General features: G+C 51.7%; 56 protein-coding genes, 1 tRNA gene and 3 pseudogenes (2 of these 60 cut by a window edge). 24 read left to right on the top strand and 36 right to left on the bottom strand.

Annotated elements, in window-relative coordinates:
* The 3 genes and pseudogenes from DZE2538_RS06935 to DZE2538_RS21460 all read left to right on the top strand — a co-directional run.
* Positions 1-295, top strand: the end of a protein-coding gene (locus DZE2538_RS06935; protein WP_038915944.1) for a hypothetical protein. 479 nt of this gene lie to the left of the window's left edge; 295 of the gene's 774 nt are visible here — the last part of the coding sequence; the start codon falls outside the window, past its left edge; it ends in the stop codon at positions 293-295.
* Between the two features lie 104 nt (positions 296-399).
* On the top strand, positions 400-1,230 hold the full coding sequence (locus tag DZE2538_RS06930) for a hypothetical protein (RefSeq protein ID WP_038915943.1): 831 nt from the start codon (positions 400-402) through the stop codon (positions 1,228-1,230).
* 182 nt (positions 1,231-1,412) lie between these two features.
* Positions 1,413-1,537: pseudogene (locus tag DZE2538_RS21460) on the top strand (mobilization protein mobC); the annotation flags it as partial.
* Positions 1,538-1,570: 33 nt separating this feature from the next.
* On the opposite strand, the gene DZE2538_RS06925 reads toward DZE2538_RS21460, so the two are convergent.
* The 3 genes from DZE2538_RS06925 to DZE2538_RS06915 form a co-directional block, all read right to left on the bottom strand.
* The gene (locus DZE2538_RS06925) at positions 1,571-1,885 is read right to left on the bottom strand and encodes a CcdB family protein (protein WP_038915942.1); all 315 of its coding nucleotides are present in this window, start codon (positions 1,883-1,885) and stop codon (positions 1,571-1,573) included.
* Positions 1,886-1,887: 2 nt separating this feature from the next.
* Complete coding sequence (locus DZE2538_RS06920; protein WP_012769207.1) at positions 1,888-2,124, bottom strand: type II toxin-antitoxin system CcdA family antitoxin; 237 nt, start codon at positions 2,122-2,124, stop codon at positions 1,888-1,890.
* A gap of 320 nt (positions 2,125-2,444) precedes the next feature.
* Positions 2,445-3,389: an ArdC family protein gene (locus tag DZE2538_RS06915; RefSeq protein ID WP_038915941.1), complete on the bottom strand. Its 945-nt coding sequence runs from the start codon at positions 3,387-3,389 to the stop codon at positions 2,445-2,447.
* Positions 3,390-4,048: 659 nt separating this feature from the next.
* On the opposite strand from DZE2538_RS06915, the gene DZE2538_RS06910 reads away from it, so the two are divergent.
* The gene (locus DZE2538_RS06910; protein WP_050568726.1) at positions 4,049-4,927 is read left to right on the top strand and encodes a retron St85 family effector protein; all 879 of its coding nucleotides are present in this window, start codon (positions 4,049-4,051) and stop codon (positions 4,925-4,927) included.
* A 312-nt stretch (positions 4,928-5,239) separates the two neighbouring features.
* Complete coding sequence (locus DZE2538_RS06905; RefSeq protein WP_038915940.1) at positions 5,240-6,169, top strand: retron St85 family RNA-directed DNA polymerase; 930 nt, start codon at positions 5,240-5,242, stop codon at positions 6,167-6,169.
* Between the two features lie 259 nt (positions 6,170-6,428).
* Here DZE2538_RS06905 and DZE2538_RS20805 read toward each other — a convergent pair.
* From DZE2538_RS20805 to DZE2538_RS06895, 3 genes and pseudogenes are all read right to left on the bottom strand, one after another.
* Positions 6,429-6,530, bottom strand: a tRNA-OTHER gene (locus tag DZE2538_RS20805).
* Positions 6,516-7,262, bottom strand: coding sequence for a hypothetical protein (locus DZE2538_RS06900; RefSeq protein WP_201765541.1), 747 nt, complete (start codon positions 7,260-7,262; stop codon positions 6,516-6,518). The genes DZE2538_RS20805 and DZE2538_RS06900 overlap by 15 nt, the downstream gene beginning before the upstream one ends.
* 280 nt (positions 7,263-7,542) lie before the next feature.
* Positions 7,543-8,312, bottom strand: a pseudogene (locus DZE2538_RS06895) (DUF3800 domain-containing protein).
* A 514-nt stretch (positions 8,313-8,826) separates the two neighbouring features.
* On the opposite strand from DZE2538_RS06895, the gene DZE2538_RS21455 reads away from it, so the two are divergent.
* The gene (locus tag DZE2538_RS21455; RefSeq protein ID WP_050568659.1) at positions 8,827-9,096 is read left to right on the top strand and encodes a hypothetical protein; all 270 of its coding nucleotides are present in this window, start codon (positions 8,827-8,829) and stop codon (positions 9,094-9,096) included.
* On the opposite strand, the gene DZE2538_RS06885 is transcribed toward DZE2538_RS21455, so the two are convergent.
* The 3 genes from DZE2538_RS06885 to DZE2538_RS06875 all read right to left on the bottom strand — a co-directional run bounded on the left by DZE2538_RS06885 (position 9,093) and on the right by DZE2538_RS06875 (position 10,699).
* On the bottom strand, positions 9,093-9,428 hold the full coding sequence (locus tag DZE2538_RS06885; RefSeq protein ID WP_038915938.1) for a CcdB family protein: 336 nt from the start codon (positions 9,426-9,428) through the stop codon (positions 9,093-9,095). The two genes, DZE2538_RS21455 and DZE2538_RS06885, sit on opposite strands and share 4 nt — an antisense overlap.
* On the bottom strand, positions 9,409-9,645 hold the full coding sequence (locus tag DZE2538_RS06880; RefSeq protein WP_038915937.1) for a type II toxin-antitoxin system CcdA family antitoxin: 237 nt from the start codon (positions 9,643-9,645) through the stop codon (positions 9,409-9,411). Before DZE2538_RS06880 ends, DZE2538_RS06885 begins: the two co-directional genes overlap by 20 nt.
* Positions 9,646-9,787: 142 nt before the next feature.
* The gene (locus DZE2538_RS06875) at positions 9,788-10,699 is read right to left on the bottom strand and encodes a LysR substrate-binding domain-containing protein (RefSeq protein WP_038915936.1); all 912 of its coding nucleotides are present in this window, start codon (positions 10,697-10,699) and stop codon (positions 9,788-9,790) included.
* A 122-nt stretch (positions 10,700-10,821) separates the two neighbouring features.
* On the opposite strand from DZE2538_RS06875, the gene DZE2538_RS06870 reads away from it, so the two are divergent.
* From DZE2538_RS06870 to thrH, 3 genes are read left to right on the top strand one after another with little or no spacing between them, the layout of a single operon-like run.
* Positions 10,822-11,598, top strand: a complete 777-nt coding sequence (locus DZE2538_RS06870; protein WP_038915935.1) for a 2OG-Fe dioxygenase family protein — start codon at positions 10,822-10,824, stop codon at positions 11,596-11,598.
* 56 nt (positions 11,599-11,654) lie between these two features.
* Entirely contained in the window at positions 11,655-12,272 is a 618-nt protein-coding gene (locus tag DZE2538_RS06865) for a LysE family translocator (protein ID WP_038915934.1), read from the top strand.
* 14 nt (positions 12,273-12,286) lie between these two features.
* On the top strand, positions 12,287-12,931 hold the full coding sequence (gene thrH / locus DZE2538_RS06860) for a bifunctional phosphoserine phosphatase/homoserine phosphotransferase ThrH (protein ID WP_019844783.1): 645 nt from the start codon (positions 12,287-12,289) through the stop codon (positions 12,929-12,931).
* 170 nt (positions 12,932-13,101) lie between these two features.
* Here thrH and DZE2538_RS06855 read toward each other — a convergent pair.
* The 5 genes and pseudogenes from DZE2538_RS06855 to DZE2538_RS06835 form a co-directional block, all read right to left on the bottom strand.
* Positions 13,102-13,278 (bottom strand): annotated as a pseudogene (locus DZE2538_RS06855) (zincin-like metallopeptidase domain-containing protein); the annotation flags it as partial.
* 86 nt (positions 13,279-13,364) lie between these two features.
* A complete protein-coding gene (locus DZE2538_RS06850; protein ID WP_038913604.1) occupies positions 13,365-14,366 on the bottom strand; it encodes an NADP-dependent oxidoreductase in 1,002 nt (333 codons plus the stop codon).
* A 188-nt stretch (positions 14,367-14,554) separates the two neighbouring features.
* Positions 14,555-15,547 carry an acrylyl-CoA reductase (NADPH) gene (gene acuI, locus DZE2538_RS06845; protein ID WP_201765540.1) on the bottom strand — a complete coding sequence of 331 codons (993 nt, stop codon included), beginning with the start codon at positions 15,545-15,547 and terminating at the stop codon, positions 14,555-14,557.
* Between the two features lie 176 nt (positions 15,548-15,723).
* Complete coding sequence (locus DZE2538_RS06840; protein ID WP_038915932.1) at positions 15,724-16,536, bottom strand: oxidoreductase; 813 nt, start codon at positions 16,534-16,536, stop codon at positions 15,724-15,726.
* A gap of 108 nt (positions 16,537-16,644) precedes the next feature.
* Positions 16,645-17,430, bottom strand: a complete 786-nt coding sequence (locus DZE2538_RS06835; RefSeq protein ID WP_019844778.1) for an SDR family NAD(P)-dependent oxidoreductase — start codon at positions 17,428-17,430, stop codon at positions 16,645-16,647.
* A 213-nt stretch (positions 17,431-17,643) separates the two neighbouring features.
* Between DZE2538_RS06835 and DZE2538_RS06830 the strand changes: the two genes are divergently transcribed.
* The 3 genes from DZE2538_RS06830 to DZE2538_RS06820 all read left to right on the top strand — a co-directional run bounded on the left by DZE2538_RS06830 (position 17,644) and on the right by DZE2538_RS06820 (position 20,751).
* On the top strand, positions 17,644-18,252 hold the full coding sequence (locus DZE2538_RS06830; RefSeq protein WP_023639391.1) for a TetR/AcrR family transcriptional regulator: 609 nt from the start codon (positions 17,644-17,646) through the stop codon (positions 18,250-18,252).
* A gap of 57 nt (positions 18,253-18,309) precedes the next feature.
* Positions 18,310-19,314 (top strand): aldo/keto reductase, encoded by a 1,005-nt coding sequence (locus tag DZE2538_RS06825; protein WP_023639390.1) that lies wholly within the window; start codon positions 18,310-18,312, stop codon positions 19,312-19,314.
* A gap of 165 nt (positions 19,315-19,479) precedes the next feature.
* Positions 19,480-20,751 (top strand): MFS transporter, encoded by a 1,272-nt coding sequence (locus tag DZE2538_RS06820; protein WP_236617006.1) that lies wholly within the window; start codon positions 19,480-19,482, stop codon positions 20,749-20,751.
* A gap of 210 nt (positions 20,752-20,961) precedes the next feature.
* Here DZE2538_RS06820 and DZE2538_RS06815 read toward each other — a convergent pair whose 3' ends face one another.
* The 6 genes from DZE2538_RS06815 to DZE2538_RS06790 form a co-directional block, all read right to left on the bottom strand.
* Positions 20,962-21,768, bottom strand: coding sequence for an SDR family NAD(P)-dependent oxidoreductase (locus DZE2538_RS06815; RefSeq protein ID WP_038915931.1), 807 nt, complete (start codon positions 21,766-21,768; stop codon positions 20,962-20,964).
* A gap of 101 nt (positions 21,769-21,869) precedes the next feature.
* Positions 21,870-23,156, bottom strand: coding sequence for a beta-ketoacyl-ACP synthase II (gene fabF, locus DZE2538_RS06810; protein WP_038915930.1), 1,287 nt, complete (start codon positions 23,154-23,156; stop codon positions 21,870-21,872).
* 44 nt (positions 23,157-23,200) lie between these two features.
* Positions 23,201-24,007 carry an oxidoreductase gene (locus tag DZE2538_RS06805; protein ID WP_038915929.1) on the bottom strand — a complete coding sequence of 269 codons (807 nt, stop codon included), beginning with the start codon at positions 24,005-24,007 and terminating at the stop codon, positions 23,201-23,203.
* Positions 24,008-24,050: 43 nt separating this feature from the next.
* Positions 24,051-27,116: an efflux RND transporter permease subunit gene (locus tag DZE2538_RS06800; protein WP_038915928.1), complete on the bottom strand. Its 3,066-nt coding sequence runs from the start codon at positions 27,114-27,116 to the stop codon at positions 24,051-24,053.
* Positions 27,113-28,228, bottom strand: a complete 1,116-nt coding sequence (locus tag DZE2538_RS06795) for an efflux RND transporter periplasmic adaptor subunit (protein WP_019844771.1) — start codon at positions 28,226-28,228, stop codon at positions 27,113-27,115. Before DZE2538_RS06795 ends, DZE2538_RS06800 begins: the two co-directional genes overlap by 4 nt.
* A 93-nt stretch (positions 28,229-28,321) precedes the next feature.
* Positions 28,322-28,939: a TetR/AcrR family transcriptional regulator gene (locus DZE2538_RS06790; protein WP_019844770.1), complete on the bottom strand. Its 618-nt coding sequence runs from the start codon at positions 28,937-28,939 to the stop codon at positions 28,322-28,324.
* A gap of 123 nt (positions 28,940-29,062) precedes the next feature.
* Here DZE2538_RS06790 and DZE2538_RS06785 point away from each other — a divergent pair, with 123 nt between their 5' ends.
* From DZE2538_RS06785 to dsbA, 3 genes are all read left to right on the top strand, one after another.
* Positions 29,063-30,544 (top strand): efflux transporter outer membrane subunit, encoded by a 1,482-nt coding sequence (locus DZE2538_RS06785; protein ID WP_038915927.1) that lies wholly within the window; start codon positions 29,063-29,065, stop codon positions 30,542-30,544.
* Positions 30,545-30,576: 32 nt separating this feature from the next.
* Positions 30,577-31,986: an MATE family efflux transporter gene (locus tag DZE2538_RS06780; RefSeq protein ID WP_023639381.1), complete on the top strand. Its 1,410-nt coding sequence runs from the start codon at positions 30,577-30,579 to the stop codon at positions 31,984-31,986.
* 314 nt (positions 31,987-32,300) lie between these two features.
* On the top strand, positions 32,301-32,924 hold the full coding sequence (gene dsbA / locus DZE2538_RS06775) for a thiol:disulfide interchange protein DsbA (RefSeq protein WP_038915926.1): 624 nt from the start codon (positions 32,301-32,303) through the stop codon (positions 32,922-32,924).
* 331 nt (positions 32,925-33,255) lie between these two features.
* Here the strand turns inward: dsbA and DZE2538_RS06770 are convergent, their stop codons facing one another.
* The gene (locus DZE2538_RS06770) at positions 33,256-34,125 is read right to left on the bottom strand and encodes a LysR family transcriptional regulator (RefSeq protein WP_038913590.1); all 870 of its coding nucleotides are present in this window, start codon (positions 34,123-34,125) and stop codon (positions 33,256-33,258) included.
* A gap of 102 nt (positions 34,126-34,227) precedes the next feature.
* Between DZE2538_RS06770 and DZE2538_RS06765 the strand changes: the two genes are divergently transcribed.
* Complete coding sequence (locus tag DZE2538_RS06765; RefSeq protein WP_038913589.1) at positions 34,228-35,184, top strand: NAD(P)H-dependent flavin oxidoreductase; 957 nt, start codon at positions 34,228-34,230, stop codon at positions 35,182-35,184.
* A gap of 142 nt (positions 35,185-35,326) precedes the next feature.
* Complete coding sequence (locus DZE2538_RS21450; protein ID WP_413783130.1) at positions 35,327-35,533, top strand: NAD(P)-binding domain-containing protein; 207 nt, start codon at positions 35,327-35,329, stop codon at positions 35,531-35,533.
* 142 nt (positions 35,534-35,675) lie between these two features.
* Here DZE2538_RS21450 and DZE2538_RS06760 read toward each other — a convergent pair whose 3' ends face one another.
* The gene (locus DZE2538_RS06760) at positions 35,676-36,140 is read right to left on the bottom strand and encodes an Lrp/AsnC family transcriptional regulator (RefSeq protein WP_019844763.1); all 465 of its coding nucleotides are present in this window, start codon (positions 36,138-36,140) and stop codon (positions 35,676-35,678) included.
* 112 nt (positions 36,141-36,252) lie between these two features.
* Between DZE2538_RS06760 and DZE2538_RS06755 the strand changes: the two genes are divergently transcribed.
* A complete protein-coding gene (locus DZE2538_RS06755; protein WP_038915923.1) occupies positions 36,253-37,197 on the top strand; it encodes a DMT family transporter in 945 nt (314 codons plus the stop codon).
* 117 nt (positions 37,198-37,314) lie between these two features.
* Entirely contained in the window at positions 37,315-37,662 is a 348-nt protein-coding gene (gene yajD, locus DZE2538_RS06750; RefSeq protein WP_019844761.1) for an HNH nuclease YajD, read from the top strand.
* A 274-nt stretch (positions 37,663-37,936) separates the two neighbouring features.
* Here the strand turns inward: yajD and DZE2538_RS06745 are convergent, their stop codons facing one another.
* On the bottom strand, positions 37,937-38,704 hold the full coding sequence (locus DZE2538_RS06745; protein WP_038915922.1) for an AraC family transcriptional regulator: 768 nt from the start codon (positions 38,702-38,704) through the stop codon (positions 37,937-37,939).
* Between the two features lie 115 nt (positions 38,705-38,819).
* On the opposite strand from DZE2538_RS06745, the gene DZE2538_RS06740 reads away from it, so the two are divergent.
* On the top strand, positions 38,820-39,554 hold the full coding sequence (locus DZE2538_RS06740; protein ID WP_038917120.1) for a type 1 glutamine amidotransferase: 735 nt from the start codon (positions 38,820-38,822) through the stop codon (positions 39,552-39,554).
* 99 nt (positions 39,555-39,653) lie between these two features.
* Here DZE2538_RS06740 and DZE2538_RS06735 read toward each other — a convergent pair whose 3' ends face one another.
* The 5 genes from DZE2538_RS06735 to DZE2538_RS06715 form a co-directional block, all read right to left on the bottom strand.
* The gene (locus DZE2538_RS06735) at positions 39,654-40,628 is read right to left on the bottom strand and encodes an alpha/beta hydrolase (protein ID WP_413783129.1); all 975 of its coding nucleotides are present in this window, start codon (positions 40,626-40,628) and stop codon (positions 39,654-39,656) included.
* A gap of 242 nt (positions 40,629-40,870) precedes the next feature.
* Positions 40,871-41,347 (bottom strand): nuclear transport factor 2 family protein, encoded by a 477-nt coding sequence (locus DZE2538_RS06730; RefSeq protein WP_016943792.1) that lies wholly within the window; start codon positions 41,345-41,347, stop codon positions 40,871-40,873.
* Positions 41,348-41,411: 64 nt separating this feature from the next.
* A complete protein-coding gene (locus tag DZE2538_RS06725; RefSeq protein ID WP_038915920.1) occupies positions 41,412-41,978 on the bottom strand; it encodes a TetR/AcrR family transcriptional regulator in 567 nt (188 codons plus the stop codon).
* 556 nt (positions 41,979-42,534) lie between these two features.
* Positions 42,535-42,840, bottom strand: coding sequence for a putative quinol monooxygenase (locus tag DZE2538_RS06720; protein WP_019844756.1), 306 nt, complete (start codon positions 42,838-42,840; stop codon positions 42,535-42,537).
* A 61-nt stretch (positions 42,841-42,901) separates the two neighbouring features.
* The gene (locus DZE2538_RS06715; RefSeq protein ID WP_038915919.1) at positions 42,902-43,918 is read right to left on the bottom strand and encodes an NADP-dependent oxidoreductase; all 1,017 of its coding nucleotides are present in this window, start codon (positions 43,916-43,918) and stop codon (positions 42,902-42,904) included.
* Positions 43,919-44,009: 91 nt separating this feature from the next.
* Between DZE2538_RS06715 and DZE2538_RS06710 the strand changes: the two genes are divergently transcribed.
* The 4 genes from DZE2538_RS06710 (at position 44,010) to DZE2538_RS06700 (ending at position 48,807) form a co-directional block, all read left to right on the top strand.
* Positions 44,010-44,912, top strand: a complete 903-nt coding sequence (locus DZE2538_RS06710; RefSeq protein WP_038915918.1) for a LysR family transcriptional regulator — start codon at positions 44,010-44,012, stop codon at positions 44,910-44,912.
* Between the two features lie 616 nt (positions 44,913-45,528).
* Positions 45,529-45,834: a hypothetical protein gene (locus tag DZE2538_RS20790; RefSeq protein WP_152486129.1), complete on the top strand. Its 306-nt coding sequence runs from the start codon at positions 45,529-45,531 to the stop codon at positions 45,832-45,834.
* Between the two features lie 393 nt (positions 45,835-46,227).
* Positions 46,228-47,424: a dienelactone hydrolase family protein gene (locus DZE2538_RS06705; protein ID WP_038915917.1), complete on the top strand. Its 1,197-nt coding sequence runs from the start codon at positions 46,228-46,230 to the stop codon at positions 47,422-47,424.
* Positions 47,425-47,886: 462 nt separating this feature from the next.
* Positions 47,887-48,807 (top strand): LysR family transcriptional regulator, encoded by a 921-nt coding sequence (locus DZE2538_RS06700; RefSeq protein ID WP_038915916.1) that lies wholly within the window; start codon positions 47,887-47,889, stop codon positions 48,805-48,807.
* Positions 48,808-48,889: 82 nt separating this feature from the next.
* On the opposite strand, the gene DZE2538_RS06695 is transcribed toward DZE2538_RS06700, so the two are convergent.
* The 8 genes from DZE2538_RS06695 to DZE2538_RS06660 form a co-directional block, all read right to left on the bottom strand.
* Positions 48,890-49,654 carry an SDR family NAD(P)-dependent oxidoreductase gene (locus DZE2538_RS06695; protein WP_080638961.1) on the bottom strand — a complete coding sequence of 255 codons (765 nt, stop codon included), beginning with the start codon at positions 49,652-49,654 and terminating at the stop codon, positions 48,890-48,892.
* A 142-nt stretch (positions 49,655-49,796) separates the two neighbouring features.
* Positions 49,797-50,399: an FMN-dependent NADH-azoreductase gene (locus DZE2538_RS06690; protein WP_038913579.1), complete on the bottom strand. Its 603-nt coding sequence runs from the start codon at positions 50,397-50,399 to the stop codon at positions 49,797-49,799.
* 248 nt (positions 50,400-50,647) lie between these two features.
* Complete coding sequence (solL, locus tag DZE2538_RS06685) at positions 50,648-52,063, bottom strand: solanimycin export family MATE transporter SolL (RefSeq protein WP_026357912.1); 1,416 nt, start codon at positions 52,061-52,063, stop codon at positions 50,648-50,650.
* A 101-nt stretch (positions 52,064-52,164) separates the two neighbouring features.
* Positions 52,165-52,707 (bottom strand): MaoC family dehydratase, encoded by a 543-nt coding sequence (locus DZE2538_RS06680; protein WP_019844746.1) that lies wholly within the window; start codon positions 52,705-52,707, stop codon positions 52,165-52,167.
* A 178-nt stretch (positions 52,708-52,885) separates the two neighbouring features.
* A complete protein-coding gene (gene solJ, locus DZE2538_RS06675) occupies positions 52,886-53,605 on the bottom strand; it encodes a solanimycin biosynthesis MBL-fold hydrolase SolJ (RefSeq protein ID WP_019844745.1) in 720 nt (239 codons plus the stop codon).
* 73 nt (positions 53,606-53,678) lie between these two features.
* Complete coding sequence (locus DZE2538_RS06670) at positions 53,679-54,944, bottom strand: glycosyltransferase (RefSeq protein WP_019844744.1); 1,266 nt, start codon at positions 54,942-54,944, stop codon at positions 53,679-53,681.
* 60 nt (positions 54,945-55,004) lie between these two features.
* Positions 55,005-56,378 (bottom strand): solanimycin biosynthesis cytochrome P450 SolI, encoded by a 1,374-nt coding sequence (solI, locus tag DZE2538_RS06665; RefSeq protein WP_236617005.1) that lies wholly within the window; start codon positions 56,376-56,378, stop codon positions 55,005-55,007.
* Between the two features lie 42 nt (positions 56,379-56,420).
* Positions 56,421-56,627: the 3' portion of a non-ribosomal peptide synthetase gene (locus tag DZE2538_RS06660; RefSeq protein ID WP_038915915.1), read on the bottom strand. It continues 5,586 nt past the right edge of the window; 207 of the gene's 5,793 nt are visible here — the last part of the coding sequence; the start codon falls outside the window, past its right edge — the gene reads right to left on this strand; it ends in the stop codon at positions 56,421-56,423.

Genomic DNA, 56,627 nt, shown 5'->3' with positions numbered 1-56,627 from the left:
TTTGATGCGTCCAGTTGCTCCCGGCTCAAGTGCAACTACACAGCAGCAACTTGATGTGATGTCTTCTGATATCATGGAGCAATGTAACATGATCACGCTAATGCTGAATCCAGCTAAATCTGATCAAGCCGAGCTTCGCGACGCGCTTCAGCAGGCGCTCACATTCATGCAAACAGCATTCCTGCAAGCGGCAGCATCCAATCACACCGAGTACGCTAGGCTTAAGCAAGCTGCATTTGACGCGATGACACGTCTAGGCGTAGAGACTTGGCGACAGGTGAAATCCTTGTCATGAGCAAGCGACGGCTATTAGGTTTATACAATAAGTAAGGATACGCAAAGCCTTTATTTCTCTCTGAAGAAAAGTGATAGCGTCAGATCAAAATACAGGAGAGACAGATGAGTTTACCAATGCCGTGGAGTTTAGCTGGACGCCTCTTCAAATGGGGTTGGGAAAAGATCACACGATTATGGTTACTGAAAACCTATCAGAAATCGCATGAATATAAATTCAGACGCCATCAATTAGGTGCACACTGGGAGCCACTGGGTGAGCATTTAGAGTACTCGAAGCGGCTTGCTCATTCAGCCGATCATGAGTCGGTTAAATCCCGCGTGGCGTTCCGGGCAAAAGGGACGCTTGTGGAGAACCTCTCTCTTTATTTCGAGGCGTCAGGGCATGGTATCCGTTACCAGCAGAAAATTGATCTGGTCAATCTAGACCAGTCTGTGCTGATTGTTAACCTAAACCAGATACCACGTCAGGAACTCATGGAGGTTTCTGAACGCGGAATTTATTTTTCAATTACTGAAACACAGTTTACTCAGTGCGTCATTACGCTACCCGGTGGCAAAAAACAACCGCCTTTTGACTCACAACGGTTTTCTCTGATGCATGGTTGGATGTTAAGAGACACATGGGAAAGACGCTGGGGCGTGGTCTGGAACAGTAGTGCAATTGAGGACGCAAAAAAAGAAATGAAGTCGTACTGGCGCTGGCGACTGGGGGAATACAGCTATTTCTCGCTTAACCATCCGAGATTTGGCCCCATTACTCTGAATGGTGTGTTTCGCAAACACCTGTGCAGACTGCTTATTAACCCCTATTTAATAACGCTGCAGTTCTGGCTGGCAATACACTCCGGACGATATGATCTGGGAGATGGCAGGCTTATATTTAGCCGTAAGCGAATTAGAAAAATGAAGGCACGCAAAACGGCGAAGCTCTGATTTCTGCTGCTGTGTTATACAGTCCGGATGACCCTGACCCGATCCTCGTTGATTCAGACAAACGCTAAGCAACTTCCGCTCTTGGCACAGAGCGGACAGAGAGTAAAGCCACCAAGCACCTTGAACAGCGTCGTCTGATGCTGCAATAGTGGGCTAATTTTCTGAATGCTAACAGCAACGGTCTGGTTAGGCTGTTTGACAGAATCAGAACGGTGGCAAGGAACGGTATTCCGGTTCCATTTAAGGCCAGATGTTTCTGTTCCGCACTATCGACGAACTTGAACAGGCTCCCGTCAGCCACGATTAAAGGCATGCCTGTTTAACAGCATAGAAAGAAACGTCAGAACCCGTCGATGAGGAAGTCTATTGCAGCCTTTACCTGAGAACGGTACTGAGAAGCATCACAAAACGCCGCACCCAGGGCCTGGACAGGGATACTTGCCAGCTCGTGGGTCATTACGGCGTACTCTTTACCGTCCGTCAGCCTGACGACGGGGACAAGGCGATCCGGTCGGCGGCCTGCCGGATACTTTTCAATAGGGAGCAATGGGATCACTATCCGACGATTCAATTGCCCAATAATATCGCTCGTGACATCGAGCAACAGCGGGTAAACGACGCTTTTCCCGGTATTACCGTATACGGTGAATTGCATGGTTAAAACGTCCTGTATTCATCACTGAAACAGCCGTTTTCATCATGAAAACGATTTAATGCGTCGATAGCCTCCCTGTTCTCTTCCTGCCATTTTTTCGCTTCATGACGGCGAAGCTCCGCATCCAGGGCGGTTGACAGAGTAGCACTCAGGTTAATCCCCGCTTCACGCGCCCGGACCAGTAAGGCACGCTCCACCGTCATGGTCACGCTCTGCGTGTTGCGCTGTTTCGCGGTCATGGTTTCTCTCCCGCATGAAATACGTGCACATTACACGGCATAATACACTTACCACAACACCAAAAACAGGTTCTGCTACCGTTGCAGTCCTGCAAACTTCACAGTCAGTCGTCATACCTGAGCCGTCGTTTACAGCAATCACCGATGTACAAACGTCGTTTACGGGATGCGCGGGCTCTTTGCCGCCCGCACCCGCAGCCTGAGAATATTCCGGGCATTGAATGCCCGGAATATTCTCAGGGAAATTGAAACATCCGCCACGCTGCCTGCCCCGATATCAGGTTAACGCCGCCTTCCTTTGCAGCGTAGTCCCCTGCCCCTCAAACCTTATCCATCAGATAACGATGCGCTTTCGATGCCGCACTGGCGGCTTTGAAAATATAGCGCTTGTCGTTCTTCAACGCTTTCAGCCAGGAAGCGATATAGCTTTCATGCTGAACCTCTCCGACAATCCCCAGATCCGCCATCAGAAACGCGCTTCCCAGCTCGGCGATCAACTCTTCAAAGGCGTAACCTTCACTACCAAACTTCCCTTTCATTTCACGGTTAAGACGTATTTTTGCTCCGCTCCAGTGAACCAGCTCATGCAGACCGGTAGCGTAGAAATTAGCGGCATCGGAAAAAAGATGGCGTTCCGGTAGCCAGATTTCATCCGTTGACGGTTTGAAGAAGGCACTTTGACCTTTCTCTACGATGCGGGCACCACTGCGGCGCAACAGGTTTTCAGCCTGTGGTAACGGCTCGAACGTCTCAGCGGGGCTAACCGCCTCAGTTGTCAGCGGAAGGCCGTCGATTTGTTCAACATTGAACACGGTGAACGTTTTCAGCATCGGGATCTGGTCGATTTCTCCGTCTTCGTTTTCCTTTTCCAAGGTTGTATAGAAAATGGCTGTCGTGCCGTGCTCGCCTTTGCGAACCTGCCCGCCTACTGCCTGTGCTTGTTTGTAGGTCATCCAGCGTGAATCACCGAAGCCCTGTTCTGACGCACTGCACCACAACAACATGATATTCATTCCGCTATACGCGATACCGGTTGCGAAGTTGGAAGGCAACTCAGACATGCCCGGCACTCGTTGCCACGGACACGTCCAGGGCTTCACTCCGGCTTCCAGCGCGGTAATGATGCTGTCGGTGACAGTCTGATAAATATCGGTTTTGGTTTTGGAAAATGTCGTTTTTGAGGAGCCTGACTGCTCCAGCGGGGATACGCTGGTCGCCGCTGCGGTGTTAGGGGCGCTAGTCTGGGTATGCAGGGAAATGGTCATGGTTTTTTCTCCGTCAGTGGTGTGATTTTCGTCTTCGTATCGCCTGACGGTTCGCTTTCCCGGCATCGTTCCGGCACGCAAGGGCGCAGAATGCGTGCCATTTACCCTTGCGAGACGGGTTGTGGTGGGAAACGATTAACCGGAAGCTGATACGGGGAACGGAAAGCACACGGGAGAAAAAACTGACACTGGATAGTCGGGCGTAGCGCCCCTTGGGCCGCAGCGGTGAAATGGAGGTTGGGGTTGAATTTAGGGGTATTAGTTCAAATCTAAATTTCCTGTATCTTGAGGTAGGGCATAATAAAATTATGCAGTGTGGGAACAGTCCAAACGATATCTCAAATCGTACATATAAAAACTGGCTGTTTTTATATTCGTGAATTATCCTTTAAATTATCTCTTGAAAAAACAAAACATTTAATTTACTCTCATTTTGAACAATCAGCAACCTTAACAAAATTATAAGTTACAACTCACACTTGATGCGACGGAATATAAATTAAAAATATACCGCAATAAATTTCATCTTATCTTTTTGAACCAAATCGGTCATGAAATTACAGCAATACTGCATAAATTAAAAATTTATGATGCAAGCCTTCTTTTTTTATCATAAAATACCATGATATTTATGAGAAATGCCATTGTTAGGAATAATCATGAAACCTCTCAAACAGAGCATCATTAATAAATTTTACGACCAACATATCTATCAAACCATCGATGAAATTAGAGATCTATTAATAAATGGATTTGATGAATCACAAAAAACAATATTCTTATGTGGAAAAGATAAAACTGATAAAAAAAGCCTCAGATATAAATTCTCAACCTTTCTTTCTCAAGAGAAAGGAATAACTCTTACCTACCCAGAAGATTTATTTGAAGACCTCCTTGAAGGACAAGGGAAAAATAGCCTGCTATCCCTTGAAACTCAACTTGCGAACTCTGTTGACCTGATAATTCTCATACCTGAAAGTCCTGGCTCTTTCGCTGAATTAGGTGCATTTTCCATGGATAAAGCCTTAGCAAAAAAAATGCTAGTAATGAGGATGGGTGAGTTCAAGTCAGGAAAAAGTTTTATAAATCACGGGCCTGTTAGGCTAGTTCGAACTCATGGCGGTGAAATATATGACATTCCAAAAAATTTCGATGAAAAGAATTCAATACATGTAAAAGCAGTACTCAATAAAATTAAGGCAACACTTCCAAGCGGAAGAAAGAAGAAAGAGTTAGATAACATCTTATTATATTCGAAGCATATATTGCTTTTAACTTACCTGTTTGATGATTTGAATTTATTGTCAGTGTACAAAACCATGGAACTTATCATGGAGAGAAAATTCGAAAGTAGGGATAATATTGCCTGTAAAGCTGCAACGCACTCACTCATAAGGGCTGGTATGATCAACCAGCAAGAGGGTTTATTCACGATAACTCAAATGGGCTATGATTCAATAATAAATAGTTTCCACTTAAAATCATCACTCACTGCACTAAGAACAAGAATCATGAATAAACAATATGCTAGACACTGATTAGTGTTTCATCATAGAATTCCGCAGTGTGCTAGTTTTTAAGCAGGTGACTTACTGGTTCGCTAGTCAAGTTCACAGTGGATGGAGAGTCTCTCCGTTCCCGCAGTTCATCACAGAGATAGCGCGATGATCGAGTCCCCCAATTCCCGCCCACCGTGATTTGGGGGACTCGTACATCCGCCTTACGGAAGGATGCTTCGCATCCATACCTTCCTAGGTATGGATGCTCATTCCCCTTCCTCGCTGTAGTCGTTAAAAACTAGCACACTATTTTCGAGCATATAAATACAACTCTACTATGATGAAATAAACATGAATACTCATCAAGGAAAGTATACCCAGCAACTGTTATCTCTTCCAATTCTTGAGAATGTTGACGATTTGTCACAATCCCTCAGGCTTCCGAAAGAAGTTATCTCCAAATTCAGTTTAAATAATGATAAATACTACCATCGTATAGAAATGAAAAAAAAAACCGGTGGCATTAGGCACATCGAAAGCCCTCTAAGAGAGTTGAAAGCAATACAACGATGGATTCTTAGATATATTTTAGATAAATTAGCACCATCAATTTATGCAAAAGGCTTTGTAAGAAAAAAATCTATCATTGACAATGCTAAACCACATGAAGGAAATCAATACGTATTGAATCTCGATTTACAAGATTTTTTTACCAATGTACCAGCATCTCATGTATATACATTATTCAGAAATATTGGATATAACAATAATATAGCATTTATACTTACGTCCTTTTGTACTAAAAGTGGATATTTACCTCAAGGGGCACCAACTTCACCAGCCTTATCTAATCTCGTTTGCTTAAGACTCGACCATCGTGTATCTACATATTGTAAAAAAAGGGTTTTAACTTACACACGTTATGCTGATGATCTTTGCATATCAGGAAATAAAATACTTATCTTACAGAGAGCATCTTATTTAATAAAAATGATAATTGCCGATGAGGGATTTACCGTTAACACAAAAAAAGAAAAATTCCTTGGTCCTAAGGTGAGAAGGGAAGTTACAGGGTTAACTGTAACACCCAGGATTACTATCAGTAAAAAAAATTATTGCGTCTACCGAAAAAGAATATATGACCTAGTAAGAAATGAAGTCCAAAATAAAAATGAAATTATAAGAGGCATATTGTCTTTTGTTCAAAGTATCGATAAAGACAAAGGAAAGAAACTTTCCACATTTTACCAAAAGCAAATATCCCTCATTGCAGACATTTAACACCAATGGAGGCCAATTTAATGGTCTCATAATTTATAGCCAGCTAAAAACCATTGTAAGTACCCCACCCAAGCGGACCATGCGTTTTTAGATATCTGACCTAACGTGCTGTAACGTCCGAGATGTTCGCTTCTGGCGCAGAGCGGGAGAATGCATGCCACTGTAGGTCAGCTATGAGCTAAGAATCGGCCTCAGCACTGAGGACTATTGTAGATATAGAAAGTTGGTTGAAACAAAAATTTGATTGTCTGGTTTTGGCTGGCGACTCACCTGAGAATCGAACTCAGAGCTACTCCTTCATAAGCACCCTATTGCAAGGCGCTTATGAAGGGAGTTGCTTTACCTATTAAGCGAGTGAGTCATAGAAATTTTCTATGATTTTATCTGCCTTGTCAAGATCATAAGAGTATTGTGAATGTATATAGGTTTTAGCAACTTTTTTTATCTTTTCGTGATCTTCACCATATTTTTTCCAAGTATTGAACGGGATGCTATCAAAAATCATTTTCTCCGTAGGTTCAAGGAGTTCTGCTATTTGTTCTGTAAAGTCTAAAAGAAATTGGCACCAAAACTTAATATCATGAAATGATAAGCTGTTTGGCTCATTTGGAGCCGAAATCATGTTGTATTTTTTTTGCAAGAAGTCGAGGGAGTTTTTCTTAGAGTTATAATATTCAATTGCTTTCTTTTTGCTCTCTATACTTGGATGAGCAATTGAATTGCGTAATAGCCTAAAATAATCGGCTGAATCAGATTCATACCGGAAGTTTGTTTTATTTAATGGCGTTTTAGTGAAATTGTTTTCTAGTATTTTCAAAGGGGAAACTTTATCTTTTTTTTCCCACTGGAAGCCATAACGATTACATTCGGATTCAATTTCTTCCAAAAATAAGTCAAACCCACTATAAAGCGATACAATTGCGAGTCTATTCTGGCTATTTAGCACTATATCAGATTTTATACCTTCAAGTTTTATACCTGCCTCTTCAGCCTTTTCACTCCAATATTTCTCATTTTCAAGTTCGAATTTTTTGGACTCTAATAACGAAATATGGACTGCAGCTGCTTCTGCTGTAAGCTCACCTATGTACAACTTAAAATTTCTTACGCTTGGGGGTCTGTATGCGCACATCAGTGATGTCCTTTCTATTCTCAATCTTAATATATTATTTTATAAATAATAATAATTATACAGGGAATATCCGCATTTTGCACAGAACTGCCTGTCAGGCAAGGCTTAGCTCTGTATCGTGACAATACTAGATCAAGTCTGAGCTAAATACACCTAAAGATTTGTAACACGGTCGCAGTACTGTTCGTATTCGAAGACGTTCGATACCCAAGGTTCTGAGTAACAATTTTAAAACAAGTAATCAAGTCAGCTCATCTCTCATAACAAATGGCACGCCATAATTTGGTCTGATACTCATCGACCTCGGTACACCTCGCATCTCAAGAGGAAAGTGCCAGATATTAAAGTCTTTGTTCGGATAGGTATCATAGTGAAAATGGTCCCACCCAAGCATTGCTGCCATTCGTTTGAATGCTATTTCCTTTGCTACCGATAACTGCAACTGAGAATTGAGAAATTTAAGGTAACCAGAGTTTACTGCCCCGTTAAAATATCTACAACCTGTAAACCCAAGTGATGTTTGGAATCATGCATCGTTACAGACGTCACCAGTTTATCTATACCAGCTTTAGCCAACATATTATTGGCGATGATCCCAGTAACCTCATCATTTTTCTTATACTTATCAATTTTTTTGTCAATCATGACATCTATTGGACTCTTAAGCTGACGTGCCGCATTCTTAACAAGGAGAGTGTAAGTCTGATAGAACGCCATTTCCCTGTTCGTTTGCCAATTGTTATAAATATTCTTCACAACTATGATAGAGTGAAAACAGCATGAATTTTTTAGCACAAGAGCAAATAATTCAAGGCAGATGTTTGCTTGCCCAGCGCTGTTCTTAATCTTTGACCATTTCAATTCACCTACGATGCCGTACTTGTCTTGCAGTTTCCGAACACGCTCATTGAATATATCCAGTGTGTTTTTTCATATACACAATAAGCCAATACCATAACAACGGTCACTCCCTGTCGTACCGCTTTCATCACCAAAAGCCACATATTCCATGAAAAGACTCGTGTATAAGCATTATTAATAACATGGGTATTTAATGTGCAACCCAAGCAGCTGGCAACGCTTTGACTATAACCGCTTAGCCAACCGTGATCCAGTTTGTTTGGTATAGTCACAGGGGTTTCACTACCGCCCTGTAGTGCCACACTGATTTTGGTCACATAAACCGAGGTATGAAATGTCCGTGTCTGGCACAGAGCAGGCTGCCAAGTTTTTCCTCGGTACAGTTCCACTATCGGGACAGGATCAACAATGCCCTTATAGATATGATCATAAACATGTCGAGGTTTGCTCACACCAAATTTATATAATCTGCAACTATTGGTGGTCATTCTGGTGGTCTTGACAGAAATTGAATTCAGGTTTAGCTTATTTATTAACCAGTTAACGGCAAAGGCGATCCCAGTCAGAGGAGCCAAATTTAGAAAATCCCGCTTAAGGCAACTTAAGCGGGATTTTTGCTTTTTAGCATTGTATTCAATACGTTCACGTGAAGAATACCGCCAGGATGAACAACCCTATCTTTTCGGTTATCGGGCACCAGCCAGTCACGGAACTGAAGCCTCGCCATCTCATCGTTCTGCTGAAAGGCATCGAGAAAAAAGGCGTTGTATTTATGCGGACGACAAAACCAAAACCGCGCTCATCAGCGCTGTTTGGCCGTATCAGAATGCGGGTAAGGAACGGTATTCCGGTTCCGTTTGATGCCAAAAACCGGGAGAGGTTTCTGTTTCGCACGATAGACGAACTGGAGCAGGCTCCCGACAGCCACGGCTAAATGCCGTCGATGAGGAAATCGATGGCGGCCTTTACCTGATTACGGTACTGCGACGCATCACAAAATACCGCCCCCAGCGCCTGTACAGGAATACTTGCCAGCTCGTGGGTCATTACGGCGTATTCTTTACCATCCGTCAGCCTGACGACAGGGACAAGGCGATCCGGTCGGCGGCCTGCCGGGTACTTTTCAACAGGGAGTAACGGGATCACTATCCGGCGATTCAACTGCCCAATAATGTCGCTTGTGACATCGAGCAACAGCGGGTAAATGGTGCTTTTCCCAGTATTACCGTATACGGTGAATGCATGGTTAAAACGTCCGGTATTCATCGCTGAAACAGCTGTGCTCATCATGAAAACGGTTTAATGCGTCGATGGCCTCCCTGTTCTCTTCCTGCCATTTTTTCGCTTCATGACGGCGAAGCTCTGCATCCAGGGCGGCTGTCAGAGTAGCACTCAGGTTAATGCCCGCTTCACGCGCCCGGAGCAGTAAGGCACGCTCGACCGTCATGGTCACGCTCTGCGTGTTACGTTGTTTCGCGGTCATGATTGCTCTCCTGTATGAGATACGTGTGCATTACACGGCACAATACACTTATCATAACACCAACAACAGGTCCGGCTACCGTTGCCGTCCTGCAAACGTCACCGTCAGCCGTTGCTCCTACCCAGCTAATGTGGACACAGCTCTAAGCGAGGTTATGGTTTTCAGTCTGGGAATATAGGGGCAATGCCACCGAGAGGCTTGACGCTGCCTCAGCCATGAGCCATTTTTTGAACCGTACGCACTTTTCATTCTGACTCAGGGCCTTTGGCGACAGCAGACAATAGCTGGAACCATCGCGAATAAAACCGTAAGGAGCATATAGCTGCCCACTTTCCAGTTCGTCCTGCACCATCAGGAACGAAACCATAGCCATCCCCAAGCCAGATGCCGCTGCCTGAACACACAGATAGAAATGTTCGTAGTCCACGCGGATGCTGCCTTTCGTTGAAATACCCGACAGGCGTTGCCAGGCCGACCATGCTTTCGGCCGGGTTCCGGAGTGCAGCAATCGCACACCGTCAAGGCGCACCTTGGATCCCTCCTTTGCACGGGTTACCGGCCCCATCCACTCATCACAGATTTTCTCGGCATGAACATCCTGATCCCAATGGAAGTCATCGCGACGTAATGCCATATCGACCCCGGACCTGGCGAAATCAATCGGTCCACCGGCAGCCACAAGATGTAGGCTAATATCAGGGTTTGCACTATGAAACGCGGGAAGCCGGGGAATCAGCCATTTCATGGCGATGGTCGGCTCACAGGACAGCACAATCACATCTTCCCGCGCCGACTGCTGCAATCGATACACGGCACCTTCAAGTTGTTCAAACACCGAAGTGGTTGTCGCATGTAATAAGCGCCCGGCCGCGTTCAGGAAAATCGCTCTGTTCCGCCGTTCGAACAACTCGACACCCAGAGCCTCTTCCAAAAGCCGTACCTGCCGACTGACGGCACCATGTGTCACATGCAGTTGTTCAGCCGCTTTCACAAAGCTGCCGGTTTGAGCTGCCGCTTCAAAAAAGCGGAATGAGGCCAACGACGGAAGTTTCATATACACGATGAAATTTGACAGATTCCCTTCAAGATAAATCGCTTTTCTCTCCGGTGCAAGCACTCAATAATTCAATCTCAACTGCACAAAAACAAACGAAAAAATAAATATTGGGGTAATAAATGGAGATATTATCGTCTGAAAAAAGCATTGTTGAGCCAAAGTTGAAACAGACTGCAAGTCATAATCGCATCAACAATCTGTGCAAAATCATCGCCAAAAAAGATTACATCATACTGCCATCCGAAATGACCCAGTCGCTGCTCTCCGCTGAGGATGAGGACATACTGGACGACTGGACCGAATTCCAGGAGAGCTGGAACCGACTGGAACAAGACCAGTTCATGAAAGACGGTGGGACGTATCGGTTTCGGCGCCACGGGGTCTACAGCGCCACATCGACCTCAGGCGTTCAGATTGAACCACCACAACCCCACTATCAGAGCGTCACATACAACACCCTTAACGGCGGTGTTGCCCGGCATTTCGCCCCCATTGAGCCGTCGATTGCTTCAGGGAGGATTTTGATGTCGGCGCTGGAACTGTGCCGAGCCACATTTAACAACCTGGCGCCTTTCTACGATTGGCATATTGAGGTTCATCAGTTCCGGATCGTCTCTACCAGTGCGGAAGCATTGCCCACTCCAGAAGGCATCCACCGTGACGGTGTAAGCTTCGTATTCATGATGCTGGTCAACCGCGTCAACGTACTGAATGGTGAGACTGGCATCTACGACAGAGATCGCCAGAAGCTGGCCCGCTATACGCTGTCAGTACCTCTCGACGCAGCTATCGTCAACGACGAACGCACCATGCATGGCGTGACGCCGATCCTTGCAAGCGATCTCACCCAACAGGGTTATCGCGATGTCCTCGTCATCACCTTCAACAAGCGCTGACACCGTCTGTGGAGCGGCCAGATCGTTCCACAGCATTCCAATGGAGTTTTAAAACGATGAACGAACTGATTGCAGTAGCCACCATCACAATTCTGGCCGTTATCAGTCCAGGCCCCGATTTCGCGATGGTCACCCGAAACAGTTATGCCTTCGGAGCACGTACCGGCCTAATTTCTGCGTTTGGTATTGCCTGCGGCGTACAGATCCATGTGATGTATACGGTACTGGGTATCGCCGTAGTCATCGTCAACTCGCCCCTGCTGTTCATGGCAATGAAGGTCCTGGGTGCCTCTTACCTGATCTACCTCGGGTACAAATCGCTGACCAACAAAGCAGTGCTCAAACTGGGAGAGGCCTCCAGCTCTGCGCCATCTACATTGGCGGCTTTCCGCATGGGCTTCCTGACCAACGCACTCAATCCAAAAACAATGCTTTTCGTTGTCGCGACCTATACCCAGGTTGTCCATGCGGACAGTCCGATGAGCCACAACTTCGCCTACGGCCTGTTCATGTCGGTATCTCACTGGATCTGGTTCAGCATCGTTGCGCTGTTCTTCGCATCCCCAGCCATGCGCCGTCGTTTGCTCGAACACCAGCTTACTGTCGACAAGTTCATTGGCGTTGCCCTGATCGTGCTCGGTACATCTCTGGCTTTTACCAATGTCAGCGCCTGATGAAGGAGGAGGATATGATGAAAATTGCCTGTATTGATCTCGAAGGTGTTCTGATTCCAGAATTGTGGCCACAGATAGCGCAAGCCAGCGGTATCGAAGCACTGTCCATCACAACGCGGGAGGAACCCGACTACCCCGCACTGATGCGCTGGCGTATCGATCATCTCCGAAAAAACGGCCTACGCCTGAGGGACGTGCAAGCGATGATCGCGAAAACCCAGACTTATCCCGATGCGGTTGCATTCCTCCAACAACTCACACAACAACGAGGCTACCGGGTCCACATTGTCTCGGATTGTTTCTACGAACTGGCTGGCACATTACTTGATGCCCTTGGCTCACCAGAGTCATTCTGCCACTCGCTGGAGACAGATGCGGACGGCTGGATAACCGGATGTGCGTGGGCTGATCGAAATGGCAAGGAGGAACACATATCCCGCTTACTGGAGCAGGGTTGCCACGTTCTAGCCGCAGGTGACGCCTTCAACGATCTTGCCATGCTACGCCTTGCGCACAACGGCTTTCTGGTTCGCCCGTCGCAGGCGACAATGACGGCCGCCCAGGACATGACTGTGGTGGAACACCTGTACGAAATCATCGAGGCCATCGGTGCCGTGGAGCCGTCATCGGACAGACGCATATCGCGGTCCGGGCGATAGTCCCATAAACAATATGGACTCGCCTCCAAGCCAGAGAGATATTCATTCCACTGTGAGGTTAAGGTTGTTGGTACTCGCGTCGCTACGTGCCGCCTCAGCCTGAGCCTCACTGTGTTACCAGTTAAAAAACCATGAAGACCGTATTCTCTGGCAGTTTTCCTGTCCCGGCTTCAGATTTTATCCATCAGATAACGATGCGCTTTCGATGCCGTGCTGGCGGCTTTGAAAATATAGCGCTTGCCGTTCTTCAGTGCTTTCAGCCAGGAAGCGATATAGCTTTCATGCTTAACCTCTCCGGCAATCCCCAGATCCGCCATCAGGAATGCACTTCCCAGCTCGGCGATCAACGTCGTGCTCAGTAAGAATGCCTCTATCATGGAGTAACACGACTCAGAGAGAGGACCTTTATCAGATTAGGCCCTGATTGAAACACTTATTTGAGCTGAACGACGACCTTGCCCTTGGCGCGTCCCTGAGCAAGATAGTCAAGCGCATCCTTGGCTTGGTCGAACGGAAAGACCTTATCAATGACGGGATGAATCTGTTCAGACTGAAGTAAGTCGCCAATTTCAGATAATTGACGCCCATCAGAACGCACGAACAGAAATGAGTAGGTGATATCGCGTTTATCCGCAAGACGCATGATCTTGCGGCTCATCAAGCTGAAGAGGAACTTTAGAACGACGTTCAGTCGGCGAGAGCTGGCAAACGCAGCATCCAGCGGCCCGACCAGAGAAATAATCTTGCCTCCCGGTTTAAGGATGTCGATGGATTTTTTGATCTCATCTCCCCTGAGAGTACCCAGCACCATGTCATAACCATGCAGCACGTTATCGAACGCCTGCGTCTTATAGTCAATCACCTCATCCGCACCCAGGCTGCTGACCCATTGAACATTGCCTGTGCTGGTCGTCGTTGCGACTTTTGCACCCATGTGTTTTGCCAACTGGATTGCGAAAGTGCCGATACCGCCAGCCCCGGCAGGGATGAATACTTTTTGCCCTTTCCGAACGTTCGCCCGCTCTTTTAGGGCTTGCCAGGAGGTCAACCCGACCATTGGAATCGAGGCTGCTTGCACGAAGTTCAGATTGGTCGGCTTTAGTGCGGCAACATTCTCTGGCACGACAGCGAATTCGGCGAGTGATCCCAAACCGAGATCGAACAGGCTGGCAAAAATAGCATCACCCGGTTTGAAACGGGTCACGCGGCTACCTACCTCTTTCACCACTCCGGCCAAATCGCTTCCCATCGTGGCCGGGAGTGGGAACTTAAGGATAGGTTTGAACATGCCTGTTGGAATCATGTTGTCGATCGGATTCAACCCCACCGCGTAAACCTCAACGAGCAATTCGTCAGGCTTTAGCGTGGGATAGGGAACCTCGGCGAATCCAATCTCGGGCGATTTGCCATAGCGTTTGAATGTGAGTGCTTTCATGTGATTCGAATTCCTGTGTTGATTAATTGATGCGATGTGGCAGAGGTTCGAAAGAAATCCACCCCATGCTCAGGGTTGGAGATGCTCAGGATGAGAGAATGGCTTTGTTGTTCAAGGGGCGTCTGATGATCGTGGTCCGTACCGACGGCGACCGAACACTCCCCCCCTTGAATCTTTAGGCTATCCCATCAGACATTGACGTCCACGACGGTGCGACCACGCACCTGCCCGTGAAGCATAGGCCCAACAAGATCCACCACATCGGTCAACCCGATGACCTGCGTGGCATGTGCAAGTTTACCCAGATCCAGATCAGTCGCCAGACGTTCCCATGCCTGCAACCGTACGTCCTGCGGCGCATTAACTGAATCGATACCAGCCAGAGTCACATTGCGTAGAATAAACGGCAGCACAGAACCAGGCAGATCAGCCCCCTGTGCAAGCCCGAAAGCCGCCACTGCGCCGCGATAACGCGTTTGCGCCAGCACATTGGCGAGCGTGTGACTCCCCACGGAGTCGATCGCACCGGCCCAACGCTCTTTACCGATTGGTGCGCCAGGTTCGGACAGCGTGCGACGCTCAATGACCTCGGCAGCGCCTAATTCGCGTAAGTATCCGGCTTCCTCCAAACGCCCGGTCGAGGCCACAACCCGATACCCCAGTTTGGACAACAGGATGACAGCCACCGAACCCGCGCCGCCACCAGCGCCTGTCACCAACACGTCCCCCTTGTCCGGCGTCACGCCCGCATGCTCCAACGCGAGTACGGACAGCATCGCGGTGTATCCAGCCGTGCCGATAGCCATGGCATCTCGCGTCGAAAAAACATCGGGCAATTTGACCAGCCAGTCACCCTTGACGCGCGCCTTCTGCGCCAGGCCACCATGGTGGGTCTGGCTCAGGCCCCAACCGTTGGCGACAACACGATCACCAACGTTGAACCCTGGGTGCGACGAGGACTCGACGACCCCTGAAAAGTCAATGCCAGGAATCAATGGAAACTGATGGATTATCGGCGCTTGACCGCTGATGGCCATTGCATCCTTGTAGTTCACCGTTGAATAGTCGATAGCGACACTGACGTCACCCGGCATGAGGTCGGCTGCATCAAAATCGACGAGCGTTGTTGAAATTTCGCCGCCGGTCTTGGTGGTCAACAGCGCGTTAAAAGTTATGCTCATTTTTACTCCGTGGTGATAAATTTCGTAGATAAGTCAGCATATTGAGGGAAAAAGGGCTCTGGATACTCAATTTATCGTACAGGCAAGAGGCCCCTGCACTGCCCTCGACATCATGCCGGACGGTGCGACGTCACCGACTAGATGTATTCATAGCGTGGCCCATCGATTGGCATGAGTTAACCCAGACCAAATTGCTTGTGCAGCATCTTGTCGAAGAAACCACGCGGAAGAAATCGCCGGGCGAAAGCCCCCTGACGTGCTACCTTGCCCGAGGGGTAACGCAGACGAGGTGTTTTATCGTTTGCTGCCAACACGATAGTTTCGGCCACGCTATCAGCGCTATCCGCTACGGACATGGCGCTCTCGTAGGCGACAAGGTATTTCTGGCGGCTCCAATCATAGGCAGAAAGAGGCTTATCGGATGGGGTAGCGCTTGAGTCAAATGACGTTCGTGTGACGCCCGGTTGGATAACCGCAACGCGTACCCCAAACTCGCGCACTTCATGGTCAAGAGATTCGGAATACCCTTCAATTGCATGCTTAGTCGCCGAGTAATGCGCGTTGTAAGGTGCCGGAATAATCCCCAACCCCGACCCGACATTCAAGATGCGACCACTGCCTTGCTTTCGCATGGTGGGTAAAACGGCATTGGTCACCCTGACGACGCCAAGTACGTTGGTGTCAAACAGCGCACGTACCTGTGCAATAGAGCTCTCTTCCGCTGCCGCAGGGCTAAGGCCGAAGCCCGCATTATTGACCAGCAGATCGATGCGTCCTTCCAGGCGCAGCAGTTCATCGACGGCGGCGGCGACAGATTCATCGTCCGTCACATCCATCGCCAGCAGAGAAAACGTGCGCAGACCGGCCTGAGCGCCCTGCCTGCTCGTGCCATAGACCCGATAGCCAGCCGTTACAAGCTTGTCGGCAGTGGCTCTCCCGATACCCGATGAGGCCCCGGTAACGAGGGCTACGCGTCTCTCTCTTTTCATTCAATGCTCCTAATCATTCTTACAAATTGCTGTCCGACCTCTGGGTGGCGGAGTGTGCCGCGCGACGCAACAGACGTGTGGGGCTAGTAAATGCGCTGCTTTCGATACTTATTGGGGACGATAGCGTTCCGCTGCATGCGCCTGTCGGAGATCCGACATTAAACTTTGGCGCGCCGCATCCAACGAATCCCAACGTTCAGCGACATGAAGCGGTGGAATAGTGACCAACTCACGGCGATCGAAACCCACCAGCGCTGCATCGACAAGCTCATCCACTTCCATCACTTCAGGCAGCGTATTGATGTCAATACCGGCACGCTCCCAGATTTCCGTGCGGGTCGCTGCAGGTAACACGGCTTGCACATAGACACCATGAGGTGAAAGCTCCAAATGCAAGCCCTGTGACAGAAAGAGTACGAAGGCTTTGGTGGCACCGTAAATTGAAGCACCTAACTCGGGAGCAAAGCCGACGACCGAACCAATATTGACAATGGTGCCACTGCCAGACTGTACGAATCGCGGGGCAACCGCAGCGGCGAGCCGTGTTAGTGCCGTGGTGTTGAGTGCAATCAGGTTTTCGATACTCACCGCTGTCTGCTGCACAAAGCTACCCGTCTGAGCCATCCCCGCGTTGTTGATCAGAATGCTGATGCGGCTGTCATCACGCAGACGGGCTTCGAGGGCGGCAAGATCGGCAGACTGCGTCAGATCAGCCTGCAATACCTCAACGGCGATATCGAACTCCTCTTTCAGACGTGCAGCCAATGTGTTCAGCCGCGTTTCGTCGCGGGCGACAAGTACGAGATCGTGACCACGACGGGCAAAACGCGCGGCATAGGTGGCACCGATGCCACTGGAAGCCCCCGTGATGAGGACTGTTGCAGGTTTGGTCATTATTTTATTCCTTTGAATGAGTGATGTGAGTTGGCGCGTTCAGCCGCCGCACAGGCCGAAAAACATTTTCTCGGTCGTGTCATTTCAGTTCCTGGTGTTGTAAGCGAATTCAATGATGACAATCATAATCTAAACTGTCAATATTTTGATTACGGTCATAATCAATGTATAGTGAAGCTATTCCTTAAAGCATGAACTCACAATGGAACGGATATGAAGGTCACCAAAGCACAAGCGCAGGCAAACCGGGCACACATTGTTGAAACGGCATCAACCCTGTTTCGGGAGCGCGGTTACGATGGGATTGGTGTGGCCGATCTCATGGCGGAGGCAGGCTTCACCCACGGCGGCTTCTACAAACATTTCCGCTCTAAGGCTGATCTGATGGTGGAATCGGCCGCGTGCGGCCTGGCTCAGACCGCAGAACTGTCGGCTGGCTCGGACATATCGGCGCTCGTACGGGGTTATCTCTCACGTGAGCATCGCGACGCCCGTTCAACAGGCTGCACGATAGCGGCGCTAAGTGGGGATGCCGCACGCCAACCGCAAGCCGTTCGGGCGGCATTTGCCGCCGGTATCGAGAATGTGCTGGCCGCACTGAGTCAAGCCAACACGATGCCTGACGCACCAGACGCTAACGCTGTGCGATCCCACTACCTTGACATACTGGCGCATGCCCTTGGTGCCATCGTCATGTCGCGCGCCTGTCCAGACGACTCACCACTGGCTGATGAAATCTTGATGGTTTGCCGCGACAAGATCCTCGCGTCACTGAACACGGCAGATCCTGAGGATGCGTCAGCGAACGAACACAACGGTTGATGGCTGTTACAGCCGTCAACATCTATCCGACCTGCATTTTTATCAACGGAGCAGCACATGAAATACACCGCTTTTGGTAAGACCGGTCTTCGCGTCTCTCAGGTCGCTTTGGGTACGGGTAACTTCGGCACCGGCTGGGGACATGGCGCTGACCCTGAAGCCGCAGAGGCCATCTTCAACGCTTATGCCGAGGCTGGCGGCAACTTTATCGATACGGCGGACATCTATCAGTTCGGCCAGTCCGAAGAACTTCTCGGCTCGCTTCTGAAAGGACGGCGTGAGGATTTCGTTCTCGCGACCAAGTTCACCGACGGTGCCATGCCGAATGCAAACCGGTTGGTGACAGGCAATAGCCGCAAGGCACTGGTCGCCTCCGTAGAGGCGAGCCTCAAACGTCTCAAGACTGACCGGATCGACATCTACTGGGCGCATCGTCCTGATGACATCACCCCCATCGACGAACTCATCCGTGGTTTTGAGGACCTCGCGCGCGCAGGCAAGATTCTCTATGCTGGCCTGTCGAATTTCTCGGCCTGGCGTCTTGCCCGTGCGGTCACGCTGGCGGAATTGACCCGCGCAGTCCCCATCGCAGCGGCACAGTTTGAACACAGCCTGGTCCACCGCGAGCCAGAGGCAGACCTCTTTCCTGCTTCGCTCGCACTGGGTCTTGGCATCGTGACCTGGTCGCCGCTGGGGGGCGGCATGTTAACGGGCAAGTACCGACAAGGCGAAAAAGGACGCGCTGAAGGTTTTGGTGGACGAGCATTCCAGCCGGAAAACTCCACACATCGGACACAGATTCTCGACACGGTATTGGCTATTGCCAATGAACACGGTGTGAGTGCCAGTCAAGTCGCCATCGCCTGGGCGGGTACGCATGGTGCCGTACCGATCATCGGTCCACGTTCACAGGCCCAACTCAGCGATAACCTTGGGGCGCTGACACTAGCCCTATCAGACGAACAACTCCATCGCCTCGACACCGTGAGCAACATCGCCTCCTCAGCACCGGCGAGGTCCCCGATTCCTTGGGCCACCAGCCTCACTCGGGTCGTCGCTTAAGCTGAGCGAAACCGATGGGGCAAGAACCAATAGGCCCCCCCAAAGAGCGCATCAACGTATAACCACGCGATTCTGCGTGGTTATCCATGCATGCGACGTCTTCACGTCACGGTAGCTTTCGCCATGACATTGCCACGGCCGCAAAAGATCATTCGGAAGATGTACATGAAAAATGAGCTTCCCTCATCCACGTTAGCACAAGCACCGATCAGACCGCCCCACTACCCGATCTGGGCGGTATTGCTGGCTGCAGCCGGTGCGTTTGCATTCACCATGGGTGTGCGCAATACGATGGGGCTATACCTGTCATCATTGAACGCGGCCACAGGCTTAGGGATCACGGACATCAGCCTGGCCTTCGCTTTCGGACAACTATGGTGGGGAATAACGCAACCTTTCGCGGGTGCCATTGCAGACCGCATTGGCGCAGGGCGTGTGATTGTCATTGGCGTGATATTGATTGCTATCGGTACGACAGTGACACCGTTCATGCACTCTACCCTCGGCCTGATTATCAGCCTTGGTGTATTGGCCGCCGGAGGGGCTGGCATGGCAGGTCCTTCCGTTCTGATGGCAGCAAGCGCAAGGCTGGTGCCAACGCACAAACGAGGATTGGCTACAGGTATTGTCAATGCTGGTGGTTCTCTCGGGCAATTAGCCATGGCTCCCATCGCAATCGGCTTGACAACATCCTTGGGTTGGGCGCAATCCATGCAGTGGCTGGGTGTCCTGGTGCTATTGGCACTCCCTGCCGCATGGGTGCTCAAAGGTAACGCCAACGCAATAGCAACAACCTCTGCAATCGCATCAGACTCAGCGATGCCTACAGCACGTCATGCTCTGGCCCACGCGCTGGCAACACCGAGCTATTGCTTCCTCGCGGCAGGCTTTCTGGTCTGTGGGTTCCATGTCGCATTCCTTGCTACGCATCTACCCGGCATGGTCGAGAGTTGCGGTATGCCTCCAGCGATTGCAGGCTGGTCACTGGCGCTGATTGGCCTGTTCAATATCATAGGCAGTCTCACCATGGGCTGGGCCGTGGGGCGCTGGCGCATGAAGTCGTTGCTTTCATTGCTGTATGCGACCAGAGGCCTGGCCGTTCTGGCATTCCTGCTGGTCCCCAAAACACCGATTATCATGCTTCTGTTTTCAGCGGTGATGGGGGTGACTTTTCTGTCAACAGTACCGCCTACAGCCGGGCTCGTCGCAAAAATGTTCGGACCAGCCAATATGGCAATGCTCTTCGGCGTTCTAATGCTTGCGCACCAGATCGGCGGTTTCCTCGGCGCTTATCTCGGTGGACTGGCTTTCCAGGCAACGGGCAACTATGACTGGGTCTGGTACATCGACATTGCGTTAGCAACAGGCGCGGCGCTCATCCATTTTCCGATTCGCGAGGTATCACCGGCGACTCACTCAGCGACAGAGTCAGCCTGAGGACTCCCCAGGAACTGTCACAATCCTAATACGCATGGCATGAGCAGCAGCGACTACAGAAACGCTGCGGGCACGGGAAGTGCATAAAGCGCTTATCGAGTGGGCGGAATGAAGGCGTAAACCTTCGGCGACAAACCCGATGAAAGAATAAGGCTGAGCGTGAAATGCTGCTTCACGCTCAAGCCACCAAGGGGGTTAACTGTCTTGAGTTTAGGCTCCGGTGCCTATATCTCCCCAGGCTTCCCATGTTTTGAGCCGCTCGGCATAAACATACGGGATAACCTGGCTGGCAAGCGGGCCAAAGAAGATGCGCAGCGGCGGGTCTTCGGCATCAACCACTTTCAGCAGCGCCGGGCCAACGATATCAGGGTCGGCTATCGGCATAGAAGAGAAACTGGCGTTAAACGCATCACGCACACCGCTGTAAGACTCCAACGGTGAGGCGTAAACCGCGGATACGGAAAAATCGGTGCTGAACGGGCCGGGTTCGACAATCGTTACGTTAATGCCGAAAGCGGCAACTTCCTGGGATAACGCATCGGCAAAGGCTTCGACAGACGCTTTAGACGCGCTGTAGATGCCGGTTGTCGGGAAGGAAGCGAGGCCGAGCAGGCTGGATAACATGATGATATGGCCGCTGCCCTGAGCGCGCAGGTAGGGCAACGCAGCCTGTGTCACCCACAGCGTACCCAGCACGTTGGTCTCGAATTGGGTGCGTACCTCTTGCTCGCTCATCTCCTCGATCATACCAAAAACGCCATAACCGGCATTGTTGACGACGACATCCAGCCGTCCGAAGTGCGCGTGAGCCTGACTGATAGCGTCGGTTACGGCCGACTTATCGGTCACATCCAGCGATAACGGTAAAACCGCGCTGCCATAAGCCACAACCAAATCGGCTAGCGACTCGATAGTCCGAGCGGCTGCGACAACTTTATCGCCACGCTGCAGTGCCGCTTCAACAAAGCGGCGGCCAAAGCCGCGAGAGGCTCCGGTGATAAACCAAATTTTACTCATAGCAATGTCCCTTGATGTTGACGCAGTAATAACGTGAGAACACGAGGCGGAGCACGTTGTGCCAGCGCTTAGCCTGATGATATTGCCTCGACGCTCGCTTCTTAATCCGCCTCCCAGCGACGAAACAGCACGCTGGCGTTCACCCCGCCGAACCCAAATCCATTCGACAGGGCATACTGCATCGGCATTGCTCGTGCCGTTGTCGTTACCAGATCAAGGCCGTCGGCCAGCTCATCCGGATGGGTTAGGTTGAGGGTTGGGGGTACGATTTGATCGCGCAGCGCCAGAACCGTGAAAATGGCCTCGATACCGCCGGCCGCTCCCAGTAAATGACCGGTACTGGATTTGGTGGATGTGATCGCAACGCTGGAGTCAGTTCCGAACACCGCGCGAATGGCGCTCAGTTCTCCCCGATCGCCGACGGGTGTAGAGGTAGCATGTGCGTTAATGTGCTGAACCTCGCCGGGAGCGATGCCTGCTTGTCGCAGTGCTTGCTGCATCGCGCGTTGAGCGCCGTTGCCATCTTCCGGACCGGCCGTCAGATGGTAGGCATCAGCGCTGGTGCCGTAGCCGACCAACTCCGCCAACGGACGTGCGCCGCGCGCCAGTGCGTGGTCGAGGGATTCAATGACCAACAGTCCCGCGCCTTCAGCCATCACAAAGCCGTCTCGGTCTCTGTCAAAGGGGCGGGAGGCTTCCTGAGGGCGATCATTGAATGCGGTTGACAGCGCTCGGGCGGCCGCAAAGCACCCGAGAGTGACGCGGTGTAATGCCGCCTCGGTGCCGCCGCATAAGGCAACGTCCGCTTCGCCGCTGCGTATCAGCCGTGCCGCATCGCCGATAGCTTGCACGCCCGCCGCGCAGGCGGTGACCGGCGCGCCAATCGGTCCGTTGAAGCCATGCGCAATAGAAACATGTCCGGCCGCCATATTGGCGAGGAAAGAAGGGGCGGTAAATGGCGACAGCCTACGCGGTCCGCGCTCATCGGTGGTACGCACCGCCTCGGCGATGGCACCGAACCCGCCGATACCGGAAGCAATAATCGTGGCTGTTCGCTCACGTTGAGACGCTTCGGCAGGGTTCCATCTCGCCTGAGAGAGCGCTTCTTTAGCGGCCATTAACGCAAACTCAATGAAACGATCCATTTTCTTGCGTTCTTTGGGCGCAATAACCTCCCCGGCGTCATAACCCGCCAGCGGATCGTCCTGTCGATCCGGCACCTGCCCGCCGATCAACGTGCCGGTCCCCTCGGTAAACTCGGCAGGTAACGTTCGAATACCTGATTGTCCGGCCAGCAGGCGAGACCAGACGTTTTCGGTGCCACATCCCAATGGCCCGACAATACCGGTTCCTGTCACGACGATACGTGTAGCGTTTCCCGTACTCATGGCGTATTACCTCTAACATGCTTACATAAGCGCTAAATCAATGGTCAATTGAGCCCGAAGGTTTTACGCAAACTGGAATCAACCGGGCCGGCAGGCATAAAACGGCGCAGTTTGCGTAGCAGAGAGGCTTGCCCTGACGGTGTGCGGCGCATCTGCCACGGTCCCAGAGCGGCATCGACAATCGTGCCAGCCACCCCTTCAGGGGCGGGGGCGCTTTTGACGCTGTTGACGATGGCGCGTGATGCCTGTTCGCGCTCGCGATCGTAGCTGTCGAGTTTGGTACTGGTCTGCGGCGCGTTGATATCCAGATTGGTGCGGGTGAAAGAGGGTTCCACCAGCGTGACGCGGATACCAAACTGGCGGACTTCATGATCCAGACTTTCCGTGAGTCCTTCCACCGCATGTTTGGACGCGGAGTACAACCCCATGTACGGCGCCGGGAGGAAACCGAGCACCGAACTGACGTTGACGATCCGCCCGCTACCCTGCGCGCGCATGAGTGGCAGCACCGCCTGCACCGTGCGCAAAATACTGAACACGTTGGTCTCGAACAGAGCGACGGCTTCAGCCGTTGAGGTCTCTTCCACCGCGCCGACTAAGCTCGTTCCCGCGTTATTGATAAGCACATCAATGCGTTGGGCCCGCGCCACGATCGACTGAATGCCGCGCTGTACGGCGTCGTCGTCACGCACATCCATTTCGATCAATTCCACACCGGGCAAGCCCTTCGCCGTATTGATGTTGCGCACGGTGCCGAAGACCTTACAGCCCTGACTGGCAAATTTCTGTGCGACGGCACGACCTATGCCTGACGAGACGCCGGTAACCACCACAACCTTTTGTTCTGACATAGTAAGTCCTCTCAAATTAGATAATTAATGGTCAGTGGACAGATCACGCATGGCGAACCGCCTTGATCTTGAACCAGATGGAATACATGGCCGGTAAGAACACCAGCGTCAGGATTGTCCCGGCCAACGTGCCGCCGATCAGCGTGTAGGCCAGGGTTCCCCAGAACACCGAATGGGTGAGCGGGATGAACGCCAGAATCGCCGCCAGCGCCGTCAGCAGTACCGGTCGGGCTCGCTGTACAGTGGCTTCGACAACCGCACGGAACGGATCCAACCCCTCCTGTTCGTTGTGGTGGATCTGTCCAATCAGTATCAGCGTGTTACGCATCAGGATCCCTGACAACGCAATCAGGCCAACCAGCGCGTTGATGCCGAATGGCTGCTGGAACAGCAGCAGAGTTGGCACCACGCCGATCAACCCCAGCGGACTGGTGGCGAACACCATGATCATGGCGGCGATTGAGCGCACCTGCAGAATGATGATGAGAAGCGTGAGGGCGATCATGATCGGGAACAGCGGCAGCATGGCTTGGGTCGCCTTGGCGGATTCCTCGATTGAGCCAGCCTGCTCTATCCGATAACCAGCCGGAAGGCGCGCGATGATTGGTTGCAACTGGGTCATGATGGCGGTGGAAACATCCGGCGGTTGCAGCCCTTCAGCGATGTCACCGCGCACCGTGATGGTCGGCGTGCGGTCACGGCGGCGTAGGATCGGGTCTTCCATGCGGATATCGACCGACCCTACCTGAGACAACGGGATGCGCTGCCCGGCGGAACCGACCAATGTAAAGTCGGCGATCCTGGCGGGATCAAGGCGGATATCACCCGCCGCACGGCCGACAACCTGCACCGAACGAATATCTTCACGCACGTCGGTCAGCGGGGTACCGCTCAGCAGGAATTGCAGTTGCAGGGACACCGAGTTGGTGGTCAGCCCTACCGCCTGGAGCCGGTCCTGGTTGAGCGTGAAGTGTAAGGTCGGAACACGCGGTCCCCAATCCGTATTGACGGTGCGCATCATCGGGCTGGCGTTCATAACGGTTTTGATTTCATCGGCGATGGCGCGCAGTTTGTCCGGATCCGGCCCCATGACGCGATAGGCGACGGGGAACGGCGACGGCGGGCCAAACACGATCTGAGTGACGCGTACCTGCGCCTCCGGCGCTAAGCCGCCAGCTATCGCCTCGCGCAACCTGAACTTGAGGGCTTCACGCTCTTTGTCGTTACCTGCCAGCACCACAATTTTGGCGAACGACGGATCGGGCAATTCAGGTGACATAGCGAGGAAGAAACGCGGCGCCCCCTGGCCGATGTAAGACGTAACAATCCGCGCTTCTTGCTGCTGCGACAGCCAGGCTTCGACTTTCGCGGTGGCGGCGCTGGTTTGCTCGATCGAGGTGCCGTACGGCATCTGCACTTCAACCAACACTTCTGGCCGGTCGGATGTCGGGAAGAACTGTTTCTTGACGGCCCCCATGCCAAGCACCGATACCACGAACAACGTGATGACCGCACCAGCGACGATCCATTTGCGGGCAATGACGAAACCCAGTACTTTTCGAAAACGGTTGTAGTGGCGGGTGTTGTAGATGGCGTCGTGTCCGCCCTCGACCTGCCTGATATCCGGCAGCATTTTCACCCCCAGATAAGGGGTAAACGCCACTGCCACCACCCAGGATGCGATCAGCGCAATACCGACTATCCAGAACATGTTGCTGGTGTATTCACCGGCGGTGGATCGGGCGAACCCGTTCGGCATAAAGCCGATGGCAGTGACCAGCGTACCGGAAAGCATCGGGGCCGCCGTGTGGCTCCAGGCATAGGCCGATGCTTTGATGCGGCTATACCCTTCTTCCATTTTCACCACCATCATTTCGATGGCGATGATGGCATCATCTACCAGCAAGCCCAGCGCCAGAATCAGCGAACCCAGCGTGATGCGGTCAAAATTTTTGCCCGTGGCGGCCATGATGACGAACACCGCCGCCAGCGTCAGCGGCACCGCCGCGGCGACCACGATACCAACGCGCCAGCCCATGCTGATAAAACACACCACCATCACGACCAGCAACGCGACGAAGAATTTGACCATGAACTCATCGACCGCCGAACTGATGTTGACGGCCTGGTCGGTCACCTTGCTCAAGGTCATGCCCAGGGGAAGCGCTGCGTTGATGCTGGTGACTTCCGCTTCAAGCGCCTGGCCGAGTTTCAGCCCGTTCCAGTCGTCTCGCATCACGACGCCCAGCAACAGCGCCGGTTCACCGTTGCTGCGGACCATGAAGGTCGAGGGGTCTTCATAACCGCGCTCGACGGTGGCCACATCCGCTAACTTCAGTGTCCGTCCCTGTGCCACGATAGGGGTCTGGCGGATTTTCTCCAGGTTATCGAACGCGCCATCGACGCGCACAAACACCTGCGGTCCTTTGGTCTCGATGGAGCCCGCCGGGGTCAGCACGTTCTGGTTATTGAGCGCGGCGAAAATATCCTGCGGCGTGACGCCCAGCGTCGCCAGACGGTCGTGGGAGAACGAAACGAAAATGCGCTCAGGCTGCTCGCCGATGATATTGACCTTCTTCACCCCGGGAACGTGCAGCAGTTGCTGGCGCAAGGCTTCCGCATCCCGCACCAACAGCCGCTGCGGTTCGCCTTTGGCTTTGAGCGCAAACAGCGCGAACGTCACGTCGGCATATTCGTCGTTGATGAGGGGGCCGATAACGCCAGCAGGCAATTTTTTGGCTTCATCCCCCATCTTTTTACGCGCCTGATAAAACTCCTCCTGCACCTCCGAAGGTGGCGCGCTATCAAGCAGAGAAAGCATGGTGACAGCCAGACCAGGGCGGGTGTAGGTTTCCGCGCGGTCGTACCAGCGCAACTCCTGCAGGCGTTTTTCCAGTGGTTCGGCGACCTGATCCTGCATCTCCTGCGCCGTCGCTCCCGGCCAGGCGGTGATGATCGTCATCTGCTTGATGGTAAACGGTGGATCTTCCGCGCGTCCAAGCTGAAAAAACGCGAGGATACCGGCGACAGAGATCAGGAAGATCAGAAACAGCGTAATGGCACGTTCGCGTACCGCGAGCGCCGACAGATTGAAACGGCCTTCACTCATGGACGGCCTCCCGCAGTAGCCGTCGTGGCGGCAACCTCAGCAATACGCACCGCTTCGCCTTCGTGCAGCAGGTGCGCGCCGAGTGCGACGATCTGTTCACCTTGTTGTATCTGGCCGGTGACACGGGCAGTGTCGTCGCTCATCGTCTGAATGACGACCGGACGCCAGGTTACCGTCGCCGGTTCGCCGTGGATAACCCATATACCCGGCCCCTTACCTGCGTCAAACAGGGCGGCCAGCGGCACTTGCAGGCTGCCCTGCGTCGCGGATTGCGGGTCGGGGATGCGGATCATCACCGTGGTTCCCAACGGGGCATTAGCCTGCTCGCCTTGCAGTACATAACGTGCCTCGAATGTGCGCGTCAGCTTGTCCGCCGTGTTGGAGAGTTGTCGCAGAGTGGCCGGGGTGCCAGCGCCTGCCTGACCAAAGCGTGTTGCCAGTGCGATTGAACCGAGCGCGGGACGCAACGTTTCCGGTAACTGGATAACCGCTTCGCGCTGCCCGGCCTGCGCCAGACGTACGACGGTTTGCCCGGCGCTGACCACCTGCCCCGGTTCGGCCAGCGTGTCCATCACAATACCGTCACTGTCAGCGACAAGTACCGCATAGCGGTTAGCGTTTCGGGCCACATCAGCCTGAGCCTGAGCGGCGCTGAGCTGGGCTTTAGCCGAGTCTGCCGCGGCTTTCACCTGATCGTAAGCGGATGACGATATCGCGCCGGTTCCACGCAGGTCACGGTAGCGGGCTTCATCTTCGGCGGTTTGTAGCGCCCTGGCGCGGGCAGCGACGACGGCTTCCTGCTGTGCACGAGCGGCGAGCTCCAGATCGGCAGGGTCAAGCCGCATCAGCGGTTGACCGCGTTTAACGGCTTGCCCGGTATCGACCAGCCGTTCCAGCACTTTGCCGGAGACCCGGAACCCTAAATCACTCTCTATTCTGGCAGCGACCGTTCCGGTAAACGTCCGTGATGCAACCTCTGACCCCTGTAGTGTTACTGAACGTACCAGTGGTGCCTGCGTTCGCGGGTCGGAGGGCGTTTTTTCGCCGCAAGCGGCCAGGGCAAGCGGCAATGCGCAGATGACTGCAAATGAAAGGAGGCGGCGACGAGCCATAGTGTAGAGTCCCCTTGACGGATTAATCAGGTGACCCATCTTCAATCAAGTGACCATTTTAGTCAATAGTCACAAATCATGTTCACTGTTGAACTATGGCGATAAGCTACGCAGTATCAGGCTGGACAGCTGTGCCGGCGCTTTATCGGCATAATCGAAACTGTACTGCAATATCAGCGGGTTGAGATAAGGTCGCATGACGAGATAAATCGCTGCTGCCGTTTCATCAAGCGGCGTTTTTCGTTCAAAATCCCCGCTCTGCCGCCCTTCCAGCAAAATATCATGCAGCAGGGTCTGGATGCGTTCTTCATAGGCGATCGCCGACTGCCAGCGCTCGCTAGCGGAGGAGGCGGCAATTTCATACAGCTTTCGGTCCTGAAAGAACAAACGCAGGCTGGCTTCGACGGCAGCTTTAAACATTTGTCGTAATTTTTCCGGCGGCTGAGCGGCTTCTTCAATGGCGGCGCGAATTTCTGTCTCGATCTCTCGCAGGCAGTTGGCACAAATCATCTCGCCAATCACCTGCTTGGATGAGAAGAACTTGTAAATGTAGGCCTTGGAAAAACCGATGGCTTTGGCCAGGTCGGAAACCGTGGTTTTTTCATAGCCATAAAGTCTGAAATGTTCAGTCGCGGCGCTCACTATCTGATCCCGTACATCATGATCAGCCGGGCCCCGGTTCGACACGGGATAAGGGTTTTCTTTACTCATGGTCTGCAACTTGCCCCTGATGTAATACACAGGGAGAAGTTTACCCCCTGACCTTCTCGTTGACAACGAGTGACTATTTTGTAATATGGTCACAAGTCAGTGCAATGTCTATGGTGGAAAATTATGTTACCCAAGTCTCCCGTTATCGCCCTTACCGTGGTTGGTTTGTTAACCGGTTGCGCTGTCGGCCCTGATTACACCCGGCCAGTGGTGTCCATGCAGGAAAAATACCTGGGCCAGGAGGCGGTTAATCAACGACATGCCGCCACCCGTGCCGAGCTTCTGACGTGGTGGGAGGGCTTCGGTGATCCGCAATTAACCCGATTTGTCACGCAGGCGTTGCAGCAGAATCTCTCTCTTGCGCAGGCTTCCGCGCGGGTCATACAAGCTCGTGCCGGTCTTGGCGCGGCGAATGCCGCACTGCTGCCTTCCGGCAACCTTTCCGGTCAGGCGGGCCGTGCCTACCAGTCTGTCGAAACCCCGTTGGGGCGAGTATTGAACTCGACACCGGGTTTCGACCGCTACGGTAATAGCTACGAGGCCGATCTCGGTGCCAGTTGGGAACTGGATGTGTTCGGTGGCCTGCGCCGCGGGCGGGAAGCGGCTCTTGCCGAGTATCAGGCGTCTGAAGCGGGAGTGGCGGCAACCCGTCTGGCGGTAGCCGCACAGACCGCCGACATCTACATCACAATTCGTGGATTACAGGCCCGCCTGAACGTCGCTCGTCGGCAAGTGCAAACACAGCAGGATTTGCTCGCCACCATCAACCGCTTGTACGGCAAAGGGTTGGCGGCAGAGCTTCAGGTAAAACAAGCCGAAGGCGCGTTGGCGCAGGTGCAGGCATCGGTGCCGGTTTTACAAACTGCGCTGGATACGGCAATGAACGCGCTGGATGTGATGCTGGGGTCAGCGCCGGGCACAAACCGGGCTGTACTGGCTGAGACCAGCGCCATTCCCGCCGCGCCGCAAATCGCCGCCACCGGCACGCCGGGTGAGCTGCTTCGACGCCGGCCGGACCTGATCGTGGCGGAGCGTCGCTTAGCCGCATCCAACGCGCGTATTGGTGTTGCCATTGCCGAGTATTACCCCAAATTTTCCCTGAGCGGGCTGCTTGGCAACGCGACGACGGTATCCAGTGGCAACCTGTTTAGCAACGGCGCCAGCCAATCGTCCGGGGTGGTTGGTTTGCGCTGGCGGCTGTTCGATTTCGGCCGCATCAATGCGCAGATCAATCAGGCCAAAGGCCAGGAAGCCGAGATGCTGGCGGCCTATCGGCTGGCGGTATTGCAGGCGACTGAAGATGTGGAAAACGCCTTCTCGGCGCTGGTTAACCATGAGGAGCAGGCCCGCGTGCTGACACAAGGGGTTGATTCACTCAGCCGAGCGCGGGATGCCGCGTTTGCGGCCTATCAGCACGGCACCCTTAGCCTGATAGAGGTGCTGCAAGCCGATGACAGCCTGCTGCGAGCTTCTGATGCGCGACTTCAGGCGCAAGCCGAATCCGCCCGCGCGGCGGTCGCGGCGTTCAACGCGCTCGGCGGTGGCTGGCAACCTGGCGACACGGGGGAAGCCGCGCCCAGTCAGCACAGCAAGAGCGGCGTTTAACTGTTATTCATCACACTGAGTGTTGGGCCCATATGATGACGAAATTATTACCGAACGCCAATCGAAGCCACGAGCCGACCGCCAAACAATTGACCACGGATATTCTGGTCGGCCCCATCCTGCCAGTCATGCTGCGTCTGGCGTTGCCGACGATTGCGGTGCTGGTGGTTCAGGCGCTGGTGGGGGTCGTAGAAACCTACTTTGTCAGTTCGCTTGGTGCCGATGTATTAGCCGGGGTGGCGGTGGTCTTTCCCGTGTTGATGCTGATGCAAATGATGGCGAATGGCGGCATTGGTGGGGGATTGTCATCGGCGATATCGCGGGCATCGGGTGCCGGTCGATGGCAGGATGCGCAGGCGCTGCTCTGGCATGGCGTGATTATCGCGATGATTATGGGGGCGGTGTTTGCCGGTCTTCTTCTCATCGGCGGTGAGGCGCTGTATCGCATCATGGGGGTCAACGGGCCGTCACTTTCTGCCGCGTTGGCCTATTCAAATCTTGTGTTTGCCGGGTCACCGCTGGTCTGGTTGGTTGCGTTGCTGTCTGCCGCTCTGCGCGGCGCGGGCGACACGAAAACGCCAGCGCGTATCACCTTGCTGGGTGGCGCTATTTTGCTGCCGCTCTCTCCTGCATTGATAATGGGATGGGGGCCGCTACCCTCGTTTGGCGTCGCCGGCGCGGGGATAGCGATACTTTCCTATTATCTCTTTGCCACGCTATTGCTGGTCAGACACATGCGCTCCGCCAACAGCGTTATCCGGCTGGCAATCGCACCGCTGAGTTCCCGATTGTTCAACGACGTACTTGGCGTGGGTTTCCTGTCGGCCATCGGTACTGTGCAGATCAATTTGACCGTTACCGTGGTGACTGCCGTTGTCGGGCTGTTCGGGCCAGATGCCATCGCCGGGTATGGCATCGCTTCACGGCTGGATTATCTGCAAATCCCGCTGCTGTTTGGGCTGGGAACGGCGGTTATGACCATGGTCGGCGTCAACATCGGTGCGGGGCAAAAACAGCGCGCACAACGTATTGCCTGGGTTGGTGCCGCCGTCGCGTTTACGTTTACCGAGTTAATCGGGCTTGTCGTGGCGGTTTATCCGCGGCTTTGGCTTTCGCTGTTTAGCGACGATCGCGCCATTCTGGCGGTTGGGACCCTCTACCTGCAAAACGTCGCGCCGTTTTATGGTGCCATCGGCATCGCTATGGCGCTCTATTTTGCCGGGCAAGGGGCGAAACGCGTGTTCTGGCCCGTGATCGCCGGGACCGTACGTATGGTGATTGCAGCGGTGGCTGGGTGGCTAGCGGTCACACAGTTTAATGCTGACTTATCATCGCTTTTCACGATTATCGCGCTGAGTGCTTTTGTTTATGGTGCCATAACTGTAGCGGTTAGCTTCGGCATGGGACGGTCAAACCGCTTACCAATATCGACGAAAGCGTGATTTGGTAAAGCCATCGGGCCACGTAATTTGTAGCAGCAGTAATCATGACAGAGTGTTCGTAATTTTATGAGTGCAACATCAGAATTCAATATGGACTGCGGGAAATAATATGTAGACCGTTCTAGCCAGGTGAATATTAAAGAGATAGCGCATTTATATTTATATCCTAAATAACTCGAATTATTAGGAAGGCGGCCATCGAACAAATCCTCAGGTGCTAACACAAATCAGTGTCTGGGGTGAGTAACGCAACCAACGCACCTGCAACTTGAAACATGGCGGGTATACTACTGATATTCAGGAGAATATTAACTATGAATAAAATTTGGTTGATTCTGGCAAGTATAATGCTTGCTTTTAACGCTGTTGCCACACAGATTACCGACGGTAAACAGTATAAGACCTTAGACAAATCGGTTGCTGGAGAACCTCAGGTATTAGAATTCTTCTCGTTTAATTGCCCACACTGTTACCAATTTGAGCAGGTTTTTCATATTTCAGATCATGTAAAAAAAGAGCTGCCAGAAGGCATCCACCTCACTAAATACCACGTAGAGTTCCTTGAACCTATGGGTAAATATCTTACCCAGGCTTGGGCTGTGGCAATGGCTCTGGGGGTAGAAGATAAAATATCTGTACCACTGTTTGAGGGTATTCAGAAAACACAGACGATAAAGACGGATGCTGATATCCGAAAAGTATTTATTGATGCAGGCGTTAAGCCAGAAGAGTACGATGCGGCATGGAACAGCTTCGTTGTGAAATCGCTTGTTGCCCAGCAGGAAAAAGCGGTAGCCGATCTTCAGCTACAGGGGGTCCCCGCTATGTATGTTAATGGTAAATATATAGTTAACATGCAAGGTATGGATATAAGTAGCATGGACGCTTTCGTACAACAGTACGTTGAAACGATCAAATTTCTAATCGACAAAAAATAACGTAGATTATTTATATACCCAAAATAATTCGAGTTGCAGGAAGGCGGCAAGTGAGTGAATCCCGATGAGCTTACTTAGGTAAGTGATTCGGGTGAATGAACGCAGCCAACACACCTGCAACTTGAAGTATGACGGGTATAGCACCTAAATAGCGGCGCTGACTAAATAGCAGCGCGGAATAGTAGAACACGTTGAGGGAATTCAGCCCGGATTGTGCGACCTGATCAGTCTCCCCAATATCACCAACCGGACTGGGCTATGCCAACATAGCAGCAGTCCACTTTCTGTTATCTACATCAAGGGCGTTTCGTAGGGTGAAAAAGTTATAACACTAATTGAGCTTTCCCACCCATTCTAAACAAAAATCCAGATACGCGCGCACAAGGGCGGATGGATGTTTATGACGAGCATAGACAAGGTGTAACGGGAGGCTTTGCATCATTATCCCAGGTAAAAGCCGTATCAGTTCACCACTTTCCAGCCAAGGTCTGACCGAAAAATCCAGCACTTGTGCTACACCCATACCACTCAGCGCATAATGAATTAAACCCTGTGTGTTATTACTGGAAAAAACAGGCTCGTATTTCACCTTTCCCGATCCCCTCCCCCATTCAAAAGAACCATGATGTAGACTTTCCCACGCGGCTATTGGGAGTCGTGCCATTTCTTCCAGTGTCTGCGGGGTACCGTAACGTGCTAATAATGCGGGACTTGCCACAAAAAGCGCTTCCACTGTCATGACAGGTTTAGCAATCACATTATCAGTATTTAAATTTCCCATTCTGAGCGCTACGTCGATGCCATCCTCGAACAAATCAACGACTCTCTCGCTAGAATGACAAAATACGGTGATATCGGGGTAACGTTGTTGAAATGCGATCAATAAATCCCACCAGATTGAAAAATTAGGGGGGACAGACAGACGCAGCTTTCCCTGTAGTGTGTGGGCAGAGATGACAGACTTTTGCGCGTCCTCCAGCAACTCAACCCCCAGACGCGCCTGCTCAAAGAATTTTTGCCCTTTATCGGTGGGTTTAACCCCATGTCGAGAGCGTTCCAGAAGCTGTACGTTCAGCTCCTGCTCAAGCTGATTGATTTTCCGACTTAGTGTGGAAATCGGCACGCCCATTCTGTCACTGGCGACAGAAAAGCTGCCAGCATTCACCACCGCGATGAACCATTTAGTCGTGTTGAAATCCATTGTCATTTCCATTTTTGGGAATTACGTTCTTATTTTTGGCGATTCCATTCCATTTTGTAAAGCGTAGAATTTTGCCAATTCTATTTTCTGCTGGATTTAACAATGAATAATCGCGTCACTAAAACCTTAAATATTCGCTACCCCATCATACAGGCTCCCTTATATTTTCTGACGAATGCGGAACTGGTCGCCGCCGTTTCAAATGCTGGTGGTCTGGGCACACTGGGGCCACACGCCGGGCAAGAAAGCCTGCCCGGCTCGCGTTATGTGGCACTGGATCGCATGCGAGAAGAGATCAGAAAAGTAAAAAAAATGACTAACAAACCCTTCGCGGCGACAGTGATTAACGGCCCGGATATGAGCTTCTGGCGACCCACCGCAGAAATGCTGGCTGAAGAAGGTGTGGAAGTCGTGCTGATTAATGAAGTCCTGAACGCTGAAATATTTAATTTCTTTAAAAGCCATAACATCAAAATCCTCTACCGCGCCCTGACGCCCACTATCGCTAATTCAAAAGAAGCCGAGATATTAGGGGCCGACATGATTATCGCTACGGGTTTTGACGAAGGTGGCACCGTTCCAACCCGAGTGATTGGTACGTTCAGCATCGTTCCCATGATAGTGGATAGTGTGAAAGTTCCGGTCATTGCGGCAGGCGGTATCGGCGATATTCGCGGCGTGCGTGCCGCACTGGCGCTGGGGGCGGAAGGCGTCTATGCGGGCAGCCTGTTTCTAACCGCAGTAGAAAACCCAGCGGCTGACAAAGTTAAACACCTGATTGTTAATTCCACGGCGGAGGATCTGCTGCTGTTCCGCACGATGCCAGCTTATTACCGTACCCTGCCTACCGATCTCAGTCCCACGCTGGCTGAATTAGACGCTCAGGGTACAGATCGTGAAACGATGTTTAACGCCATGAACGGATACCACTCACTGTGGCAGGCCATGAGGCTCGGCCATTTTGACAAGGGCGTTGTGTCCACCGGCACGGGGATTTCTGTCATCAACGCGATTCGTCCGGCGGGAGAGATTGTTTCTGATCTTATGCGGGACTTTTAACCCTGGTACCGGGTATTGAATGAATCCCTTGCGGGGCTCGATGCTGAAGGCTATTCAGTCCGTTAATCTTTCCTCTATGAGCCCTGAAAGACCTTCTGCATGGTGCCCCGCATAAGACGGCCACGATAAACCTCATCTTAAGATTGACGAATACGTTAGGAGTCACGGTATGAAAATTGGAATCATCGGGGCTGGCGCCATTGGTGCAGAACTCGCCCGCAAACTATCTAGCGCAGGCTACGTAGTCAGGCTTGCCAACTCAACGTCTACGCCACGCTGTTGCGTATTGTTGAGTTCATTGCGTGATAGCAAATTTTATCATTGCTCAATGGTGTTAAACACAGGCTGACAGGAGCCAAGAGACCGAATTCTCTGCTGCCAGCCTGTGCGTACATGTAAACCACGATATGACTATGAAGTGAGGCGGCGTTGTGCAACGAAGAGCGCGAGTTCGCTCACGCGGCTCTTCCAATACTGAGTCGATTACGCATTTAAAGACGAGGAAAGACCTTTGAGCGTTTAACCACGCCATAGGCAAAACTGGTCTCAATCGCAGCAATACCACCAATTTTCTGTAGCTTGTCTCGTACAAAGCGTTCGTAGTCGCGAAAGCTACTAACCAAAACACGCAGCAAATAGTCTGCGTCACCCGCCATGACATAACAGTCCATGATTTCGTCAATAAACCCCACCGACTGCTCGAATGTGCGTACTGATGATTCTGAATGATGTTCCAAACGGATTCGCACCAACGCGGTGATTGGCAGCCCATAGGCTTCCTCATTCACAACGGCCGTATAGCCACTTATAACGCCAGCTTTCTCCAACAGCCTCACTCGCCGCAGGCACGGAGTCGGGGAAAGATTGATTTTCTGAGACAACTCTTGAATGGTTAGTCGCCCCTCTTGCTGTAAGAGAGCAATGATTTGTCGATCTGTCGAATCTATCTTATCCATTATTGGAGGATCCCACTAAATCAAAACTTAAAAATAGATGAAATAGCATCAATTCACCATCAAAAACTGCGTAGCATGTTTAAAACAAACACTGTTACCGGGATGGAGCCAGATGCACGTCGAGAATGTGAAAAATGAGAGAAATGTTCAACGTGGCGAGGTGAAGCAAAACCGAACCAAAGGAATGGTTTTTGGCTATATTGCGATGGCTATTGCAGTAATCGCGTGGTCACTGTTTGCAATATCCATCCGAGCTATCGGTGCCTCCCCGCTATCAGTGGCTGATGTTGCGCTGTTTCGTTTTGGCGTCCCCACACTACTCCTGTTGCCCTGGCTCCCTGCGCGTTTGAGACAACTCTCTACCCTGCGTCCAATTGAAGTCATCGCCATACTTGTTGGCGGCGGCATTCCCTATTTTTTTATCGCGTCGGCGGGAGGGCATCTTACATCTGCCGCTCATGTGGCGGCGCTGATTGCGGGTACATCGCCACTCGCCGTCATTCTGCTGGCTTTCCTGGTTTTCCGGCATCGTGCGAGTAAACAGCAATTGCGCGCCATTATGCTTATCCTGGCTGGCGTTGCATGGATGGTAATGCCCGGATTTAACAAAGACATGATCGGTGGCGGGACTCTGCTACTGCTGGCCAGTCTTCTATGGGGAGCCTACACGCTGGCAATTCGCCGCAGCGGATTGGATACGATTGGGTGTGTTTTGTTGCTTAGCATCCCATCCACTCTGATATTACTCAGTCTGATGATGGCAGGTCTGGTCGAGTCACACCTTAGCAACGTGGCATGGCATGACATGCTTCCCTTTCTGCTAATACAGGGGTTAGGTACCGGTATTGTTTCAAGTTTGAGTTATACCGTCGCCGTGCAACGATTGGGCCCTGGTCAAAGTGCGTTGATAGGTTCCCTGTGTCCTGCACTCGCCTATTTGTTAGCGGTTCCACTACTGGGTGAGCATTTTTCTTTACCAAATGTCATGGGCGTCGCAGTGATAACGCTCGGTGTCATGGTTGCCAACATACCAGTAAGACCTTCTGCCAAAGCCTGAGTGTTGTCTGGTGCCGGTATGGGGAAGGGATCAAACAGACTACGACGAACAGTCTCTTTCTGTTCTCTATATGAGGTATATTATAAAATTATCCCTTTATAACAGGTGGCATCGGCAATGGTTTTGATCCCCAAAAACTACGCGCGGCTGGAAAGCGGTTACCGTGAGAAAGCACTAAAAATCTATCCATGGGTGTGTGGGCGCTGCTCACGGGAGTTTGTTTATTCAAACCTACGCGAATTAACGGTTCACCATATCGATCACGACCATACCAATAACCCGGAAGATGGCAGCAACTGGGAGTTGCTGTGTCTGTATTGTCATGACCACGAACACTCGAAGTACACGGAAGCCGAGCAATACGGTACCACCGTTGTCGCGGGGGAAGACGCGCAAAAAGAGGTTGGTGCAGCAACCTATAACCCCTTCGCCGATCTCAAATCGATGCTTAATAAGAAGAAATAGTGCCAGCAACGCCCCTTTGGGCTCAGTCCTGCAGATATCAAAGCAGGACTGCGACAAGCGAGGGGCGGCCTGGGATACATGCAGCATCGTTGCAGCTCCGCTCAGTCAGCACCTGCAGCGGGGCGGTGAGTATCGCGCCGTGATCACTCTGGACGGCAAGTCCCTTCCCACCAAACCTTTCTGACCTTCTGATAAGTCGGCCCGGCGACTGACGGCGTACCGGGGAACCGCCATCACTGAGCGCTACTGTCCCCACCGGCCAGCTATAGTCAGGTTAAAAATCACCAGGTGTTATGCCCATCACTGCACGGAATGCCGTGGAAAACGCAGCAGGACAGGAAAAGCCAAGCTGCCAGGCGATCTGTTTGACAGGGATGTTTTCAGAGAGAAGATCCAGCGATGTGTATATCCTGGCGCGCTGCTTCCATGTTCTGAAGCTGAACCCGGTGTCACGCAAAAACAGGCGAGAAAAAGACCTTTCAGACATGTTGGCAATATAGGCCATGTCGGTTAAGGAGGCTTCCCAGCGGTGACTGAGCATCAGCTCTCTTGTGGCACGGAATAATCGCTCATCTCGCGGTACCGGAAGTTCTGCAACCGCGGAGGGTGCCTCGGAGAGAATATCCAGCAGTAAAAGTACCATTTTTCGCTTTATCTGGCCGTGATGTTCTCCCGAGAAAAGGCCGGCAATTAGCGCTTTCACGAGTGAAGTCGCGTTTATCACATGAACCAGACTGTGACGGGTGAAATCCAGACACGCTGAAAGAAGGCTCTTACTGACATAAACAGCGCGCAGTTCCGTATGGGATAACAGTCGGTATGAGTGCTCCATCAACGGTGGGATCCACAGTGCACGTTGAGGAGGTATAACCCATCGCCTGTCTGCGGCTTCAACGAGCATAACGCCTGTGGTCGCAAACAATAACTGCCCTTCAAGATGATAATGGGGAGGATCACACTCTCCGCGCTGGTAAGAAATGGCCGTCGCTGACCAGCCCGTTACGTCATCGTGTCTTGGCGCTTTATCAAAGCTTACTGGCATCTCAGATTAAAACCTTAGGTTTAACATGAACTGGCTGACGTCACCCGGTCAACATTTTGCCGGGGCAACGGGCACTGAATTAAACAGTTAACAAGCATTTCAGGAGTATATGCCAGTGCGAGTTCATTTTATTGTTCATGAAAGTTTCGAAGCGCCTGCGGCTTTCGAAACCTGGGCCGTGACTCGCGGCCATGAGGTTACCTTTTCCCGTGTTTATGCGGGTCAAAAACTTCCCGAAGATGCGCGGGGCATCGATCTGTTAATTGTTATGGGCGGACCTCAGGATCCTTCTGTCACTGTTGATGAATGCCCCTATTTTGATTCCAGAGCTGAGCAGGCCCTTATTGCCGCTGTAGCGCTATCGGGTAAAGCCATCATCGGCGTCTGTCTGGGCGCTCAACTGATTGGCGAAGCACTGGGTGCCCCCTTTGCGCACAGTCCGGAAAAAGAGATCGGCAAGTTTCCGATTTTTATGACCGACACAAGCGAGAAGAACGCGTTGTTTTCTCATTTCGGCAATAAGCTCGATGTCGGACACTGGCATAACGATATGCCGGGGCTCACGCCTGAGGCAGAAATCATCGCCTACAGTGAAGGCTGCCCGCATCAGATAGTGGCTTATTCCGAGCTGGTTTACGGCTTTCAGTGTCATATGGAACTGACTCCGGACGTCGTTGACTTACTGATTGCACATTCCGACAGGGATTTACGCCGGGCTGCGGATTATCGCTTCGTCCAGTCACCCGAAGAGTTACGAGCCAATGATTACAGTGAAATGAACAGGTGCTTATTCACCTTCCTCGACAAGCTCGAAAAACGCTATATCCAGTCGCGGGAGTCGCTTCATTAACCCCCCCGGCGAGTGGGAGCAATTACACCCCGGCGACCCAAGTCCGGGGTTAACGAAATAGCCGTGACCAGCCACTGGAGCCGACCGGTCACTTACCCATTATTTCAGATGTTCTTTCAGTTGACCCGCAGCCTGACCTACCGCGGCCCGCACGGCAGGAACATCACTCAGCGCATTGAGCAAACCGAAATCATGGATCAGACCGTTATAGCGGGTTACCGTCACGTCGACACCAGCGGCATCAAGTTTACGGCCAAATGCTTCACCCTCATCACGAAGCACGTCAAATTCGGCGGTCTGGATCAGTGTAGGCGGTAACCCTTGCAACTGCTCATGCGTTGCGCGTAGCGGAGAAGCGAGAACGTTACTGCGTTCACTCTCTTTTGTCGTGTAGGCATCCCAGAACCACTTCATCATGTTCCGTGTCAGGAAATAGCCGTTCTGATACTGATGATAAGAACCGGTATCAAAATTCGCGTCAGTGACTGGCCACAACATGACATCGAAGCGAATTGCAGGCGACTTATGCTGTTTGGCCTGAAGCGCCACAGCAGCAACCATGTTCCCTCCCACGCTGTTGCCGACCAGCGCTAAGCGCTTACCGTCGACGCCGATTTCACTGCCATGCTCTGAGACCCAGCGGGTCGCCGCATAAGCCTGGTTAATCGCAACCGGGAAATGCGCTTCCGGGGATGGCGTGTAGTTGACAAAGACAGCCGCCGCACCGGATTCGCTGACCAGGTCACGAACGAGCCGCTCGTGCGTCATGAAATCACCCAGGATCCAGCCGCCACCGTGGAAGAACATGAACACCGGCAAGGTTCCCTGCACGTTATGCGGCCTGACAATGTTCAGCGTTATATTTTTCCCGTCGACATTGATCGTTTTTTCACTGACATCAGCGGCAGGCAACGTTGCCCCTTTCTGGGCATCGATCAATACCTGACGTGCCGCTTGTGGTGACAACTGTTCAATCGGGGTTCCACCACTCCCGTTCAGTGCATTCAGGAACTGCTGAACATGACGTTCCGGTGCAGATACATCAGCAAGACAGTTGGCTGAAACGGCTGCCATTGCGGCAGACAGAAAAGCAGATTTCATATTCATGTTGTTACCTTTATTTAAGTTGATTGCGATTAAATCGCTCGCTATTTAAATGGATAAACCTCAAGCACATCGCCACCCTGAGAGCAGTACCCATTTTGTTTAATACGACATTCATCCCGCTTCGACTGGCACGACGTAGCGTCACACCGGTGAGACAAGCGTCCGGCCAGGACACAGTGCCGGACACCCAATGAGGGAAACAGGGAAAGCTACAGGCCCAGCTCAGATAAACCCGGATGGTCATCCGGACGACGTCCCAGAGGCCAGTGGAACTTGCGCTCACTTTCTTTGATAGGCATATCATTGATACATGCATAGCGATGATGCATCAGCCCGTCTTCACCGAATTCCCAGTTTTCGTTGCCGTAAGAACGGAACCAGTTACCGGAGTCATCACGCCACTCATAAGCGTACCGGACAGCAATGCGGTCACCGTCAAAGGCCCACAGTTCCTTGATGAGACGGTACTCCAGCTCTTTTTTCCATTTGCGTTCGAGGAACCCCCTGGCCTCTTCACGATTATTGGCAAACTCTGCGCGGTTGCGCCATTTGGTATCCAGAGAGTAGGCGAGCGACACTTTATCGGCATCGCGGGTGTTCCAGCCATCTTCAGCAAGCCTTACTTTTTCAATCGCGGACTCGCGGGTGAACGGCGGCAGTGGCGGACGGATTTGTGAATCGGACATGGTGGTGCCTCCAGTAGAATTGGATATTTCAGTGAGTGTTTCATCTTTGGAACTCAGGTCGCTGCTACGAGATTGGTTTCAGTAACAGTTGAGCAACATCTTTTGCATCATCGGCGGCGCTGTAATCACCCATAACACGTGACATAGTGATAGCGCCTTCTATCAATATCAGTAGCTGCCGGGCCAGAGGTAACGGCTGCTCTATATTCAGTTGCCCGGTAAGCTCAAGCACGTAATCCAGTAGTTTCTGTTTGTGCAGTCTGGCTATTTGACGAACCGGATCGGCAGAGTCCCCCACTTCGCCTGCCGTGTTGATAAACGCGCATCCGCGATATCCCTCCGACTCGAACCAGCCTTTAAGTACGGTAAACATATTCAGGATGCGCTCCTGCGGCGTATCCGCTTTGTCGCATTCCGTCCTGAACCACTCCATCCAGCGCACATCACGCGCACTCAGCGCCGCGGCAACCACTTCATCCTTGTTCGTGAAATGGCGATAAATACTTTTCCGGGCAACGCCTGAGGTCTTCACCAGAAGATCCATACCGGTGGCATGAATACCGTTCTGGTAGATGAGGTCTTCAGCGGTGGCGAGAATTTTATCTCGTGTGTTAGTCGTGTTTTTGTTCATAGATTAATGGTAGAACGATCGTTCTCCTCGGTCAAGTGTTAGTCACTCATCTTTTTTTTCCACCATCAGATCGCATTCATTAAATGATTTAAAATCAATAACAAAACGCAATTTTGGCAAAAAAATTATATAACGCGGTTGCGTACCGGAACGAAAACTCGATGTCCGGCGGGTTGTTCCGTACGTTCTCAGTGTGAGGGATGGATGCCGGGTTAGGGAGAGGCAGGGTAAAAAAATCCTGTAAAAATAAGGCGGTCTGAATTCTTGAAAACACAGTGGGTTTAACCGGCCCACGGATCCGGATGATGTCTGCCCTTTCCTGAACCGAAGCAAACAACACGGGCTGCCCAGAGCGGCAACCCTGCAGAAGAGATCAGCATCGCTACGAATTCTTCCTGAAACGACGCGACGATTATCCGGCCATCTTTGTGAAAGATGATGCACTTATGATCACGCTCTGGAAAACGCAAACAGAAGCCCCGTTAAATAGTTAACATGTTATTCTTCCTACGATGAAATACGTTTACCCTCAACACATTCAATCGTTATTACATTGTCACGGCACATCCAAAAGACCTCTTTCGTTAAAGGCGTCATATTTCAGGACGTCTCCCTTTATGCGCCCCTCCCAGCGAGTGAGAAATGCCTGGGTGTTGGTCGCTGCAAGATGCGCAGTGAGTGCCTCCTGATCTTGCCAACGTTCAGATACGAGCACTCTTGCAACCAGAGGATCCTCTACCGCCATGTCATAGGCGAGGTTTCCTTCACGCTTTCGCACGGTTTGAGCGAGTAACCTTATATCAGCCATAAATGGCTGTAGGTCAGAGGGGTCAATAACCACATGACCAGAAATAATGAGCATCTTCTTTGCCTTTTCTGTTACTCCCCGACCGTCATACAAGGGCAGGTCGGGAAAGTGATTATCAAAAATTTGTCAGCACAATTTTGCCCTGAATACTTCCCATTGCGGCACGCTGATGGGCAGCAGAGGCCATGGCTAACGGATAGGTGCTATCAATGACAACCCGAATAACGCCTTGTTCCAGAAGACGGCCCGCTTCAGATAATTGCGCACCGCTGGAGCGTACTTGTGTTGATGACACCAAAATATCTTTTTGGGCGGCCTCACTCCTTGCGGAAAAACCCAAAGGATTAACGAGAAATAATGCACCACCTGGTCTTATGCAGCGCAGAAAGCGCCCCATATTGGCGCCACCAACCGCATCAAGGACGAGATCAACATTTTTTACGGCACTCTCGGCCGCTGTTGTGGTGTAGTCGATAAATTCGTCAACGCCCAGGTCACGTAACAGCGCCTCATTGCGCGAAGACGCCACCGCAATCACCCGCGCACCTTTCCAACGAGCAAGTTGCACGGCAAGATGTCCCACGCCGCCACCGGCACCATTGATCAATACGGTCCGACCGGCTAATGGCACTGCCTTGTGAGGAAAAGACTGGAAAGGATTCGGTGCATCATGCCCCGTGTCGATAAGAAACTGCCAGGCCGTGAGGAGTGACATCGGCGCGCCTGCTGCTTCAACATGTCCGATTCCCCGAGGTTTCAGCGCCAGCTCTGATGCAGGAACGCTGACATAGTCTGCATAGGCACCACTGCCCGCCATCACCCTCTCAGGAAAGCGCACCATCGAATAGACCTCATCTCCGGTGCTGAACTCCGTAACATTTTTACCGGCCGCTGCGACGACGCCGGACACGTCAGTACCTAAAATGAGCGGGAAAGCGGGATGTGGCCACCATTCCGGCGGCAGTGCCCGATAACCGTCACGCAGATACCAGTCTGGCGGATTAAGGCTGGCCGCCCGCACGAGGACAAGAACATCGTCATTTCCCACCCGTGGCATGGGTGTGTCTTCATAAAGCAGATTATCTGGCCCGCCAAACGCATGTAGCTGTACTGCTTTCATCATCTCTGTCATTACCATCTCGCTCTAAAAGGTACTCAGGTGACAGAGCATACGACCAATACTCAGGATTGATAATGTAGCTGAATTTCGCTTTACTTATGCCATGAAGGAACAAATTGGTTTTGAAAGACTCACGGGTCTCATTGCGTTCGCACGTGCAGGCGCTTTAGGTAGCTATACTGCCGCTGCCCGCTCGCTTTCCGTTTCGCCCTCAGCCATCAGTAAGAGTATTCAGCGACTGGAGAAGCATCTCGGCGTCACCTTATTCACCCGAACAACGCGTTCGCTCGTATTGACTGCCGCAGGGCGTGAGCTGCATGAACGGGCTTTGCAGTTATTACGGGATGCCGAGGAGATAGAACAGGTAGCAAAGCGCTCATGCGCCGAGCCAGCAGGGATGTTACGCATTGCGGCATCGTTACCGGTGGGTATCCATATGATTGCGCCGGTGCTTGCCGAATTTTGCGCACTTCATCCAAAAGTGACGATTGATTTACGCTTGAGCGACCGAGTGGTAAGCATCGTTGATGAAAATATTGATATTGCCATTCGGATGGGTGATCTCGCGGACTCCAATCTGCTATCACGTCGTCTTCCGCCGTATCAGATAGGTTGTTATGCCTCGCCTGAATATTTAGCCTATAGCCCCCTTCCGACACACCCCAATGACCTCATCGGGCATAAAACGATTAATCTGCGTTACCAAAATACGGGGCAACTTTTTCGCTGGCCGTTTTGCATCGGAGAGAGGGAGGTTGAAATAGTGCCTCCGTCAACAGTGATTGTTGATGCAAGCGAAGCGATCATCGCAGCAATGGCTGCCGGAGCCGGAATAGGTATGGCTTCGGATTTTATGGCCGCATCTCTGGTAAGGGAGAAAAAATTAGTTCCTGTACTCGCAGATTTTGCGGTGGAGCGTCGCAATATTTCGGCTGTCTGGCATGAAAGCCGTCGCTCTAATCCTGCGGTGCGTGCTTTTCTGGATCATATGCTTAAGATTTCTTAAATGACCTGCCTTCGACGATAGCAACCACTGTACAGTGAATAATGTTTGTTTCTGGCCCGACACCACTCGCAGCACTGCTACCGTTGGAGTCAGCGATCGGTTATTCAAATGCGTAACACGCTTGCTGGTAAAAATACCGGCAAGTCCGGCTACAGGTACAATTCTGAGCACGCACATCGGATACATTGCCCTTTTGATGAGGGCGTTATGAATAAAATATGTTGATACTTGTTATGGCAATGGTAATTTTATTTTATCATTCACCACAGTCCAAATAATGAAGTACCGGATGAATATTCATGGTGACAGTAATCTAATTTATTATTCACGTTATTTGTCAACAAAGATAACATTTTGAAATAATGAATGTAATGATGTTTACCCTTCTTTATGCTCAGATGCTGTTCGGTAATATCATCGCACTACTTTCACGTTTGCATGACATGATTTAACGCTTCATCTTATCTTCATAGACCAAATGGTAGGGTGAAAGAAATAATGTTGGGTTGTGAATCCTTATGAATGGTTTGAAATATAAATCTTTCTACTATTTTTTGAATGATAACCCAGTCCAATAACCGAACGTTGATAACACTGAAAATGTAAAGGGTGATACATGAACAAAGCAATAGCGTCTATTTGTCTGTTTACGTTAGGATTTTCCACTATAACCTACGCCGCACACGATGATATCGCCCATCAAAATACTATTGTGGAGAAAGCCAGTGTTAGCCAGGCCGGAGGGGCCGGGCTCCCAGGTGGCAAAGATGGAAAACCCGGCATGAGCGGTTGTCCAGGGGGAACATCGCCGTCTTCTGATGGAAAGTATTATCTGCCGGGAACGAATGAAGAATGTAATCCTGCTCATCAGCACAAGCACAAGCACAAGCACAAGCACAGTGAGTCTTCCCCAAAACTGTAATATATCGGCATCCTGTTAATTTTTTAGAGGTAGGTCACACTCAGCGTTTTTAAATACATTTTACCGGGAGGTAATAATTAACAAAAAAAAACCATCTGAATAGCGTCAATTCATTTATTCAGAAGCGAACCTGAATGATTGAGCGGTGCTACACTGCATACAATTATCGGCTGGCACTGTCAGCACCGTGTGTTTTTTCGATTACAGCGGCACCATTCACTGAGCTTTTGAGTTCTGACTCACCTGAATGGTAAGGATGAAGACAATCACTGCCGTTAATATAAACGCACCGTGTTAATTAATAAATGTCGTTATACCAGAAGCCGTCATTAGCCATAATCAATCCATTTTGAATACCGGTGCACTACACATTCACCATAAGGATTTCAGCCAATGCAACAGATCTTCATGGCCAGGCTCAGAATAAGATTGCTCTCTTTCATTTTCCTTGCCGTTACCGCTTCGGCACATGCCGCATCGACATCAACCACATCAGACAATCGGCAACAGCTTGCCGGACTGATAAGAGAACCGCTTTTGCTGCAAGTGACACTGGCTAACGGCGAACCCGCGACACTGGATGCGTTCGTGACCCGTCCCGTCACTACCGGCCGACTGCCCATCGTGCTGATAACAAATGGCAGTTCGTTCTCCGAGGTATATGACCGCATGACAGCGTCACCAGCCGAGTTTTCGTCCACGGCTATTGCATTTGCGCGGCACGGCTACGCGGCCGTCACCGTTCTGCGTCAGGGATATGGGCAATCAAGCGGACCGACTGAGTATGACGGGAGTTCCTGCAATGCGCCCCGGCATGAGCGAGCAGGAGAAATCGATAAAAACAATATCACGGCGGCACTTGATGCGATCCGCCGCCAGCCCTGGGCGTCAGAAAATCAGGCAATCCTCGCGGGCATGTCTTCTGGTGGCTTCGCGGTCATGGCGACCGGCGCGGTCAATCCGGCAGGGGTACAGGCCATTATTAATTTTGACGGGGGAAGAGGTGCGATTGATGGAAAGTCCTTTTGTGACAAAGCCGGACTATTAAAGGCATTCGAACTGTATGGGCGGACGGCACGTCTCCCTACACTCTGGCTTTACACCGAGAATGACCAGGCGTTTCCCCCGTCCATAGCCAGAGAGATGCTGAATGTGTATCAACGTGGTGGAGGTAACGCAACATTCATTCTGATGCCCCCGTACGAAAATAACGGGCACACCTTTATGGAAGATGCGCCGGAGAATTTCTGGTGGCAGCAAGTAGCCGATTTTCTGGAGCAGCACCATCTTCCGTTCAGAGAGGTTGCCGCACTGCCCAAAACCCATCTGCCCTATCCTGCCCAGTTGAATGCCGCCGGACGGAAGGAATTCAGCTTTTACGAAGCGAGCCAGCGTTACGAAAAAGCCTTTGCAATTGACCCTAGTGGTAGCTGGGGAACGGCGTACAGTATGCGAAATACACAGAACGCGGTACAACTGGCACTGACGAACTGCCGAAAATGGCAACATCCAGGTGCCGCCAGTTGCACCGTGTATGCCATCAATAATCAGGTTGTGGCCGAAAGACCTGCCGGGAAACCTAAACACTGACAGGTATCCATGGGGACATGCCTCAGCCGCCTTCCAGGAACGGCGGTCACTCACAGATAGCACCGGGTTTACCCCCTCACAGTGAACTTCAGGCTGTGTTCCCTGTGGGGGGGCAATAGTGACGCTGCTATTCAAGCTGGCAATACGACCAATGTGCCATTGCCATCAAATAAACCGATCAATGCCTCTGCTGTATGTGATGATTCATCAGTTGTTTGATTCGTTGGGTATCTTTGTCCAGTGCCGCGTCCATCAGCGATTTGTGATCGCTTTCCCATTTTACATCCCCATGCATCACTGACTCACTCAGGCACTCCCCTTCTCATCTCACGTCTGAAACAGCCAATCATCGCTCCATGGCGCTCACTTTATAGAATGCCCCGCTTGCGCCTGCTAATAGACCGCCAGTAACTATCCTTATTTGCTATCCTTTTGATGAAAACATATCTAAAGGACAGATAGATGCTCGAAGCCGTCACCTTAGACCAATTGCGTACATTCATCGCTGCTGCCGATTATGGCAGTTTCTCTGAAGCGGGCCGACGAATAGGCCGGGCGCAATCCGTCGTCAGTCAGACGTTGGCTAATCTTGAAGGACAACTGGGTGTTCAACTGTTTGATCGCTCCAGTCGACGCCCGATGTTAACCGCGATAGGACGTGAGCTGCTTGCGGATGCCCGTCAGGTCGCCAACGACATGGATCGGCTCAAAGCTCGGGCTAAAGGCATGGCGGTGGGGCTTGAACCGGAGCTACAGATAGTCGTTCATGTCTTTTTGCCGATCAGCGTGTTAACGCAAGCTGTCAGTTCATTTCAGCGTCACTTTCCTCGCACGCCGTTGCGTCTTTCTGTCGAAGGCATGGGGGCGGTCATTGAACCGGTTCTGGCCGGGCAATGCTCCTTCGGTGTACGAGCCCCCTTGTTTGAGGATCAGCCCGAATTAACCAGTGAGCATGTGATGACACTACCCTATTTAATGGTCGCCTCACCACAGCATCCACTGGCGCAATACCGCGAAGCCATTCCGACACGTGAACTGAAAAAGCATATCCAACTGGTGCTCAGCGATCGCTCGCATCATGCCAATCCAACGGACATGGGAGTACTGTCTCCCCAGACCTGGCGCCTGTCTGACCTCAGCGCCAAGTATGCATTTCTGAAAGCAGGGTTGGGTTTTGGAGGCATGCCGCTGCATGCAATAGCGTCAGATATCGCTAACGGCAGTCTGGTCGCGCTGGAGTTTGAGGAAACCCGCGCTAACGTTTCCATGTCCATTTCAGCCATTTATCGCACAGATATGCCACCGGGGCCTGCGGGGCGATGGTTGCTTGATGAGCTCAAAAAAGTTGCCGCCATGCAACATGCAACTCCCCAACAGGGGTGAACCAGGGTTGGCGCGGCACAAGTAGCGCTAACGCAATCAGTGTGTTGTTCACAACGGCAGGCCCGACGGCCTGCCCTTGCCTTCAGCGCGGTGTCGGGTATACCAGTTCTGGTACCTGACGCTGTTTTGCCGCCTGTCGCAACAGTTCAGCCAGAAAGTCAGGCTCAACGTCAGGGATGACAAAACCGGGTGGCAAATCTAATTTGATGTCGCCAGACTTCATCTTTGTTTCCCAACCGCTATTTTTAATGACGGCGGACAAATTCAGCATACCGACATACACCCCTTCGGCTGCGAGTTCTCCATGCAATGAGTACAGGTAATTTCTTGCCGCAGCGAGCGCCGGCCCTGGGCCACTCATGAAAGGCAATCCCTGTGACGCCGAGCCGCCGAGCCCCACCAGAATGGTTCCACTGCCGGCCTTTCTCATCGCGGGTAACACCGTACTCACGGCGGCTACCAGCCCATAGAAGAAGAGGTCCATCTTCGCTTTTACCTCATCCACATGAAGCGAAAACGCAGGCACGAACGCTTCGGGTGCATTGGGCCCATAGTACAGCGTCTCGATACGGCCACACTGGTTCTGAATGGCAGAAATTGTCGCGACCAACTCTGCCTGATTCAAAAAATCGGCGGTAAATATCGCCGTAGCGATCCCCTCCGATTCAAGTTCTCCCGCTATTATTTTTAATGTACTGGCACGCCGTGCCACTAGCGCGATTGTATACCCTTCGCGCCCATAGCTCCGGGCTAATGATTTACCCAACCCAGGACCTGCGCCTAATATCGCGACACATTTTTCCATTTGTTTATCACCTGATATTTTTTGATTTAAATCGGAATCCATAAACAACGTTCAGCCCAATAATCACAGCAATGAGGTGAACCGATTTTTATAGAGAGCCCTATTCCAATCGACTTATTTTGATTGAGGGAAATTACTGATAAATACATAGATGAACTGGCGTCATCAATAACATTGATGATTATCATACGGTGAGCATGGCAATCTCTTTCTCTGCCTGTGTTAGCGCGGTGCTACGCCCATCCGCCCCCATTGCGACGCCTTCTGCACGAATAAAGGTAATATCGCTAATACCCAGAAAACCGAATAACGCCTTCAAATACGTTTCCTGATGGTCAAGAAAAGCAATCGGTGAACCTTCACTAAAAATACCGCCACGAGATGAGGCAATAATCACTTTTTTTCCATGACACAAACCTGTCGGGCCGTTGCCATATTGAAATGTTTTCCCTGCAACAGTGATGCGGTCAATCCACGCTTTTAATTGAGAGGAGATGCCGAAGTTATACATAGGCGCACCAATCACTACAATGTCAGCCGCCAAAAAATCCTCCAGCGCCGTTATTCCCGCTGCCAAATCCGCTTTCATGCCGTCGGATATTGTCCCTTCCTGCGCGATATCGAGATGCCGCTGCGTTAGATGGTCAAGTGGTGATACGGCCAAGTCCAGACGAGTGACCTGTACAGGGGTATAGCGGCTTTGCAACGTTGTCACAATATGAGCCGATAGTGTTTTACTGACAGAATCGTCAATATGTAAGCTTGAGTCGATGTGAAGTAATTTCATTCGCGCTATCCAGAGTAGAGTAAAAAACGTGTTGGTCTACAAACTGGAAGATAAGCCGGCCTCTATCATAGCGGTAGCCAATATTTCTAGATTAAACCCATCTAAATAATCGATACATACCAGATGCAGTGACAACAACACGACGTGACCGTCCAGCCAGACTGCCACAAAAGGTACCGCCACAAAAAATCAGCCCGGCAGGTATTTTCACACCAGCCGGGCATGACACACAGTATGCTCTTTGGCTATCAGACGGTATCGGGTTGCTTCTCTGAAGACGCCCCCAGTGAATGTGTTAACGTTGAGCGTTGCCAGTCAATTCGCTCAAAGAACATTATCGTCAGCCCCGCCATGAGCAGGTTTGTAATGGGAAATGCCCACCACAAACCGGACACGCCAAGCGACGTATAGTGGGATAATCCCCACGCCAGCGGGATTTGAATCAGCCACTGAGAAACCAACGCCAGCACCATTGTCGTCATGGTACGCCCTGTTGCGCGAAAAGCGCCGTTTAACGCCATTTGTAACCCAATTAGCCCATAACTGGGGGCGATCAGGTGGAAGAAATGCGTTCCGTGAGCAATCACCATCGGCTGGTCGGGGGCAAAGGTACCAATAATATAAGGGCTAAATACGACCCCTATCAGGCCAATGGCGGTCAGTATCAGAAAAGAAATCGCGCCACTGAGTCGGCCAATCGCCCGCGCACGTTCAGATTGTCCGGCTCCGACATTTTGTCCTACCAGCGTCGCGGTGGCGATTGACATCCCTATCGCTGGCACAATCACCAACGCATTGATATTAATCACCACACCGTACGCCGCGGTTACGTCGGTGCCCAACCCGGTAACCAGTGTCATCATGCCACTCGCGCCCAGGGCGTGCGCGCAGAGTTCAATGGACGCGGGCATCCCTAAGCGAACGACGGATTTCACCATCTCCACTTTGGGTCTCATCGCACGAAAATAGATCTTAAGACCCACGCGACCAAAGCGTAATACCAATAACCCCGCTATCATCGCAATGCCCTGATTAATCAGCGTGGCGATCGCCGCCCCGGCTACGCCAAAGGCAGGAATAATGCCGTACCCGAAGATCAATAGCGGATCCATGATGGCGTTGAGAATCAGCGTACCCAGTGTAATCAATAATGGGATACGCACCTCGCCAGCGCCTCTCATCAACGACTGCAACATGGAAAAGCCAAAGGTAAATATAATGCCGCTGATGATGACGCGCAGAAAACTGAGCGCGTAGGGGAACACTTCATTCTGCGTACCCAGCGCGTGTAACATCCAGGGGGCGAGGAAATACCCCGCCACCGCAATAGGTATTGAAAACAGTATCGACAGCGTAAACACCTGGGCGGCAATATCGTTTGCCTGTTGATATAAGCGAGCGCCGATACACTGTGCCACCAGTGTCGTGCCCGCCACACTCAAACCAATACCTAAAGCAAATGCCAGAAAGATGATGGGCTGACTCACCGATATCGCCGCCACGGCTTTGTCACCCAAACGCCCGACCCAGAATGCATCAATCATGATGTATCCTGACTGTAAAAGATTGGCCAAAATAACCGGCACACCTATTTTAGCCAGTGAGCGCAATATCGAACCTTGTAATAAGGCATTTGATTTTTCATTAGCGATTTCAGGTGACAAGAGTTGATCCCTTCATGTCCGTAGTAATGGGTAACTGACCGTCATGTAAACAGCAAACACCGATGAGTTTTCTCATCACGCTATTTCATTGCAGTAGCATGTTATGTCGCCTTCGATACAGCGCCTCCCTTAAAGATAAGGAGCTTACCGATTAACTCCTGGCGTATTTTATTGTCCTGACCTATCGTAAAAATGTGAACACTCATCATGGCTCTGTCTGGCCTGCCGGGGGAAATATCGATACCCGTAATCTTTGCTTTTATTCGCAATAGATCACCCGGCCGGGTAGGCCGAAACCAGGTAATATTTTCCACCCCTTTGCCGATGATGCCATGAGCCAGCGGTAAACACTTCACCAGCAGATTCATGGTAATACTCACCGTATGCCAGCCGCTGGCCGCCAGCCCCCTGAAGATAGAGTCTTTTGCCAGTTTATCGTCCATATGAAAAGGTTGCGGATCATACCGATTTGAAAACTCTATGATTTCTTCGGCGCTGACATAATATTCCGAACTATAAAAAACCTGGCCGACCTTAAGGTCATCCATATACAGTTTTGGTAACGCCGTATCCCCTATATCATTCTCTATTGAGTATGCGTCTGCCGAATTGACATAATCGCTTGAGTAGTTTTCATCTTGCATATTCACGAGCCTCCCTTCCTGACATGAACATATCCGCCGGATGCTAACAGCGAAGCATTCCTATACACTGCATGCCCTATAAGCAACCATCGGTGAAAATAAGAGATATCTATCCATCGTCGTCAAATTTCAGAATATTTTTCTTCATGAAATCCGAGCGACATCGGGTGTTACCTTTCTATGAAAAAGCCATCCATGCCGATCTATTTTGGCCTTTCCTCATACGAAAGTTTGTAAACGACTCCTGATTATCAAAAGACAAATAAACGTTATAACGAAATATCTCTTCAAACGTTAAACCAGGTGGATACCTATAACTGTGTCCAGGATAAATACGAACCGTTCCAGGTAAAATAGCCTTCAGGCGTTCAAGACTCGAAAATAAGTGTGCCGCATCATCATGACTGGCACACAGCCCGCACCCTTCAATAAACAGCGTGTCCCCGGTAAAGAGATGCTGGCCTATCCAATAACAGACACTCCCTGGCGTATGACCCGGTGTTATTATCGGGCGAACCAGCATTCCCGCGACATGCCAGGCCTGTTCATCAAACAAACGTGCCGCAGGCGTCGTGAAACCGGAACACTCCGCCTCCTTGCGTGACAACCATACCGGGCAGCCATGTTTATCAGCCAGGTATCCAGCGAGATCAGTATGGTCAGGATGAGCATGGGTTATCAATATTCCCGCCAGTTGCGCATTGGCATTACTCAGCGCGGTTTCCAGTCGGTCTATTTCCCATGCCGGATCAACCAGCAACGCCTGCCCAGTGCAGCGATTAAGCACCATATAGTTATTATTAATAAAGTGACCGCGGCGCACCTTTATCGTCGTTACCGCCATATCGGCTGATGACATCGAATACGCTGATGACAGCCCCTTATTTTCTAACCACATAGCGTTTACTCCACACCATCAATGGCAAAGTCCATCCCTTGTTGCTCCGCAATCACCACCTGACCTCGCTATGTCACAGTAACCCCCAGCACTGCAATTCGGATATCGTGTTCTCTACCCCACGCTCCTGGCGAATTTGTTGTCCCAGTGCTCTGGCTCGCTCCCTCACGGCAGAAGAAAAACTCCGGTTAAGCGCCTGTTCTATGTCATCTTCGCCAGAACGTTTCAGGTCAAGGCTGCCGCCACTGCTTCCCAGCGCCTCCAGCCGCCACGCCCAATAAAACTGGTCGTAAATAAACGGCATAATCACCTGAGGCGTTCCCGCTTTTAGCGCCGCCGCCACCGTCCCACTGCCGCCGTGATGGAAAACGGTTTTCACCCTTGGGAATAACCATTCATGCGATACGTGCTCGACACAAATAACCCCTGGCAGATTAGCCGCGGCAATCACGTCCGTTTTGATAGCCCCGCCACCGCTCATAATGACGGCCCGCACGCCTAACCGTTTAATGACATTGATAATTTTCTTTGTCAGCCCTTCGGGATCGGTACTGTTCATACTGCCAAACCCGATATAGACCGGCGGCGCGCCCTCGGCGATAAACTGCTCCAGCGTCGGCGATACCGACGCCATGGACTGAATATCGCCAAACCAACTGCCGGTTATCTTAACGATATCCTCTGGCCATTCTGGCGGCCGTGGCACCACATGTGGGCTAAACGCATAGATAATTTTTCTGGTTCGGTTGCTTTTATCAGACCAGGGGCCAAACCAGCTCCACGTCGGCAGACCAAGACGGGAGCGACAGGCACTAAAAGACTTCGCCACAAAACGCCACATAATGATGCGCAGCAACTTCCATACCGCGAGATTAATCGGCCCCGGCAACCTGATTATTTTTTTCAGGAAAAACGGCGGAATAGAACGCGATGGCGTCAATGGCGCGAAGTAAACGGTCACGACAGGAATATCGAGTTTCTCACCGATGGAGATGGCCAACGGTACCGCCTGATTAGCCGCGATAATCAGGCGACTATGACTGGCAGCCTTGATAGCCTGCTCAACCCACAGCGACATCAGTTGGTCAACGACCCCCGACATTTTTTTCGCGTTCTTATACGACGATTCGCCATCCATCAGTTCTTGTTCAATCTTTCTGGCCTCTGGGAGATCGAGACTCCATGTGTGATATCCCAGTCCTTCATCGGTAACGATTTTCTCATTTCGTTCCCCCGACATGATGGAGCACTCGTGCCCCATCTGCTGAAGTGCTTTACCCAGAACGATAAACGGCCGTATATCTCCCATTGAGCCGGCGGTAAAAATAGATATTTTCATCTATTGCACACCTCGCAATCGTAATATTTCAGCACTCGTTCCACTTATTGCCTCGGATACTCAGTCTTTGTGGATAATGACGTTCAGATTCTCAAAACCATGTAAAAAGTTTGAGTAATTGCGCTCAGGCTCTTCCAGCACCTCTATTCTGGAAAAACGCTTGAGAATCTCTTCCCAGAAAATCGTCAGTTGCATTTCGGCCAGTCGGCTACCGATGCAGGTATGAATACCTACGCCAAAGGAGAGGTGTCGGCGTGAGCGTTCACGGTCGATATTGAAAACATCCGGCTCATCAATCACCGAGCCATCACGGTTACCGGACGCATACCACATCACCACGCGGTCGCCTGCTTTGATGGTTTTGCCATTAAGCTCAACGTCACGGTTAGCCACACGGCTCATAAAATTGACCGGCGGGTAAAAACGCAGCGTTTCCGACACCATCGGCATCACCAGTTTGGGGTCGGCCTTGAGCTTGGCAAACTCCTGCGGGTATTTATTCAGCAGGTACAGGCTGCTTGAAATGGTATTACGCGTCGTATCGTTACCACCGATAATCAGCAGCACGATGGTGCCGCGGTACTGCTCCAGGGTCATATCGCGGGTGTCGGGATGATGCGCCAATACGGAAATCAGGTCGTAACTGGGCGGTGCATTACGGCGTTTTTCCCACAGTTCTTCAAACACCTGATAACACTTCACCGTTTCTTCCGCTTTTTGCTCCCAACTGGTCACCGGGCCATGTCCCGGTTCGAACATCAGCACGTCAGACCAATAGGTCAGTTTACGGCGATCTTCAAAAGGGAAATCGAGCAGCGTTGCCAGTACGGTGGCCGTCATTTCTTTAGAGACCCTGTCCACCCAGTCAAAGGGTTCGCCAATCGGCAGGTTATCGAGAATCATGCCGGCGCGTTCGCGCATTACCGGTGCCATTTTCGACAGGCTGGAGGGCGCTACCGCCGGGGTCACTGCCTTGCGGTGTTTGGTGTGCTCAGGAGGGTCCATCGTAATGAAACCCACGTTCTTGCGACGCTCGTGACCCAGTGCTTGCAGCGCGGTTTCCAGTCTGTCTTTCTCTTCGAGCGTTTTCAGATCGATATTCTGCGTGGAAGTGAAATCGCGATGATTGCTGCCTACCGTGCGGATGTCATCCCACAGGGTGACCGACCAGTAAGGCCCAAACTCGCTTTCCGGCGTGAAATGTACCGGGTCTTCGCGCCGCAGACGCTCAAACACCGCCAGTTCCGTTCCATTTACAAAGCGATCCCGACGTGCTGGATTAATTTTATCCAATGGGATCGCATTCACATCCTCAACCACATCCTGTAATTGTTTCGTCATTTTCATCCACTCATTAGATTGTTGTAAGCGTACAACCGCACCATCCACGTCCTCATCGACGGCGCGATAGCGCCAGGCTGCCGAAGGCGCCAACCCTGCTCCTTCGGCAACCCGGGGACGAGTCCCGCTATGCGTTTACCCGCCGTTCACCGCAGCAGTATTGGCGCTATCGGCCTGCACAGACTGCGCAAACTGGAGCCACACGCGCGCCAGCTCAGTCACATGTGGCGCCTTCAACACCGTAAAGTGCTGCGCTGGCCCGGCGATGGTTTCCAGTTTGTCTATCCAGTAGGCCCATCCTGCCGCATCGTCCTGTCGACGCTGGTAGTCCGCATCAGGCTG

This window comes from Dickeya zeae NCPPB 2538 (assembly GCF_000406165.1).
Classification (GTDB): Bacteria; Pseudomonadota; Gammaproteobacteria; order Enterobacterales; family Enterobacteriaceae; genus Dickeya; species Dickeya zeae.
The sequence above is the reverse complement of the archived record's forward strand: the minus strand, read 5'-3'. Positions and strand labels throughout refer to the sequence as shown.

Coding starts and splice junctions, on each gene's coding strand:
- DZE2538_RS06930 (WP_038915943.1), top strand. CDS start 400: ATGAGTTTACCAATGCCGTGGAGTTTAGCTGGACGCCTCTTCAAATGG.
- DZE2538_RS06925 (WP_038915942.1), bottom strand. CDS start 1,885: ATGCAATTCACCGTATACGGTAATACCGGGAAAAGCGTCGTTTACCCG.
- DZE2538_RS06920 (WP_012769207.1), bottom strand. CDS start 2,124: ATGACCGCGAAACAGCGCAACACGCAGAGCGTGACCATGACGGTGGAG.
- DZE2538_RS06915 (WP_038915941.1), bottom strand. CDS start 3,389: ATGACCATTTCCCTGCATACCCAGACTAGCGCCCCTAACACCGCAGCG.
- DZE2538_RS06910 (WP_050568726.1), top strand. CDS start 4,049: ATGAAACCTCTCAAACAGAGCATCATTAATAAATTTTACGACCAACAT.
- DZE2538_RS06905 (WP_038915940.1), top strand. CDS start 5,240: ATGAATACTCATCAAGGAAAGTATACCCAGCAACTGTTATCTCTTCCA.
- DZE2538_RS21455 (WP_050568659.1), top strand. CDS start 8,827: ATGAACAACCCTATCTTTTCGGTTATCGGGCACCAGCCAGTCACGGAA.
- DZE2538_RS06885 (WP_038915938.1), bottom strand. CDS start 9,428: ATGAATACCGGACGTTTTAACCATGCATTCACCGTATACGGTAATACT.
- DZE2538_RS06880 (WP_038915937.1), bottom strand. CDS start 9,645: ATGACCGCGAAACAACGTAACACGCAGAGCGTGACCATGACGGTCGAG.
- DZE2538_RS06875 (WP_038915936.1), bottom strand. CDS start 10,699: ATGAAACTTCCGTCGTTGGCCTCATTCCGCTTTTTTGAAGCGGCAGCT.
- DZE2538_RS06870 (WP_038915935.1), top strand. CDS start 10,822: ATGGAGATATTATCGTCTGAAAAAAGCATTGTTGAGCCAAAGTTGAAA.
- DZE2538_RS06865 (WP_038915934.1), top strand. CDS start 11,655: ATGAACGAACTGATTGCAGTAGCCACCATCACAATTCTGGCCGTTATC.
- thrH (WP_019844783.1), top strand. CDS start 12,287: ATGATGAAAATTGCCTGTATTGATCTCGAAGGTGTTCTGATTCCAGAA.
- DZE2538_RS06850 (WP_038913604.1), bottom strand. CDS start 14,366: ATGAAAGCACTCACATTCAAACGCTATGGCAAATCGCCCGAGATTGGA.
- acuI (WP_201765540.1), bottom strand. CDS start 15,547: ATGAGCATAACTTTTAACGCGCTGTTGACCACCAAGACCGGCGGCGAA.
- DZE2538_RS06840 (WP_038915932.1), bottom strand. CDS start 16,536: ATGAAAAGAGAGAGACGCGTAGCCCTCGTTACCGGGGCCTCATCGGGT.
- DZE2538_RS06835 (WP_019844778.1), bottom strand. CDS start 17,430: ATGACCAAACCTGCAACAGTCCTCATCACGGGGGCTTCCAGTGGCATC.
- DZE2538_RS06830 (WP_023639391.1), top strand. CDS start 17,644: ATGAAGGTCACCAAAGCACAAGCGCAGGCAAACCGGGCACACATTGTT.
- DZE2538_RS06825 (WP_023639390.1), top strand. CDS start 18,310: ATGAAATACACCGCTTTTGGTAAGACCGGTCTTCGCGTCTCTCAGGTC.
- DZE2538_RS06820 (WP_236617006.1), top strand. CDS start 19,480: ATGAAAAATGAGCTTCCCTCATCCACGTTAGCACAAGCACCGATCAGA.
- DZE2538_RS06815 (WP_038915931.1), bottom strand. CDS start 21,768: ATGAGTAAAATTTGGTTTATCACCGGAGCCTCTCGCGGCTTTGGCCGC.
- fabF (WP_038915930.1), bottom strand. CDS start 23,156: ATGAGTACGGGAAACGCTACACGTATCGTCGTGACAGGAACCGGTATT.
- DZE2538_RS06805 (WP_038915929.1), bottom strand. CDS start 24,007: ATGTCAGAACAAAAGGTTGTGGTGGTTACCGGCGTCTCGTCAGGCATA.
- DZE2538_RS06800 (WP_038915928.1), bottom strand. CDS start 27,116: ATGAGTGAAGGCCGTTTCAATCTGTCGGCGCTCGCGGTACGCGAACGT.
- DZE2538_RS06795 (WP_019844771.1), bottom strand. CDS start 28,228: ATGGCTCGTCGCCGCCTCCTTTCATTTGCAGTCATCTGCGCATTGCCG.
- DZE2538_RS06790 (WP_019844770.1), bottom strand. CDS start 28,939: ATGAGTAAAGAAAACCCTTATCCCGTGTCGAACCGGGGCCCGGCTGAT.
- DZE2538_RS06785 (WP_038915927.1), top strand. CDS start 29,063: ATGTTACCCAAGTCTCCCGTTATCGCCCTTACCGTGGTTGGTTTGTTA.
- DZE2538_RS06780 (WP_023639381.1), top strand. CDS start 30,577: ATGATGACGAAATTATTACCGAACGCCAATCGAAGCCACGAGCCGACC.
- dsbA (WP_038915926.1), top strand. CDS start 32,301: ATGAATAAAATTTGGTTGATTCTGGCAAGTATAATGCTTGCTTTTAAC.
- DZE2538_RS06770 (WP_038913590.1), bottom strand. CDS start 34,125: ATGGATTTCAACACGACTAAATGGTTCATCGCGGTGGTGAATGCTGGC.
- DZE2538_RS06765 (WP_038913589.1), top strand. CDS start 34,228: ATGAATAATCGCGTCACTAAAACCTTAAATATTCGCTACCCCATCATA.
- DZE2538_RS06760 (WP_019844763.1), bottom strand. CDS start 36,140: ATGGATAAGATAGATTCGACAGATCGACAAATCATTGCTCTCTTACAG.
- DZE2538_RS06755 (WP_038915923.1), top strand. CDS start 36,253: ATGCACGTCGAGAATGTGAAAAATGAGAGAAATGTTCAACGTGGCGAG.
- yajD (WP_019844761.1), top strand. CDS start 37,315: ATGGTTTTGATCCCCAAAAACTACGCGCGGCTGGAAAGCGGTTACCGT.
- DZE2538_RS06745 (WP_038915922.1), bottom strand. CDS start 38,704: ATGCCAGTAAGCTTTGATAAAGCGCCAAGACACGATGACGTAACGGGC.
- DZE2538_RS06735 (WP_413783129.1), bottom strand. CDS start 40,628: ATGGCAGCCGTTTCAGCCAACTGTCTTGCTGATGTATCTGCACCGGAA.
- DZE2538_RS06730 (WP_016943792.1), bottom strand. CDS start 41,347: ATGTCCGATTCACAAATCCGTCCGCCACTGCCGCCGTTCACCCGCGAG.
- DZE2538_RS06725 (WP_038915920.1), bottom strand. CDS start 41,978: ATGAACAAAAACACGACTAACACACGAGATAAAATTCTCGCCACCGCT.
- DZE2538_RS06720 (WP_019844756.1), bottom strand. CDS start 42,840: ATGCTCATTATTTCTGGTCATGTGGTTATTGACCCCTCTGACCTACAG.
- DZE2538_RS06715 (WP_038915919.1), bottom strand. CDS start 43,918: ATGACAGAGATGATGAAAGCAGTACAGCTACATGCGTTTGGCGGGCCA.
- DZE2538_RS06710 (WP_038915918.1), top strand. CDS start 44,010: ATGAAGGAACAAATTGGTTTTGAAAGACTCACGGGTCTCATTGCGTTC.
- DZE2538_RS20790 (WP_152486129.1), top strand. CDS start 45,529: ATGAACAAAGCAATAGCGTCTATTTGTCTGTTTACGTTAGGATTTTCC.
- DZE2538_RS06705 (WP_038915917.1), top strand. CDS start 46,228: ATGCAACAGATCTTCATGGCCAGGCTCAGAATAAGATTGCTCTCTTTC.
- DZE2538_RS06700 (WP_038915916.1), top strand. CDS start 47,887: ATGCTCGAAGCCGTCACCTTAGACCAATTGCGTACATTCATCGCTGCT.
- DZE2538_RS06695 (WP_080638961.1), bottom strand. CDS start 49,654: ATGGATTCCGATTTAAATCAAAAAATATCAGGTGATAAACAAATGGAA.
- DZE2538_RS06690 (WP_038913579.1), bottom strand. CDS start 50,399: ATGAAATTACTTCACATCGACTCAAGCTTACATATTGACGATTCTGTC.
- DZE2538_RS06680 (WP_019844746.1), bottom strand. CDS start 52,707: ATGCAAGATGAAAACTACTCAAGCGATTATGTCAATTCGGCAGACGCA.
- solJ (WP_019844745.1), bottom strand. CDS start 53,605: ATGTGGTTAGAAAATAAGGGGCTGTCATCAGCGTATTCGATGTCATCA.
- DZE2538_RS06670 (WP_019844744.1), bottom strand. CDS start 54,944: ATGAAAATATCTATTTTTACCGCCGGCTCAATGGGAGATATACGGCCG.